This is a genomic window from Lelliottia sp. SL45, assembly GCF_026672535.1.
Lineage (GTDB): Bacteria > Pseudomonadota > Gammaproteobacteria > Enterobacterales > Enterobacteriaceae > Enterobacter > Enterobacter nimipressuralis.
The window spans coordinates 57672-114615 of record NZ_JAPPRH010000002.1; the positions used below are offsets into that span (position 1 = coordinate 57672).

Here is a 56944-nt window from a genome sequence, read left to right on the forward strand (position 1 = left end):
CAGTGGCTCCTTATTTTTTGTTCACCAGGTAAAATACTTGTGCGGGCTTTATGCACTTATGCAGGCGTTAAAAGAAATGGCAGGCATCAGCACAGAAATGCAGTTGTTCATACCAAAATACAAATTTCCTGCCGGTGCCATGATCGTCCCGGAAACCATAAGACGCAAAGCTGAAGGGTTCAGGCAATATCGCCTTGCAAACATGAGCGAAAGAGAGTGTGTCCTTAACGAAAATCCTCCCACGGGATTTCAGGGAAGTCTGTACCAGGCGTTACTGCATTCCTGCGGTAGTAAGGAGAATCTGGATAAGTGTCTTGCAACGTTAGTTGATAACAAGAAGCAGCTCATTCCTGAAGATAAACCATTCTTTCTCGACGCCGCTGTACCGACATTATCTTTTCTTTGGTATGAGTTAAGGCGACTTTATCATCGGGATGCGGCAGAAAGTGTAATGGGTATATATCGGAAGCATACATCAAAAGCAGCAATGCTGGAAAATTTTGCAAATGCGATTTATTTCACTTTTATTTACAGTGAAGATGGTAACGAACTGTACAATGATTACTTCAGTGGTTTATATGGTAAGAAAGCCCGTGAAAACGCACAAGAAAAGGGGGAAGTCTGTGATTATGATTATTTTAGCATCACGAGTGTAAGGCTCATCATGATGTTTACTGAGGAGGTCTACAGAAGATATCTTTCCCCCTCGCAAAAGCGGCATGTACAAAAAAAGCAGTCCAAATTAAGAACCTATCCCATAAGGGATTGTCAGATGTCGTAACTGATAATTTCTGAAGGTGAAAAGATGACAGGCAGCAAATGGCGGATCAGCGATGAACTTTGGGAAAAAATGGCACCGCTTATCCCTGAGCACAAAACCTGCCATCCACTCGGTACGCACCGGAAACGCGTTGATAACCGCGCTGCCATGGACGCCATATTCTTCGTCCTCAGGACCGGTTGCCAGTGGAACGCCCTGAACGCCACCGGGATATGTTCATCGAGTTCTGCACACCGGCGCTTTCAGGAATGGCGCGATGCCGGAGTCTTCGAGCGCTTCTGGCAGAACGGTTTGCTTGCCTGCGGGCATCTGGACAGCATTGACTGGTCCTGGCTGTCAATGGACGGCTGTATGACCAAATCGCCGCTGTCAGGAACAAAAAAACAGGCCGTAACCCCACTGACAGAGGGAAACAAGGCGTAAAGCGCAGCCTTTTGACGGACGCCAGCGGGCTTCCTCTGTCGCTGGTTGTCTCAGCAGCGAACACGCACGACATCAAACTGGTTGCGGATACGCTCGATGCCCTTCAGACGGGTCGTCCGGGGCAAAAACTCAGACTCTGCCTGGACAAAGGTTACGATGCAGGCTGGCTGAAAACATATCTGCAGAGCCGCCGCTACGAGCCGCATATCCAGTCCCGTAAAGAAGAGTCAGATGCCAGTAAAAACACGGACTTCAAAGCCCATCGCTGGGTTGTCGAAAGAACTCATAGCTGGATGAATCGCTTTCGCCGGGTTCTGACACGATGGGAAAAGAAGACTGAAAATTACGAGGCCATGTTGCATTTTGCCTGTGGTCTTATTGTCTGGAATAAAGTCCTATTGAGATAGGCTCTTAATACTGCCTGCTACAGCCAGCTTAATAAGTATTACTGTCATGAAGAAATCCGTCAGGTAAGTATTTATCATCAGGTGGTTCTCATCAGGAGCCTTGTTATTATCGTCAGGATTGATCATCACCCCGATGGGTATTTTATCAGTGTTACTTCAGGTTGCATTACGAATGGCTATTACGCTAATTCCATTACAACTAACACAAATACTACACGCGCTGTTATGAGTGCTTTAAGTAAAATCACTTCACTTAAATCTTATTTTGATTAGTACTTCCGTCAGGGGTAGCTCAGCCAGATTAGTCTTTTCTTCAGGTGGTTCTCATCCTGCTTATTGCTATTGCCGTCAGGTGTAAGCGTCATTTCAACGGGTATTGTTACGCGTGGAAGGGTACGGCTTTCAGTGAACCCTGTCCGGGGTAAAACGCATCCGAATTTATTAACGCTCAGACAGGCTTCTCTCCGCGGTGATTATTATCAGGTACCTCTTCCCGGGAGGGGGATCAGAGCGATTTCGTCTGGTGCAATTACGCCAGGAGCGAACCGATCGCTGTTCATCCGAAGACGTTTAACCACCAGGAGGGAGGTCATCAGGCTTCAGATGACCCGCTGCAGATGTTATTAACCTCAGGGGTATCCATTCAGGGATCGCCGTCGAAATGGCTGTCGGTGAGCGTAAAGATTCACCCGGTTGTCCTGCCACCACGAGGGTATTCCTGCTCCGTTAAGTCCCGCAGGCGTATTCGTTTCCTCCGTTCGGCCCTGATCCTGCACGAGGCGTTTGATTATCCGGCATAAGGCGGTTCATCGCGACGCCGGACATGTTCCTGGCAGCGGTAAAACCCTTATCGGTTCCTGGTGTCAGCGCCGGGCATCGCTTGTGTTCGCCATCGTATCTGCGGGGTCAGGGAAGCGCTGATGGCCGTTAACGGGGTTCTGTTGCAGCAGGTGCGTCAACGCCATGTCGATCCCTTCCGCGGGAGGCCTGGGCAGCATGGGGCCTGTCAGACGCGGTGACGATCCGGGGGCACCTTTCCCGCGTAACGCCGTCGTACTGGCGGCTCGCGTTTTTAACCTTTTGCTACTCCATCCCGTTCATTTTCCCCCTGCGCGGCGTGCTCCCGACGTGCGTCTGCGCATCCGTATTGCCACAAAGGAGCTTCACCATGTTTGAACCGGATTTATACGATCGCACTCAGGGACCGCTGAATGCCGATTACCTTGACATACTGCACAGGGTGACCCGCCTCGCGCTGGATGATCACCCCCGGACATTAGCCGTGCGGGTGGATTTACACTTCTCGCCGCAATGGTTCAGCGACGACGCGCTCACATGCTTACCAAATTTATCCGGTTGTCCGCTAAGCCGGTTTACCGCGTCCCTGAAAAGCAAAATCAGTCATTACCGGCACCGGCTTAACAAACAGGGCAGGCAGGCCCACCGCTGTACGCCGCGTTATGTCTGGATCAAAGAAATCGACAGCGCCGTCCACTCCCATTACCACCTTGTGCTGTTCTTCAACAAAGATCTCTTCTGGCAGCTGGGGGCATTCGATCCGGCAAAATCGAGCCTGCGCACCCTCATTCAGGATGCCTGGTTAAGCGCGCTGAACCTGAAGGGACACGATGAACACCGGGCTCTGGTGCATTTTCCTGACAGGGCGAGCACCGTGCTCGACACCGGGTGTTCCGGTTTTCCCGCGAATTACAGGAGGTTCATGTTCCGTGCCAGCTACCTTGCCAAAGAGCGAAGCAAGGCGTACAGCCCGGCGGCCCGGTCGATAGGGGCAAGCCAGCGGTAAGTTTTTACCGCGGTGCACCATATTCTGGACAGCGGCTCTGCTGTCCGGACTGCGTTAACCCTCAGGAGTCATATGAAACAAAAACCGGTGCACCATGCAGTTATCGAATTCGGATACCTGGTATCAGCGCAAGGCATGAGAGCGCCCTGGAAATTCTGGTGCGTCCACTGCGACTGCCCGATGGAAATCGTGCCCGCCACCGACGAGGTGCAGGCGCATTTTCTGCATATCGTCCCTGAGCTGACGGAACGGGGCCTCACCACCTGCCCTTACATCCCGCGCCCGCCGAAAGGAGAACCCACAAAACGCAACACCTGACGTGATGCGCCACGCCAGCGAACCGCCGCGACCGTGACCCTGCTCATCAGAACGTCACCCGACGCCCCTTAAACCTGCACGCGCCCTGCCGCATGCGACGTTCGCTGAACCTGTCGCAGGGCTTCCTGTGCCATTGATACAGTAAGGCTATCCCATGAACCACCCCATTTATGCTTCAGCAACCCGCTGGGTTTGCACGCAGTGTCACCGCCAGTACAGCGGGGCTAAATCCTGTTCTTTCTGCCGCAGCGCGCTGTTCAGCGTGCCGCTCCTGACCCGGGGCATGCGCGATGGACGGTAAGAACCCCGTGGCTGACGCGCGTCTGCGCCTGCTTCGCGCGGCGACTGACCCGTATCCGGCATTGCTCGCGCTGCGCGCAACGTGCCCGTTACCGGCTCCGCCGACGTACATCCGAATGCTATGGGGCAGATCTTCCGTTGCCGCCATGCCGATCCTGGTGCTGCTCAGTCAGCACAGCCTTTACCGCCCCCGGCACGATCGCTCGCGGCAATGCCAGACCGGCGCGCTCCTTGCCCTGGCCGGCGAGGCCTGGTCAGCGGTTCATCCCGCTGGCATCCGGTGCCTGTTATCCGCCCCCGTCTGGCTGCAGGTTAGCCGGGAAGATACCGGACCTTATCCCCTGCAATACGCGGCCCTGGTGCGTGAGGTCATGCCGCTGTCACCGGTTTTTCAGGGAGGGTGAGCGTGTACTTTACCACCACCATCAGCTACGCCATCGGTGCCGGTGGCAGACGCGTGCGGGCTTCAGCGCCGGGCCTCAGCGACCGGGTTCTGTATGTCGGTGAAGGCTGCGGTGGCGGGCTGCTGCTGACGACCCTCGATGGCGTTCGCCAGTTTGTGCACAGCCTCCACAACAACGTGGCGATCGTAAAAGCGGCGACGTGTCCGCGCATGCCCCGCGAGCGCAGGCGCACGCCCCGCCAGGCCACCGTGACGCAGCGCTGGTACTGCATCCCGTGCCGTAGCCGCTGGTACGGGCCCCGGATGTGCCCGTACTGTGAGGACGATCAGTGCGCCATACCGGCACTCTGACCTTCAGCCGGTCACGGTGATTATTGACCATCCCCGGAACATTTTTGAGGCGGGGTCACGGAGCCTCCCTATCCATTTTCAGCAAAGGTAAAACATGAACATGATGAACATTCACGCCGCGGGTGCGGCCAGTGAACAGCCCGTTACGCCGGAGGGAACCTGATGGAGCCGGTAAAGATTATGTATGCCCTGGACGAACACGGTGATCTGGTTTATGCGCAGGATGCGTGGTTTATCTGGCGTCATTACTGCGTGCTTTGCGGTGCGCTGATGGTGCCGGTGGCCGAAGCCGTGTTCGATTTCGACCATTTTATTCACGATCCGGATGCAGCCTCACCTGAACAGAAGATCGTATGCCCGCTGCTGGAGAAGGCTGACCACGCCGACGACAGCGACAGCCCACTCCCGTAGTGCCCGGGCAGGATACAGGGGACGATCGGCCGATCCTCCCCGCTTCCTGCGATATCACAACCCCGCCATGCATGCTTCACCGGGCTGCCCGTACCGGGACGCCAGGCGCCTGCGTGTCGTGTGGCGGTAAGGAAAAAAGATGACGTACGTCAGTGCCCTGATGCGGGCTATCCCTCACAAATGCAAACGCGCCGGGGGGACACCATGCGGCTCCTGAAATCTTATCTTGCTCTCGATCATAAGGGGCATTTTGTGACGGCGAGTGAGGTGTTGTCGCCCCCTGAAAAGCCGCTGAGCTGCACGTCCTGCGGCTGCACCCTGATACACCATCCGGCAATACCGCCGCTGCAGGCGTGGTTTGAGCACGATCTGCAGGATGCCGCTCTGGAGGTGCTGATGAGGTGTGTACACCAGGATCCGGCGATCAAAGCCGAAGCCAGGGCGAGGGCGATGCGCAGAATAATCAACGGGCTGGAGGATATCGTGCCGGTACTGTCCTGGCACTGCGTAATGTGCCGCGGAGATTACTGCGGTGAAAAATGCTGTACGACCTGCGGGACGGGCATTTTCAGCATCGAAAAGCCGCACGACAGGCCAGGATAATGTACCGTGGGGGGAGGACAGCACCACACTACGCTCCCCCGGCATTGCACCAGACAGGAATATTCCTGTGCAGCACAGGGAGGGCGCGTAAAGGATTGTGCCAGACGCGGCTCAATTACCGCCATTCAGCACCAGTAAATGTAAAGAGCGTAATACCTGACCAGCAGCGTGCTTACCATTTAAACACGTGGCGCAGTACGCGCAGATTGCCACGCACGGGACATCCACCCAGATCTCTAGCCATACGCTGCAGCACTCCGGAGAAGCCGTGGCTGGGGATCGAGGCCTCCACCTGCAGAATCTGTTCCCGTGTGAGTCCCATGCGGCGTTTGCCCTGGGTTGCGTCAATCCAGTCGGCCTTGCGTACGGCCTCGATGACATCGGCCTCCACGCCCGGACCGGCATAAGGCGTGATCTTGTGATGCCAGTGGATAATTGCACGCAGTACATCTTCATCCAGACCCAGGCCCAGTTCGCGATTATCACGCACGGCCAGGTCCTCCGAGGGGCCGAGGTAGGCGAGTTCATGGTGTGTCCACAGTGCGATGTCGTGATAGACCAGCGCAGTCTCTACCAGAGCACGCTTCTCCTGCGCATCGCCCAGGAAGAACATGGCATAACTGAGGACGCGGAGAATGTGGCCACGATAGGCCCGGAGATCGGGGCCCAGTGCTTGTTCATAGCGTTTCAATAGCTGATCCACGCGCTCGCTGTGGTCAATGACGGGGATCGGATTTTTGTTGTATGAAACCATGTGCATGCTTCCTGTCTCAGAAATTAATAAATGAAAAATGACGTATGAACTTTTTAATGCAAATCCTGACGTTAAAAAGCAGGTGGGCACTTCCGTTACAGGGGGGATGAGTAAAATTACCCGGTCAGAAAAAATAAAAAAAAGCCGCACAGTGCGGCTACTGGTAAATGAAACACCCCAGATAAACAGGAAGCCTGATGGATATACCAGACGCATAACAAACATTACATACAAATAAAAATATTCATAGCGCTCCTGGTTGTTAATTTTGCATATCAAAAAAAACATAATTTTTTTAAACCGTGGTGGCGGGCTGATTATATTTCCGCATTTTTTGCACAGTGGAATTATGCTGAATATTGTAACTTAGCGGTCCTCAACCGAAATGGCGTTACGGCGAGTGAAAATCAGGGCATCGTTGAGTCAGGCGGTGGACGCCGTAGCGCCATCCCGGTTGCGGTGAATCCCCTTCTGCGGCGGGGCTGTTTAGCTGGTATTACCCAAAAAGCACACCTGAGAGCGGATCTGTAGTGGCTAAATACAGGTTCACCTGGAGGCACCAGGCGCCGCAATTTATTCGATTTATGTATCTGTCGTTAACAGCGAGTAGAGTGCAGTGATGTTTGATGAGCGTTTTCGCACATTTGCATTTATATCACTCAGTCCCTGGTTTCCGGGGATCTGGCTTCTGAGGGTATTTTAATTCACCGGTACCTTTTTCACTGACGGGGTTAACACGCGTCAAGTCGGTCGCCTTATTCAGTACTCGTGCGGTAATTTCAGAAAAACACACTTTCATCTTGTATCCCTCCGTTTATACTCCGGCACCATGAAACAGAACAACACATTTACTGCAGAAGAAACCCTGGCCGCGCTGGGGCATCTGGCCTGGTGTGCGCTTGTGGCGCTCAGGCTTGCGCAGCGCGACGGTCAGGCGCTGTCCCCGCTGATGGCGCACGCCTTCCTGATGCGCTGGCTTGGAGCTGCGCAGCGGCAGAAACGCTTTTCCCGCGCCATCGCCGATGAAATTGAAGACCTGCTGCGGTGCGGGCGACAGAAGGGGGCGGGCGCGCAGCTTCAGCAGCGTCTGGAGGGCGTGCTTGCCGCCAGCAGTGGTCCGGTGCAGGCGCAGTCTGAACTGCACCGCCTGACGTTTGCCATTGACCGGCTAAAATCGCAGGGCTGGATAAATGCGGTGGTGACGGATAAGGAATGGCGGCGGGAGAGTCTTCGTGATGAGTATGCCGGGGAGCGGGCCCTGCTGGTCCGCAAATCAGAGCTGGTGCGCCAGTTCTCGGACGCAGGCAGGCTGCTGGGGCCGGTCACGTTCATGACCACCGGTGAGCCGGATACGGTACGCGATACCCTGTCGGCATTTGCCCTGCAGTCTGAGGTCGCAGAGCCGGACCTCATTATCGTTAAACCCTCTTCAGACGGCGCCTGAAGCGCTTCGTTGACCGTACCCGTGAGCGACCGGTAAACAGCAGGGCGTGCCTGGCCCGCAGCTGAGTGAACGCTGTGAAGAAGCGCCAAACGGTCTGAACTCTGATGGTTTTTTCGGAACAGGAGGTGTGGGCTGGCGGGGAGCTTAACAGCACGGATGTCGGACCCCACGCCGGCGGCCCAGTTTTTCAGTCGTCCCGGTGTCCACTGCTGATGATGGCGGTGGCGTTCCGGCATGTGCTCCGCCGTCGTAGTGTTCCCCGGATGGAGGCGACGTGGGTGTGTCGCTATCATCTGGTCCCCCACCCAGACCTCAAGCAGGTTATCGAAGGCATGCAGCTCCACCTTATGGCCAACGTACTGATGAGGAACCGAGTAGTGGTGCTGCTCATACTCAACGTGGTAATCGATAACCACGCAGTGGCGAATCAGCATCTGAGCGGCAGCAACGATGTCTGGAAAAAGAAAGTGGGCTATCACCGACGTTTAGTGGCAGAAACTGCGATGTTCCGTATCAAAACGTTGCTGGGTGGACATCTGAGCCTGAGGGACTACGACGCGCAGGTGGGGGAAGCGATTGCGAAAGCGCTGAACCGGATGACGATGCCGGGTATGCCGGATAGCGTACGGATCGCATAACAGACGGTACCAGCGGGAACCATCTTCTCACTAACTCTGATTAATTCAACAAAGCCAACTTTTTGTCATATGTTGCAATAAAGTTACGTTAATTTCCACTTCCCTTTTTTTAAGTCCCTGCGATGATTAAGGTTTGAGAGATTTACCTTAAGGAAAAAAGGATGAACATGCGTTATCCGGTACGGAAAGCCGACGGACGGGATTATAAGAACTATGATGAACTGCTGACCGATATCAGCAAAAACGCACACGGTTGGTGGTTACTTGGCATCAGTCGTTTCTGGCACGGTGGGATCCACATCGGGACGTCATCGTCCCCTGCCTCGGTGCTGGATCCGGAAACGCCTGAAAAATCGGTGCCGCTCCAGTTCATGATGGACGGCGAGGTGGTGGCATGGCGGGTTAACCGCGATTACGCGGCTATCGAGTGTTATCAGGAACGCCCCCTTCGCCAGTCCGGCACCTTCGTGCTGGTCAGATCAGTGTACAAGCCCGACGAGCAGGATGAATCCTCCTGGCTGACGCTGTACCAGCTTTACATGCACATTGCGCCACTGTCAGAATTCCCGAAACGTCCGCTTTACCGGGTCACGCAGAAAGGCCACGGGGTGAGAATGCGCAAACATTCCCGCTACGATGACAGCCGTGAAATCGTGCCGGACGTGCTGATAAATAACCTCGGCCATGCCAGAACGCTGATGCAGAGTGAAACGATTGTTGTGCTGCAACAAAAATCGTTTCTGCTGGAACAACGGCCTGAGCCGTTTGCTCTGGTGCAGCGTCTTCAGGACGGTAAGCCCGCCGGAGAACTGTTCTGGATCTCGATGCGCCCGGAATATCTGGAGCCTGACGGCGAATGTTACGTGTGTCTGCCTGACTGGATGCACAGCGCACTGAATCACGGCGTGTTTGATGATGTGGTGGTGCCGACTGCGCCGCTGAAAGTGGCGGTGAAAGCGGGGGATCCGGTCGGGTTCCTCGGCGCTCAGGATCTGGCAGACGAAGATAACTATCCGCAGATTATTAGCACGGACTATAAAGCCCATATCGAGCTGCTGAGCGTCGACGAGCATGTGCCGGATGTGGTGGCCAACGTGAAGGGTATCAAAACGGGCAAACAGTTCATTAAGTTGAAGCTCAAACGGCCGATGTACCTGCGAAACGGGGAGGGGGAGGAAAGTACCTTTGAGCAGATGAGCGCCATTACCCGTGCCGATGCAGGGAAAATTATTCCGCGTGATGCCACGTACCCGTTTACGGATAAAACCGGGGTCACATACTTTCAGATCCGCCCGCATACGTGGGTGCACCAGGACGACGTGGAGCAGCTCAGCCAGCACGATTTAGCCGGGCTAAACTTTGACTGTATTAAAGCTGAACATACAACCGATTTTACCCGCACGCTGGATGAACGGTGGGTTATTGATGCCCTGAAAAGCATCAGCTCGCACTTTGACAGCGAAAAAGGACCTGCATCTGCACAGGCAAAAATGTTTTATGACAGCCTGATCCACAACGCTGAAAACAGAAGACCGCCTGACCCGTATCCCGATAAATCTCAGGACGAACTGCTGTTCGGCGCACTGCATACGAACCAGATGAACATCCCGGAATATGCGCGGCGGCTGATAGTGAAACACGACAGCGACTGGCACAGTACCCGCGAAGATACGCGCTGGTCATCGGTATTTAAGGACAGGGATGAAAGTCCGGTTGTGCAGCTGGCTAACGGGGGATTTCTGGACGCCACGCGCTGGATGGATAAGGTTCCTCCGTTCGCCAGTCAGCGGTCAGTATGGCATTTTCATCCGCTTGAGTTTCTGGAGATGCTTAAGCCCGCAGGTGGCAAAATCACGCTGCCAATGTTGCGTAAGATATGGACGAATAGTCGCAATGTCAGCGACGAGGTTCTCCAGCAAGTGGCGGATGAGCTAAACGATAATCTGGAACGTTGTCATCTCAATACTGAGGTTAGGCTGTATCACTTTATGGCTCAGGTTTATCAGGAAACGGGGGCTACGTTCATGATTGATGAGGATTTAAATTACGCAGCAACTGCGCTTCCTGGGCTATTTAAATATTACCGATTGCATCCCGATGAACAGCAAGTTGACGGTCGAACAGCTGCACACAGAGCAGATCAGGAAGCGATTGCCAATAAAGCTTATGGTGGACGTAATGGTAATACAGAACCTGGGGATGGATGGCGCTATAAGGGCAGGGGAATGAAACAGCTTACTGGAAGGAAAAATTATAAAGCCTTCACTGGATACTCTAAAAAGACATGGGGTGATTCTATAAATTATGAGGAAAAACCAGAGCTTATCGCAACAGATATAAAGCTTGCTGTACGTTCTGCGTTATTCTTTTGGGATGACAACAATCTTTACACTATAGCTGACGGTGGATACAGCCGAACACAAGCTGATGGGATCACCATGATTGTAAATAAACACACAAATAGCTATGACAAAAGATATAATAATTTGGTTTCATTTGTGAATGAAAAGATATTTTCTGATGTATTTTAGTTGAGCGAACTAAACTGCCTCTGAGATAGAGGCAGTTATTTACTATTGAAGCTCGGTATCAATATCAAGGAGGTTACCTTTAATTGAATCGTTCTTACATTTCAAATTAGCCAAAAAAACATTGTTTTTTGAAACAATAACACCTGATTGTGATGGGTGTTCTTCTGTTAACCTATCTGTACTGGTGAATACATCATAAATGAATGATCCGTTTTTGAATGGAACACTGGTAGTTATTTCTGAACCGTCAGGCTCACTGAAAACAATATTCATTGATGCAATTACGTTCTTCAGGGATATCTCTAACTTGTTTTTTTTATTGTGCAATTCATAAATAGCTTGATCTCCATCCTTTACAACTTTAACTAGTTTTCCATTATCCGTAACGCACGAAAAAATAGTTTCTCTGGCTGTGGCGTGGCCGATAGATAAAACAAGAGCTGTAAATAAAATGAGTGAATTCTTCACATGCTTCTCCTTAGGGTTTCACCCGCACAATGCGGACAATTCTTCGTATCCTTTTTTTTGGTGCGCATAATGTAACACGCGTTATGTTGAATAGGCAGCTGCGAGAATCCAGCACCGCAGCTGCCTATTTACACATAACGTCATTGTGCGAACCAACATTAATAGGGGTCATTTCCGGTTGTTTCTCGGTACAATTGCTTAAGCCCTTGTATTTCCTGATGAAAGTGATAACTTAAGAATTGGAATCCTAGTGTTTCCTCATTGTAATATAAAGCATAGTCTTGAAAATTAGCTTCAAAATAGTAACTTGTATCATTCTCTAAGGTAATGCTAACGCTTTGCCATCCTAAAAATTCTGTATCTAGTACATTACACATAGAATTTTTTATTGTATTTTCCGCATCTAAATGAGATAAGGCAGGTACAATTACTGAACCATTTTCGAACGCTGTACGGTAATTTACTTTAAAGAATTGCGCTTTATCAGCCATCTTATTCACTCCTGCAATGTTAATGGTGATTTTGTGGCGGGGACGGAGCGTTCTTTGTCCCCCTCAAAAAATCAATCAGCGTACTCAGCTGTCGCTAACGTCCCGTAATACGTGATGTACAGGAATGTGCCGTTGTTGAACGACCTGATTGCTGTGGAGATTTTTACCCCGCAGATAAGATCTTACTGATTTCCAGCTGCCTTAACAAACACAACGTAGCTTCGCCATGCTTATTACGGTTCTTCTCGAAGACGTTATCGTACTGTCGGGGGATGCTGAGGCCATTTTGCATTGTTTAATTTCAGTGCAGAAAAGCTATCATCGTTTTTGTTCACGAGTTTGTTGGCGTATGCAGCAAGCGTGTAGACCGGAACCAGCCTTGTGGTTCCGGTCAGATTATCCTGCACCAGCACTGTTTCAGAGATAATGCGCATTCCCTTTTTTCTCAGCACACAGATCTCCGCTGCCATTCGCTGGATCCCAAACCAGAACAACCCGTCCAGCGCGGTGATCTGCAGACCCGATTCGAGCGCCTGCTTCAGTCGTTCACGAGGCGCTTTTACTGTTCTGGCTATCTGACGCCAGGGCTCAGCAGAGATGCCCTGCTTATCAATGCGGTTGATCCGGGTCGTCATACGGTAGCTGAACGTGTCGGGTATGCTGCTCATATCCTCTTTCAGGCTGTAAACACAACCAAAACGCTTTCCGTTGAATGTAGCGCTTTTCTGGCTAAGCTGAAAATCGTCACGCAGTCCTGCAATCAGTTGAGGGGTTCTGAGCAGAAGCAGACGAAAGGGCAGTTCAAAGCTGGTCACGTAATCCACATTCATCAGAGCGATCCGCAGTCGTTCACCTGGCCCTGCCTGACGCTCACGGCATTCTTCCAGGACATCCGGCCACTGACGCGCCAGCACGGGCGTTTCGTCTGTTTCTTCAAAAGCGTATTTTCCAATCCGGTAATCCACATCCGCCTTGGTCACCTGTCTCCCTGCTGGTGATGAATGCGCTGTCGCTGAATTCCTGCGGTCGCATGATTAAATATTCCCGCCGACGCCTTTAAATTTCTCAATGAATGCGCCAATCTTCTGAAAAACGGTCTGTTTTTTCGCTTTGTACTGCGGATTTAAAGGACTGATTTTGGGCAATGTCTCGTTCAGCTCCGTCCCGTTTTCGCTCGCATACTCCCGTTTCAGCGATGTGCGGATATAACGTCGCGCAGCCTCTTCATTGAGGTTTTCTTCGATAATCAGAGCGTCCGCTTCCCGCTGCTGTTCACGTTGTGCGAAGATGAAGAACGCATCGATGATACTGGCTTTGTCCGGCAGTTCGCTCAGGTCAGTCTGCTGAATAAAATCAACAACCAGGCCTTCTTTGGCACGGTTGCCCGGACTGGCGCGGATCAGGCGTCTGACCTCTTCAGTCAGGGCTTCCTTACCTTTCTTCTCCCTGTTATGGTCGAAAATCAGGCCAAGAATATAGTCGAGGTTAATTTCCTGAGATTTCAGCAGTTCAATCTCAAAAACCACGTCATCCCAGTCAGTGGCTGATTTGTCCCTGTCATTTGCTGCCTTCTCGCGCCGCTGCCAGTCGCGGATATCATTGTAGGCTGAACGATAGTCCTGAATTCTGCGTTCGGCAGGAATGCGAAGGGTCTGCAGTTCAGCAAATTTTTCATCATCAATATAGTGCTCAGCCCTGAAGACCTCCACTGCCTGCGGGTCACTGATGTCGACACTCTGCAGCGATTTCAGGGCAGCAAACTCATCGTAGTTTTGCAGGATGTTTTCTGCCCGCAGATATTCACCAAAGAGCCTGACGAAAGCCTTTTTCTCTTTTTCGCTTTCGATACTGGCCGGATCGGGGAAACGCTGCTCAAGCTCCGAAACCACGGCCATAAAACCTCGCCTGGCTTCGCCGGTTGCCGCATCGGTAAAGCCCTGCATGTACTCGTCATAGCTTTTTTCAAGTACCACATTTTTGGTATTCCTGTCGCCAAACAGCGTGATGGCGTCAATGGTCGCCCGCTCAAGGTCACGGAACGTGACGATATTGCCAAAGGTCTTGGTGGCATCAAAGATGCGGTTGGTACGCGAGAACGCCTGCATCAGGCCGTGATACCGGAGGTTTTTGTCAACGAACAGAGTGTTCAGCGTCGGAGCATCAAAGCCGGTTAAGAACATTCCCACCACGATGAGAAGGTCAACATCCTGATTTTTGACCCGCTGAGCTAAATCGCGGTAGTAGTTCTGGAAACCGTTACTGTCGGTGCTGAAATTGGTTTTAAAATGGTTGTTATAGTCATTAATGGCCGCATCCAGAAACTCTCTCGCGCTGCTGTTCATCGCGCCGGTGTCCAGGCTTTCGTCGGTAATATCACCAATAGCGCCTTGCTCTTCATTGGCTGCAAAGGAGAAGATGGTTGCCACACGAAGCTGCTTATAGCCTTCTGTTTTCTTTGCCGCTTCTTCCTGCAGATACCCGAGCATTGTGTAATAGGCTTTTGCAGCGTCCACGCTGCTCACTGCTAACATGGCGTTAAAGCCCTTAGCGCCCGGGAAGGTTCGGTGCGTTTTCTGGCGGAAGTTATTGAGGATGTACTGCGTGATTTCCCTGATGCGCAGGGGGTGAAGGAAGGCCTGCTGGTTTTCAGCGGCGCTGAGTTTTTTCTCGTCAGTTTCCGTTTCAAGTGCCTTAAACTGTGGGCGGACATCGTTATAATCCACCTTAAACTTCAGCACCTTTTCATCCCGTATCGCATCCGTAATCACGTAGGAATGTAACTCACGCCCGAAGACGCTGGCGGTGGTTTCTGCGCCCGAAGCATTTTCCGGAAAAATAGGGGTACCGGTGAACCCGAACTGATAAAAGCGTCTGAATTTCTTTTTGAGGTTTTTCTGAGCCTCGCCAAACTGGCTGCGGTGACATTCATCAAAGATAAACACCACCTGCTGCTGATAGACGGGCAGGTCAGTTTCGGCTTTCATCAGGTTATTAAGCTTCTGAATGGTTGTGACGATAATTTTGTTATCATCCTTTTCCAGATTTCTTCTGAGGCCGGCGGTATTGTCCGAACCGTTGACGCTGTCCGGCGAGAAACGCTGGTATTCCTTCATGGTCTGGTAATCGAGGTCTTTCCTGTCGACCACGAAGAAAACCTTATCAATAAAGTCCAGCTCCGTAGCCAGTCGTGCAGCCTTAAAGCTGGTCAGTGTTTTGCCTGAACCGGTGGTATGCCAGATAAACCCGCCGCTTTCGGGTTTTGACCAGTTCTTCGCTTTAAAAGAGCTGTTGATTTTCCACAGAATACGCTCGGTGGCGGCAATCTGGTAGGGACGCATTACCAGCAGCGTCTGGCTGCAGTCAAACACGCTGTAATTAAAGAGCACGTTGAGCAGGGTGTGCTTCTGGAAGAAGGTGGCGGTAAAGTCCTTAAGGTCCTTAATCAGGGTGTTATCCGATTGTGCCCAGTTCATGGTGAAATCAAAACTGTTTTTGTCACGCTGAGTGGTGCTGGCAAAGTAACGGGTATCAGTGCCGTTGGAAATAACAAACAACTGCAGGTATTTAAACAGGGAGCTGTCACCGTTAAAACTTTCTTTAGTGTAGCGGTGTATCTGGTTAAAGGCTTCGCGAATGGCCACGCCGCGTTTTTTGAGTTCGATTTGCACCAGCGGCAGGCCATTGACCAGAATCGTAACGTCGTACCGGTTAGCGTGTGAGCCGGTCTGCTCGAACTGCTGAATGACCTGCACCTTATTGCGCAGCAGGTTTTTTTTATCAATCAGACTGATATTTTCCAGGCGCCCGTCGTCGAAAATGAAATCGCAGATATAGTCGATGTGGATTTTACGGGTTTTGTCCAGGCTGCTGTCACCGGGGCTGTCCAGAAACTGCTCAGCGAAACGCCGCCATTCACTTTCGTTAAACACCACACCATTAAGACGCTGAAGCTGGTCCCGCACATTCGCCAGCATCGCCGCCGGCGACTTTACGGAGATATACTCGTAACCCTGATTAAGCAGATCCTGAATCAGCTCCCGCTCCAGGTCAGCCTCGCTCTGGTAGCTGTCTGCGGTTTCGTGAACATTGCTGTATTTATCAAGGACGATAAAGTTATTGGATTCAGCAATGGTGTGTGTCTGTTGTGTCATGGTGCATCCTGTGCGTCATCTGGCAAAGCCCGGAAGGGTATCAGAAGCATCTTCCGGCATTTTTAGGCCTGATACTGGGCGGGTGAAAACATACCCTACTGGTATCAATGCCTGTCAGTTGCTGGTGGCTTCTGGTTTCGGGAAGCTGAACAGCAAATCGCGATAGTACTCGTACTGCTTCTGACGTAGCTCGATTTCACGGGGGATACCCTCGCTGATGGAGCTTGTAAGTGTGTCGAATTTATCGAGCAACGTAGCAATCCACTTTTGCTTTTGTATATCAGGTAAAGGTAAAGGTAATGTTTTTATAATATCTGCATTCAAATTGCTGACAGAGCCACTATTGATTTTACTTCCCCAATAGTTTTTAACTCTTTGCGATGAAAGATAATGGTACAGATAATCAGAGTCCAGCCTTTCGCTAAAATCGCTGATTGATGCCCATCCATCATGGATGGCTCCTGTTATACTTAGGATATATGGCCTGCCAAAACTCATTGAGTTTGATATAACAAAATCGCCAGGGTTTAGAATTCGGGATTTTTTCGCCCCATCCGGAGTTACCTTTTGCGCTGTACCATTGATATATTTTGAGCCTGGGGATGTATCACCGATTTTTATCCATGGGATACCATCATCCGCCTCGGTCATATATTGTGCTATTGGTCTGGGGGACGCGCCTCGCTGTATTTTCGCTATCTCACCCAATGTCTTCCACTCAACCTCACCCTCTTCAAAACTCAGCAACAGGTCGCGATAGTGGTTGTACTGTTTTTTTCGCATGGTAAGCTCAGTGGTAAGCTCAGTGGTAAGCTCAGTGGTAAGCGCGGTAAATGTGTCCAGAATCCTGACGATTTCCGACTGGATGGCGAGAGACTTTGCAGGATTGTCCGGGCAGGGTATGGGGATTATAATTTTAGCTAAATCTCTACTGGAAACTCGGCGAACTTTAGCCCCGGTAATATATTTGATTTTTTGCGTTTGAAATATTTCGGATTGGAAAAAATGGGCGAGATATTTAACATTTTGCCCATGGCGAAATAACATCATATCTCCGGAAATAGCTGTTTTATCACCAAGCCAGGCTAAAGGTTTTACGACGTCCTCATCGTTTTCGGATGTTGTTGCTAGCAATAAGTCATTTTTTTGAGCCTTTCTTAGCTTATTTGCCAGTTCTGGTGACACGTAACTAAATGTTTTTTCAGCTTGTAACCCATACATTGTATAAATCTGACCATAGTGTATTGCTGGAAACCCACTTTCAGCGAAGTCTTTTTTTTGTAGTCCGTTGCCACGTATGAAATTGCCAATATCTCCCAGCGACATCCACTCAACCTCAGCCCCATCCAGCAGTTTTTCCAGATAACTCAGTCCGTTCATGCCTGCGCCTCGCTACCTTCAATTTCAGCCACAATCGCATCAATGTCGTTGCGTAACTGGTCGATTCTGATGACGGTGGTTCTCAGTTCGGCATTCAGCTCCGTGATATTAACGATTTCACGTGTATCCCTGGCTTCGACGTAGCTGCTGACTGACAGGTTATAGCCATTTGAAGATACCGTTTCATAAGGGACGGTTTTAGCGAGGTGGTCAATATCAGCTTTACTGCCAAACACCTGCATAATCTGTTCGATATGGTCATCGGTGAGAATGTTATTATTGGTCTCTTTCTTAAACAATCCGCTTGCATCAATAAACTGAACGCTGGTATCTGTCTTATGCTTTGACAGCACCAGGATATTAACGGCAATAGTGGTGCCAAAGAACAGGTTTGGTGCGAGTGAAATTACCGTCTCAACATAGTTGTTATCGACCAGGTACTGACGAATTTTTTGCTCAGCGCCCCCGCGGTAGAAAATACCCGGGAAGCAGACAATCGCGGCGCGGCCTTTTGCTGACAGATAGTTCAGCGCATGAAGCACAAACGCAAAGTCGGCTTTTGATTTCGGGGCGAGCACGCCGGCAGGTGCAAAGCGTTCGTCATTAATCAGCGTCGGGTCATCGCTTCCGGCCCACTTTACCGAGTATGGCGGGTTGGAGACAATCGCATCAAACGGTTTCTCGTCACTAAAATGCGGTTCTGTCAGGGTGTTGCCCAGCCTGATGTCGAATTTGTCGTAATTGATGTTGTGCAGAAACATGTTCATGCGGGCGAGGTTATAGGTGGTGTGATTGATTTCCTGCCCGAAGAAACCCTCTTCAATGATGTGGTCATCAAACTGCTTTTTGGCCTGCAGCAGAAGCGAGCCAGAACCTGCAGCAGGGTCATAGATTTTGTTCACATACGCCTGACCGTGCATCGCCAGCCGTGCAATCAGTTTTGAAACGTGCTGCGGCGTGAAGAACTCCCCGCCGGATTTGCCGGCATTTGCGGCATAGTTAGAAATCAGGAATTCATACGCATCCCCGAAGAGGTCAATCTCATGCTCATCAAAATTACCAAGCTTTAACCCTTCCACACCTTTAAGTACCGCGGCCAGACGCGCATTTTTCTCTTTAACGGTGCTTCCCAGGCGGCTGCTGGTGGTATCAAAATCAGCAAACAGGCCTTTGATATCCGCCTCTGAAGGGTAACCGGTAGCCGAGCTTTCAATGGCGACAAAGATGCTGTTTAAATCAGCGTTCAGCCGCTCGTTGGTATTAGCCCGGGCTGCGACGTTGCAGAAAAGCTGGCCGGGATAAATAAAGTAGCCTTTGGTTTTAATGGCATCATCCCTGATGTCGTCGGTGATGACCTCATCCTTCAGCTCGGCGTAACGGATACCCGGGTCGCCGCCTTCAATATAGCGGGCAAAGTTTTCGCTGATGAAGCGATAGAAGAGGGTGCCCAGCACGTAGTGCTTGAAATCCCATCCATCAACTGAGCCCCTGACGTCACTGGCGATTTGCCATATCTGGCGCTGGAGCTCTGCGCGTTGCTGAAGACTTGTCATGGTCATATTTCCTGTTGTTCTTATCTCATCACGAGGCGGTGATGTTTTTGGCCGGAAATAATACCATCAGAGAACCAGAAAAACAGTTCCTCCTGCTTTTGTTATGCCGTGCAATGCGTCTCATATGACCGTGGCTGGTTATGCTCACCCATCCAGTAACAGGCTCATTTTACCCGCTCTGGTCCGCGTATAAGCGTTTTATATAACAGCATGCCGTCTTGTGAATAAATTTACGGCACTTCAGTACGGGTGTCACATTGAAAAATCATCCCCCAAAAGTTTGCTTATCAGCTCCGTGACAACGCTTATGCGATAGGGTAGGTAAGCTTTTGGCCTGTAAACCATATATACAGAACCGCAAGCTTCTGTATTGGTAGGTAGAGTTGGTTTTAGGTCCGGCGCGTTCATTTCATTTATGAGTATTTTGGGCGCAAGGAAAAAATGATTGCTGGTTCTGGCAAGCTCCAGACCGGTCATATAGTTATCAACCACATAGTTTCCGTTTACGCTGAGTTTTATTTCCTTACTTTCATTTTTATCATACAGGCACCAGTTACAGGACTGCTCAGCCTTTTCGGCCACCCTGATGCAGGGATAGCGTTCATAATCCCTTATATCCGAGACCGGATATCTCAGCAGCGTGTCTTCCGTGCTGTAAACATCCAGAGCTGTTGCGGCAATTCGCTTTGCCACGAGAGGCTCATTCGTGGGGGCTGAATAAGTGAACGTGATGTCCGCATCCTCCCTCACTGTTATGCCGGTCGTTGCTGTTGTGTTATGCGTAGTCAAACGAAAGCCGATTTCTGGCCTGGCCTCCCTGACCTTTGGTAAAATATGCCTCGCCAGATAGATGAGGATACCGATGGGGGCGCAAATGTTCACCCGGTCATTTAATGACTGCTTGTAGTTTTCTGCGAAAGACGACAGCTCATCCATTACGTCGAGCGTTTTTTTAATGTGATGAATAAACTCGCTGCCAAACCGCGTCGTTCTGATTGGTCTCGTGTCCCTTTCGAATATCTTCAGCCCGATTCGTTCCTCAACAGTTGTTATTGTTCTGCTCAGGTTGGCCTGGGCAATATTGAGAGTCTTTGCTGCCAGGCCATAGTTTTTGTACTTATCAACTTCAGAGACAGCGACAAGCTCACTTCTTTTGAAGCTATTTTTCATAAGGGCTTCCCTTTTTAAACCATATCAACATACCAGTATTGAAATATGATGCGCTTCACATTCGTTTGCATACACAGCACCTGCGGACCTGAGAAGGTTTACAGGGGCGTTGTTAATAAAATGTCTTCTTCACGCCTGTCAAAAAAGAAAGTATGATAAATTATCTGTACTCACCTCCGCCCTGTGGTACCTTTCCCGGAATAAAAGAATCATAACCGCCTATCCTTGCGCGGAGTTGCTCGCACTTAAAATGTGCGTAACCGTCGTAAAGATATTCACCAGCGGGTTGTCCATTCACATTTTCATTAATTAAATAGCGGCCTGAAAAAAATAAAATAGTGCCGGACTTCAGGGCAAAGCTGAGCTGGTATTCCTGCCCGGGGTACACGTCGTATGCATTTCCGGACAGAGAATAATGTTTAAGCGAATAATCTTATTACCTGGTGTCATACTGCCTGCTACCATGAATGGCATCAGCGACTTCCGGTATCGACCTGAAGGTATCTCATCAGCCCCTCCTGAGCGCTTTGCCGCGCATGTTCATTCAGGGCAATAAGGTAAAAGCTTCTGGATACCCTGCCGGGAGCCGTTTCTGCCGCAAGTACCTGGTATTCAAACTGCAGTCCTTTATCTCCGGTGGTGCAAAGCATCACCCATTTCCCTTCAGGTGCGCGGGAAGTCATGCATTGCACCGGACCGAAACTGCTCGTCAGGTATGATGCCGTCCGCGCTTCGGCATCCGACACATAAACAGGTTTACCTTCAGCCGTGAAGCCTGCGACGGTGACTGTAACGACGGCCGTGAATATAAGCGCCAGAGTGGCTTTTGTTTTCTTATGCAAAGGAAAGTCTCTCCCTGTGACTCACATTAATATTTCAGCAAAACAGCGGGTATGAGACGACAATAACTCAGTCCGGTTGGCGCTGATTATTCTGGCCGATTTTGTAATCTGAGCATCATGTACACGATCCCACAGGAAATGGCGTGACGCTCAATACTCATCAGGTCAGTTATTACATGACTCAACGTAAAAAAGGTGTAACCCAGCATATCTCGGCCATGAAGGCCGGTATCTCTGTTCGCTCAGGTCGCAGGATCGAAAAAGATCAGTGGTCTAAAACCGGTAATCGTCACTGGCGCACACGTAAAGATCCGCTTGAGGCCGTCTGGGACAACGAGCTTGTTCCCCTGTTGAAGGAAAGGCCCGCCCTGATGCCCACGACCCTGCTTGAAATGCTGCAGGATAAATATCCCGGTCAGTACCCCAACAGCCTCCGCAGGACAATGCAGCGGCGGGTCCGCGAGTGGAAGCTGCAGTATGGTGCTGAGCAGGAAGTGATGTTCCGGCAACTTCATCAGCCCGGCCTGCGCGGCCTGTCGGACTTTACCGAGCTCAAAGGTATAGTTGTCACCATCAATGGCAAGTTATTGACGCATAAGCTGTACCACTTCCGCCTTGAGTGGAGCCACTGGAGCTGGATGCGGGTCGTGCTGGGTGGTGAGAGCTTCTCTGCCCTTGCTGAAGGCCTGCAGGAAGCCCTCGGGCAACTGGGAGGTGTACCAACAGAGCATAAAACGGACAGTCTGCGGGCAGCATGGAAACATCAGGGTGAAGACGGGCGCCGCGAGCTGACTGAGCGCTATGCTGCCCTCTGCCAGCACTATGGTATGCAGGGCGTGCACAATAATGCCGGTCGTGGCCACGAAAATGGTTCGGTTGAAAGCGCCCACGGACATCTGAAAAGACGCATCCACCAGGCGCTGATGCTGCGGGGCAGTAATGACTTCAGCACCGTGGAAGAATACCAGGCCTTCATCACCCAGCAGGTTATGCGTCACAACCGTAACAATCAGGATCTGGTAAAGGAGGAGCGCCTCCACCTGAAGCCACTGCCGCTGCGTCGTAGCGCCGACTACGACGAGTTGACGGTAAGGGTCAGTAGTAGCAGTACCATTAACGTCAAACTTGTCGTCTACAGCGTGCCTTCCCGGCTTGTTGGCCAGCTGTTACGGGTTCGGGTGTGGGATGATCGTCTGAGTTGTTACATCGGTAGTAACGAGGTTATGAGCTGCCCTCGCGTCAGACCAGAAAAGGGGAAAAGACGAGCCAGACGGATCGACTTCCGGCATGTGATCGACAGCCTGGCGAAAAAGCCCGGAGCCTTCTGCCATGCTACGCTGAGAAATGACATCCTGCCGGACGATGAATGGCGAAGACTGTGGCGTCGTCTGTGTAATCATCTGAAGCCTGAGATAGCAGGTCGTCTGATGGTGCACGCCCTGAAACTGGCTGCGGGCTATGACGATATCTCTATCGTGGCGCGGGGGATGGAGCAGATGCTGAATACTCCGGGTGAGCTGGATCTGCACCGCCTGATGCGGTTCCTGGGGATAAAGGAAAAGGAACTACCGGCGGTCAGTGTGGTTCAGCACAACCTGAGCAGTTATGAGCAGTTGCTGCGCGGAAAAGGAGGTCTGCAGTGAGCAATATCCACCTCCTTGAGCGTAGTCTGCGCAAACTGCGTCTGACCCGCGTCAGTGCGGAATGGCATGCGCTGGAGAAACGTGCGCTGGCGGAGGGCTGGACCCCGTCACGCTATCTGCTGACGCTGTGCAATGAAGAACTCCTGTGGCGCGAGAGCGAAAAGCTACGCCGCTATAAAAAGGAAGCCCGGTTGCCGGTGGCGAAAACGCTGGGTGAGTATGACTTCAGCCAGGTGCCGGAACTGAATAACGCTCAGTTCCGGCAGCTCTGCGAAACGACAGACTGGGTTGATGCCGGAGAAAACGTCCTGCTGTTCGGTGCCAGTGGTCTGGGAAAAAGCCATCTGGCAGCGGCGATCGTGGATGGCGTTATAGGGCTGGGCTACCGGGCCCGGTTCTACAGTGCCGGAGAGCTGCTGCAGGAGCTGCGTAAAGCGCGGACACAACTGAAACTGAACGAGCTTCTGCTGAAACTGGATCGCTACCGGGTGATAGTGATAGACGACCTCGGGTATGTCAAACGCGACAACGCGGAAACGGGTGTGCTGTTCGAGCTGATCGCACATCGTTATGAGCGTGGCAGTCTGGTCATCACCAGCAATCATCCGTTCAGCACGTGGGGCAGCATCTTCGTGGATGAAACGATGGCGGTGGCAGCAGCCGACCGGCTGATCCATCACGGATATATGTTCGAACTGAAGGGAGAAAGTTACAGGAAAAAGACAGCGAAGGCAGTAACCAACGTGGCGTAAAACCCCGCTCAATGGATGCGGCCAGAGTAGTTGGCGCAAGTCGGCAAAACTAGTTGACGTCTGATAAGCGTGAAATCATCATTCTGCTTTTACAGTTTTTTCAAAAAGCATTCACAGCCCCGGCCACTGGCGCGGCTGTTTCTGTGCTGACGCTTTCTGTGTTTCATTCAGTCCGGCGCAGCAGCAAATCAAAATCATTACCCTGAAGGGATAGCACCTTTCTTTGTGTGGTTAATGCACACAGGAAGTTAATATAGGTGAATTCTGATTTTATTTTTTATCAGCAGATGCTGAATGTTGAATTTGTGAAAGGTATCATAAAAATCATGCGCTAAGCGTACATTTGCATTCCTTTCATGCGCCATCTGTCACCCCTGAGGCTAACCACACGCGTAGTCCGGGTAAAAAAAAAGAAAAAATCACGTCCCCGCCGTTTCCGGGCAGGGACATGTGATGATATTGCTGATATGAGGGTTAACGTTCTGGCGTGGTAAGAACCTGTCTTTGCTGCTTCAGGTTGTCGATGTAATCTGCATACCACTGCATCATTTCCCGTCTGCCATCAAGGTACTGCGCATGGTTGTAGGTACCCCGCACCGCGTTCTTGTCCACATGTGCGAGCTGAAGCTCAATCCATGCCGAACTGAAATCATGGTCGTGGGTGAGGGTGCTGAACGCATGGCGAAATCCGTGGGCGGTAGTGAAGGTATGCCAGCCAGCCTGCTGAAGAAACTCGTTGATGCACTTCCGGCTGCGCGGCTGGTCACTGCGGCGCGCGCCCGGAAGAACGAAGTGGGACTGGCGTGTAGCGGTTCGTAATTTTATCTCTGCCAGCAATGCCAGCGCCTGGCGTGAAAGGGGCACGATATGCGGCCGGCGCATTTTCATTTTCTCCTTCGGAATTTCCCACAGGGCACGGGTGAAATCAAATTCATCCCAGGTGGCCAGGCGAAGCTCCCCGGTGCGCACGGCCGTCAGTGCCAGAAGCCGCGTTGCCAGCGCCATCAGGTTTTCTGAGGCTTCCATCTCGCGCATGCATTCTCCCAGCTGTTCCCCGGTCAGCGTCCGGTGGTGCTGGCGTTCAGGCGGAAGCAGCACGCTGCTGAGTGCCGAGGCCGGATTGACGGTGGCCCGGCCTGTTGCGATGGCGTAATCAAATACCTGAACACAGGTCTGACGGGTTTTGCGCAGTGCTTCCAGCTTGCCCTGCGTTTCAATAACCCGCAGGGCATTCAGTATCTCCAGGGGACGGATGTCCGTCACCGGGCGCTCACCTATTGCAGGAAAAAGGTGATTTTCGACTCTTGCCCGCTGGTCTTCCAGATAGCGTGGCGTCCATCGGCGTGCCATATGCGTGAACCATTCTTCAGCAAGCGTGCGAAAGGTGCTGGCGATGCTTTCCCGGAACGCCTGCTTACGGGCCTGTTTTTCATATGAAGGGTCTTTCCCTCCGGCCAGGAGTCTGCGGGCCTCATCTCGCTGCTGACGGGCCTGAGCCAGGGTAACGGTCGGGTAGACGCCAATCGTCAGTTTCTTTTCCTTGCCCGCAAAGCGATACTTCAGATTCCAGTAACGGGCCCCGGATGTTTTGACAAGCAGGTAGAGTCCCTGACCGTCGGTAAGCTTGTAGTCCCTGTCGGCAGGTCTGGCCGACTCAATTTGTCGTACGGTAAGTGGCATGAAGATAACCTGAAAATAGCCCCTGAAATGGCCCCCAAACGCAGCATGATGCCGGTAGAGCCCGGTTGACGTTCAGGGAAGGTAAACGGGTGATGAGGCCTTATAATAAGGCGATACTGAAAAGAAAGAGAGAGGTCTGTTGATTTGTGTTGAATTCAACAGACCGGATTGGATCCTCCCTGGCAGGGAGAGGGAATAATAAAAACGCCCTTCCCTACACCAATACTCTGGAGAGTTCTGTGATGAATACTGATATTTATCAGCAGATAGAAAATAGTGCGCATTTCAGGGAGCTCGTCGAAAAACGGCAACGGTTTGCCTTCATCCTTTCCATCATCATGCTGATTATCTACGTCGGCTTTATTCTGCTGATCGCCTTTGCCCCGCACTGGCTGGGCACGCCGCTGCACGCCGGAACCAGCGTCACGCGCGGGATCCCCATCGGCATCGGTGTGATTGTCATCTCCTTCGTGCTGACCGGCGTCTACGTCTGGCGCGCGAACGGTGAATTTGATCGTCTCAATAAAGCAGTACTGCGTGAGGTAAAAGCATCATGAAGCGAGTTCTGACGGCGCTAGCCGCCACACTGCCTTTTGCGGCGCATGCGGCCGATGCCCTGACCGGCGACGTCCAACGCCAGCCGACCAACTGGCAGGCGATTATCATGTTCCTGATTTTCGTGCTGCTGACCCTGTACATCACCTACTGGGCGTCGAAACGCGTGCGCTCGCGTAATGACTACTACACGGCGGGTGGCAACATTACCGGCTTCCAGAACGGGCTGGCGATTGCGGGCGATTTTATGTCAGCCGCATCGTTCCTCGGGATCTCCGCGCTGGTTTACACCTCCGGCTATGACGGTCTGATTTACTCTCTCGGCTTCCTCGTCGGCTGGCCGATTATTCTGTTCCTGATCGCTGAGCGTCTGCGTAACCTCGGGCGTTATACCTTTGCTGACGTGGCCTCGTATCGCCTGAAGCAAGGCCCGATCCGTACCCTCTCCGCCTGCGGTTCGCTGGTGGTGGTGGCGCTGTACCTGATTGCCCAGATGGTGGGCGCGGGTAAATTGATCGAACTGCTGTTTGGCCTGAACTACCACGTCGCCGTGGTGCTGGTCGGCGTGCTGATGGTGATGTACGTTCTGTTCGGCGGGATGCTCGCCACCACCTGGGTGCAGATCATCAAAGCCGTGCTGCTGCTGTTCGGCGCAAGTTTCATGGCCTTTATGGTGATGAAACACGTCGGCTTTAGCTTCAACAACCTGTTCACCGAAGCAATGGCGGTTCACCCGAAAGGGGAAGCGATCATGAGCCCAGGGGGGCTGGTGAAAGACCCAATATCCGCGCTGTCGCTCGGTCTCGGTCTGATGTTTGGTACGGCCGGTCTGCCGCACATCCTGATGCGCTTCTTTACCGTCAGCGACGCTCGCGAAGCGCGTAAAAGCGTCTTCTATGCCACCGGTTTTATGGGCTACTTCTACATTCTGACCTTTATCATCGGCTTTGGCGCGATCATGCTGGTTGGGGCGAATCCGGCGTTTAAAGATGCGGCGGGGCAGCTTATTGGCGGCAATAACATGGCGGCGGTACATCTGGCCGATGCCGTGGGCGGCAACCTGTTCCTCGGCTTTATCTCCGCCGTGGCGTTCGCCACGATTCTGGCGGTGGTTGCTGGCCTGACACTGGCAGGCGCATCGGCGGTCTCTCATGATCTCTATGCGAACGTGTGGCGTAAAGGGGCAACGGAGCGTCAGGAGCTGAAAGTCTCTAAAATCACCGTGCTGATCCTGGGCGTGGTGGCGATTCTGCTGGGCATTCTGTTCGAGAAACAGAACATCGCCTTCATGGTCGGCCTGGCGTTCTCGATTGCCGCAAGCTGCAACTTCCCGATCATTCTGCTCTCCATGTACTGGTCAAAACTGACCACCCGTGGCGCGATGATTGGCGGCTGGCTGGGCCTGCTGACGGCGGTGATTCTGATGATCCTCGGCCCGACTATTTGGGTGCAGATCCTCGGTCACGAAAAAGCCATCTTCCCGTACGAATACCCGGCGCTGTTCTCCATTGCCGTGGCGTTTATCGGAATTTGGTTCTTCTCGGCCACCGATAATTCACCGGAAGGAAATCTGGAACGCGACAAATTCCGCGCCCAGTTTATTCGTTCACAAACGGGTCTTGGGATCGATCAGGGCCGCGCGCATTAAGTGCTAACTCTCCCCGGTCACGCTGGCCGGGGAGTCTTCAGAACATCACCCACGCCACCAGCGGGGCAACCAGCACCATCACCACACCGGACAGCATCATCACCAGGCTGGCGACCACGCCCTCCTGCTGACCCATCTCATAAGAACGCGCCGTCCCCGCACCGTGCGACGCCGCGCCAAACCCGGCACCTTTAGCCATCCCTTCGCGGATCGACAGACGTAAAAACAGCATATCGCCCACCGCCATCCCAAACACACCGGTTACGACCACAAACAGCGCCACCAGATCCGGCTGGCCGCCGAGAGGTTTCGCCGCCGCAAGCGCAAAGGGCGTGGTGACGGAACGCACCGCCAGACTGCGCTGGATCTCATCCGACAGCGTGAACAAGCGTGCCAGCCACACAGAGCTGGTTACTGCGACGACCGTTGCCGTCACAACACCTGCCGTCAGGGACATCCAGTGGCGTCGGATCACCGCCAGATTGTCATAAACCGGCACGGCAAAGGCGATAGTCGCCGGGCCGAGCAGCCACAGTAGCCAGTGGGATTCACCGATGTAGTTTTGCCAGGAGATGTGGCCGAAGATCAGCATCAGCACCAGTAACAACGGGGTAAAGACCAGCGGCATCAGCGGCAGGGCGTGGAAGCGGCGATAGAGGCGTTTGTTGGCAAAATAGATCACCAGCGTGACCACCAGGCACAGCACGCTGATGTGAAAATTAGTCATGCTTCTGCCTGCTGATCTCATAGCGATAGACTTTATCCACCACCCATCCCGTCGCGCCGAGTACCATCAACGTGCTCAGGGCGATGACGGCGAAAATCCGCCAGCCGTCGACCATCAGCAGCTGCGCATAGTTCACCACCGCCACCACCGCCGGAACAAAGAACAGCAGCATTTCCGCCAGCAGCCAGCGAGAGCCCGCGCGGATCCAGTTCAGGGGGATGATGCGGCACAGAATGAGCGTCAGCATCAGTACCATTCCCACCAGATTGGCGGGCAGCGGCAGATGCAGCCAGGTAACGAGATATTCAGCGAAAACAAACAGCGCGGCATAAAGCAGTACCTGAACCGGTACCTGGAGCCGTTGCACAACAGCAGGCGTAACACGACCTAACGCCACGGCCATGGGGGAATTCCTCAGAAATGAGACGAGGCGCCAGTATAGTGACCACACGGAGTGGACAGAAATGAATTAAAATCATCAAAGGTATAGTTTCGAGGAATAATCATGGACATAAGAACGCTGCGCTATTTTGTCGAAGTGGTTCGCCAGCAGAGTTTTACCCGCGCAGCGGAGAAGTTATTTGTCACCCAGCCCACCATCAGCAAAATGCTGAAAAATCTCGAAGATGAACTGAACTGTACCCTGCTGATTCGCGATGGCCGCAAGCTGTTGCTGACAGATACCGGGCGCGTCGTGTTTGAGCGCGGTCTGGCGATTCTGGCCGAGTTCCGCCAGCTGGAAGCCGAGCTTGGCGATATTAACCACCTGAACAAGGGCCTGCTGCGCTTAGGCATTCCGCCGATGGTTGGCATGATGATGGCCGGACCGATCAGCCTCTATCGCCAGCGCTATCCCGGCGTCGAGCTGAAGATTTCCGAGTTCGGCGGGCTGACCGTCCAGCAGGCGGTAATGAACGGCGAACTGGATCTGGCGATGACGGCCCTGCCCGTCGAAGAGGACAGCGGCCTGGCGACGCTGCCGCTGTTCAGTCATCCCCTGTGCGTGTTGGTCCCGCGCTCCGGCGACTGGCTGCAGATCGATACGGTAAAACCCGAGCTGCTGGCAGAGCATCCTCTGCTGATTTACAACGAGGATTTCGCCCTGAGCCGCCAGCTGATGCAGCTTTTCCATCAGCATGACGTCAAACCGCGTATCGCCGTGCGCAGCGGTCAGTGGGATTTTCTTGCCGCCATGGTGCAGGCGGGCGTCGGGATTGCGATTTTGCCGCAGCCGATTTGCGAGCGTCTGGATAAGAACACGCTGCGCTGGATACCGCTTGAGAGCGATCTGCACTGGCAGCTGGGGATGATTTGGCGCGAAGGGGTGTATTTGTCGCACAGCGCCCAGGCGTGGCTGACGTGCTGCGAAGGGTTTTGGGTCGCAGCGGAGTAACCTGCGGCGGGTGTTCCCCCTCCCCCGAAAGGGAGAGGGAAAGGATGCCGCCATCAGGCCGCGCGTCCTACTGCTCTATCAACAAGGCTTCCAGCAAATCCAGATCGTGCAGCAGTTTTTGCAGCGTCTCATTGCTGATCTGGCGCGTAGCACGCAGGTGGTAAAGTTCGGCTCGCTCTGAACGCAGCGCGGCCAGACGGAAGCGGCGCTCCAGATTCTCTTCCTGCATCGAACTTTCTACGTCGTTACGCCCATCGGCGCGGCGGCGCAGGTTACCAATCACCCGCGAACTCACCTCTTTCAGCAGCTGATTATCTATGTTCTCTTCCGCATCGGACGCCAGACGCTCTTCCATCTTCTCAATCGCCACAATCGCCACTTCGGCGGTCGCCGCGCGCGCGATACGCTCCTCTTTATGCTGCTGGGAGTGGTCGGCCACCTCCAGGTGTTGCAGCAGAATCGGCAGCATCACCACGCCGATAAACAGCGAGAACAGGATCACGCCAGCCGCCAGGAACACCAGTTCGTAGCGCGCCGGGAAGACGTTGCCATCCGGCAGCAGCAGGGGAATCGAGAGCACACCGGCGAGGGTAATCGCCCCGCGAACGCCCGCAAACGAGGCAATCAGCAGCTCGCGCGTGGTCCAGGAGCCAAACTCCATCGGCTTCTTGTGCAGAAAACGCAGGCTGAATTTTTTCATCGTCCACAGCCAGCCGAAACGCACCAGCATCAGCGCCAGGTAAATCAGCACGATATCGGTAAACAACATCCAGGTTTCCACGTTCGGATCGGCTTCTGCCGCCACCAGCGAGGACTCCAGAATGCCCGGCAGCTGCAGGCCCAACAACAGGAACACCATGCCGTTAAAGACAAACTCCAGCATCGCCCAGGTGCTGTTGGCGCGCAGACGCATCGCCAGCGGTGCGCGGCGCATCACGCCCGCACGGGTGATGGTCATCCCCGCCGCGACGGCTGCCAGGATGCCCGATACGCCGATATGTTCGGCAATCAGGTAAGAGGCAAACGGCAGCAGGAACAGCAGGACGATCTGCGTGGCGGGTTCGTCACCGCCCCAGCGGCTGAGGAACCCGAGCGAGCGACCGTACAGCCAGCTCACCACAAACCCGGCCAGGATGCCGCCAATCGCCACCTTAAAGAATTCAACGGTCGCGCCACCGATGGTAAAAATCATGGTTCCCATCGCCACTGCGACGGCAAATTTCAGTGCTACCAGACCGGAGGCGTCGTTCATCAGCGCTTCGCCCTGCAGGATGCCCATGATTTTCTTCGGTATCCGGCCTTCGCCGACGATACCGGAAAGGGCCACGGCATCCGTTGGCGACAGGACGGCGGCGAGTGCAAAGGCCGGTATCAGCGGAATGCCCGGAACGATCCAGTAAATCAGGAACCCTATCCCGACAACCGTGACGACGACCAGCGCCAGCGCCAGACCAAATATCTCTCTCCCGTGTTCAAGAAATTCACGCGTCGGCGTTTTCCAGCCGTCGGCAAACAGCAGCGGCGGAATGAACAGCACGAGGAACAGCTCGGGGTCGAACTCAACGTGCAGGCCAAACGTCGGCCACGCCAGCAGCGCACCAATGGCGATTTGCATCAGCGGGAGGGGTAACTGGAAGGGTAGTACGCGGGTAACTACCCCGGAAAGTGAGACCACAAGGGTCATGATGAGTATTGTGAAGAAGATTTCCATGCGTTCCCTGTTTGCGTGTTTCTTATTGTGTATGCCCTAAATAAGTCGAGTTGAAAGAAGGTGGCAGTAAGTGCATCTCCATGAGCTTACTCAAGTAAGTGATGAGGGAGAATGACCGCAGCCAACGCACGTGCAACCAGACGTATGACAGGCATAAGCATGAAGCGTCGTGCTTCTATTCTACCGCTTCCAGAGTAACGCAAAAGACAACGAAATGGGTCTGAAAATCAAAACGGGCGGCCTAAGCCACCCGTTTTAAGGCGTCGGACAGGCTTAAATCGCCCAGCCGCCCGCATAGAATGCCACCAGCGCAATGGCAATCACCACGGTGCCGATGTTCAGCTTGCGCCACTCACCGGAGACCAGACGACCAATCACCAGCGAGGCGAAACCGATCATGATGCCGGTCACGATGTTACAGGTCAGTACGATAAACACGGCGGTAATCAGGCCGGACATCGCGTCGACGAAATCCGCGAAATCAATTTTCGCCACGTTGCTCAGCATCAGCAGACCCACGTACATCAGCGCAGGCGCGGTCGCGTAGGCCGGAACCAGATAAGAGAGCGGAGAGAGGAACAGGATCAGCAGGAACAGCACGCCCACGGTGATCGCCGTCAGACCGGTTTTACCACCTGCCGCCGTGCCCGCTGCGGACTCGATGTACACCGCCGCCGGTGCCGCACCGACCAGGCCGGAGAAGACACTGCTCAGGGAGTCGGTGGTCAGCGCTTTGCCGCCATCGATAATCTGCCCGTCTTTATCCAGCAGGTTCGCTTGCCCCGCGACAGCGCGGATGGTGCCTGTGGCATCAAACACCGCGGTCATCACCAGCGCCAGCACGCTTGGCAGAACAATCGGGTTCAGGGCGCCGACGATATCCAGGCTACCAATCAGGGAGTTACCCTGGTCGTCGCTCAGAGAAGGCATGGCGAAAACGCCGGAGAAGTGAACGGTCGGATCAAAAATCAAACCGACAATCGAAACACCGATGATGGTCAGCAGAATACCGCCCGGCACCTTCAGTTTTTCCAGGCCGATAATCACCGCCAGACCAATCAGAGACATAATCACCGGGAAGCTGGCGAAATGGCCCATGGTCACTGGCAGGCCGTCCAGTGGGTTTTTGATTACCAGACCAACGCCGTTCGCTGCAATCAGCAGCAGGAACAGGCCGATACCGATACCGGTGCCGTGCGCCACGCCCTGCGGCAGGTTGCGCAAGATCCAGCTACGAATCCCGGTGGCGGAGATGATGGTGAACAACACACCCATCAGGAATACCGCACCCAGCGCGACCGGCACGCTGATGTGCTGACCCAGCACCAGGCTAAACGCGGTAAAGGCGGTCAGCGAGATCGCACAGCCAATCGCCAGCGGCAGGTTTGCCCACAGGCCCATGACGATGGAGCCGACGCCCGCAACCAGACAGGTGGCAACGAAAACGGCCGCCGGCGGGAAGCCGGCTTTACCCAGCATGCCAGGCACCACGATGACGGAGTAAACCATCGCCAGAAACGTCGTCAGACCTGCAACAACTTCCTGACGCACGGTGCTGCCGCGAGCAGAAATTTTAAACAAGGCGTCGAGTGAACCGCCGGTACGCGCTGATGGCGTAGACATAGAAAACATCCCCTGAGAAATTTTTATCATTCGCCTGTCAGCGTGGTGGACAACTCCACTGCCAGCGAAACGTCAAATCCTTGTGCTGCGTTTGCGACGAAAAGGGGCCGTCACAAAAAAAGCAAACGTTTAGCTCCGCGCTGACAAAACGGGTGGTGAATTGAAGGCAAACGATTATCTAGCGTAATCCACGCCCTTTTCAACTGAACTTTATCGTTTTTCGCTAAAATTCCCTTATGACGCTGAAGAAATAACCAGAGGATGCGCAAACGTTATCGTGAATGCGCAATTTGATAACAATCTGTCACCCGCCAGGGATCTCAAAAGGCCCGCCCTGCTGAATCGCGCGTTGCCAGGCAGGACGCATTTCCACTCTTTTTTTCCACGCCTGGGTGTACGGAAGATTGTCGATCCCACCGCGTGCCAGCAGTGCGAAGATCGGATAGGTCATCTGGATATCGGCCATGCTCAGCTGCTCACCGGCAAACCAGGTGTTTTCACTGAGATGGGATTCGATATAGCGCGCGTGGGTTTCGAGCTGCGGATTGAGCCAGGCTTTTTGCACGCCCCCACCCAGCACTTTGCCAAGCGAGCGCATACCAAACGGAATCGGCGGCTTACCGAGGCTGGCAAACACCAGCTTCATCAGCAGGAGCGGCATCAGGGAACCTTCCGCATAGTGCAGCCAGAAGCGGTACTGATTTTTGTCCACCGCGCCCTCAGGCTTGAGCTGAGACTGGGTGTCATAGGTCTCCTGCAGATATTCCAGAATGGCGCCGGACTCTGCGAGGATCAGGCCGTTATCCTCGATCACCGGCGATTTGCCCAGGGGATGCACTTTTTTGAGCGACGCGGGCGCCATCATCGTTTTTTCACGCTGGTAGCGGACAATCTGATACGGCACAGATAGCTCTTCAAGCGCCCAGATGACGCGCTGGGAGCGGGACTGGTTCAGGTGGTGGAGCGTCAGCATGGTTTTCTCCTGTGATTCATACAAACTAACTATAGAAAATTGCACAACATGGCGAAAAAGTTTTGGCGAGATTCTGACCAAACCCACTGGCGAACAACCGGGTTTTGCATACAATTAAAGTGTCAACACAAACCGGAACCTCCCCAACGTGCTCGACATGAGGGGTGTTGATGTCGGGGGAAACCCTCCCGTGTACCAACGGGATAGAGAGAAAGACAAAGACCGGGAATAAACTAAAGCGCCTTAGTCTGGCGCTTTAGTTTTTTCTGCGTTGGGTGGCTACTACATTTTAGTCAGTCCACAGGATTATGCTTTTTATGGTGGCCGGATATGCATTGCGCCATCCGGCACATAAACCCTGCGAGCTTAATCTTCTTCCAGCAGGCGCGCGCCGGTCCCCTGCGCCCCCAGCGTATCCCCCGGATTTCGCAGCGGGCAGTCGCTGCGCGACAGGCACCCGCAGCCGATGCACCCGTCCAGTTCATCGCGCAACGCCACCAGCGTATGAATGCGCCGATCCAGCTCCTCACGCCACTGGGAGGATAGTTGCTTCCACTCTTTCGTACTCAGGGAGTGCCCCTCCGGCAGCACGCCAAACGCATCGCCGATGGTCGCCAGCGGAATGCCGATCCGTTGCGCAATTTTGATAATCGCCACGTAGCGCAACACATCGCGGGTGTAGCGGCGCTGATTGCCCCCGTTGCGGATACTTTTAATTAAGCCTTTGCTTTCATAGAAATGCAGCGCTGAGACCGCCACCCCACTACGCTTTGCGACTTCCCCCGGCGTCAGCAGCGCCTTAATTCTGGGTAATCTCTTTTCCATAAAACCTCTTTACCTCAAGTTAACTTGAGGAATTATACTCCCCCGCAGAGAAAACGACGAATCAACAGAGAAAGTTGTATCTAAAGAGGGGCAACCTTATGTCGCATCAGCAAATTATTCAGACATTGATTGAATGGATTGATGAACATATCGACCAACCGTTAAATATTGACGCTGTCGCTAAAAAGTCGGGCTATTCGAAGTGGTATCTGCAGCGGATGTTCCGCACCGTCATGCATCAGACGCTGGGGGATTACATCCGTCAGCGTCGGTTACTGCTGGCGGCACAGGCTCTGCGCACGACCAAGCGTCCGATTTTTGATATTGCGATGGATTTGGGATATGTGTCGCAGCAGACGTTCTCCAGGGTGTTTCGTCGCGAATTCGACCGCACACCGAGCGACTACCGCCACCAGCTGAATTAACTCGTGCGCGGGATCAGCACGCCGACAGGCTGTTGCTGCCAGGTCATAAATTCCTGCGGCGGCATCGCCTTCGCAAAGTGCCAGCCCTGACAATATTGCACGCCGCGCTTGAGCAGCCAGGTCACCTGCTCCGCCGTTTCCACCCCTTCCGCAATGGTTTTCAGCCGCAGACTTTGGGCCATCTCAATGATATGTTCCGCAATCAGGTGGCTGGTGCTATTGGTGGTCAGGGTATCGATAAACGACTTATCGATTTTCAGGATATCGACGTTGAGCGAATAGAGGTTATGCAGGTTCGAATACCCGGTGCCAAAATCATCGATCGCCACCTCATAACCCGCCTGGCGAAACGCCTGAATCACCGGCGTGGTTTTCGGCACATCAATAAACCCGCGCTCCGTTACCTCAATTTTAATCTGCTGCGCCCGCACGGAGTAATGCCGTGCTTTATCCGAGATCAGGGCAATCAGGCGCGACGAGTGGAAATCCGACGCCGACAGGTTAATCGAAATATAGAGGTGCGGATTGTTGCCGAGGAAATCACCGAGATCGTTAAACACCTCTTCGACGACATAATCGGTAATGCGCTCAATCATCCCCTCTTTTTCCGCCAGCGGAATAAACTCTGCCGGGCTCATCACCGGGCCATTAAACCCCGGCCAGCGCAGCAGCGCTTCGGCACCGACGCAGCGGTTATTTTTAATATCAATGATCGGCTGATAATGAACGCACAGCTGGCGCTTATTGAGCGCGCGGTGCAATAACCGACCTGGCGAATTAAATTCACGGTGCGTGCGCGACCAGACCAGCAAAATAATAATGCTGCAAATCATCCCCAGCGGCAGGGTCAATGTGGCCTGGTGGTAAAGAATTTCATAAAAACGGGTATTGGATGTTGAAACGATCGCGGCAATAGGCCGCTTCGCTGAGCTGACGATGGTGTAAAAACGATCGTCTTTTTGAAATGGCGCGCTCACATTTCCGACGAGCGTGTGTAATAAAGAAATATTGGCCCGTGGGCTGACGGAAAAGAAGGCATTGGTCACCGTATCAAATACGCCCCACGCCAGAGAGTGATCTGTCGACATCACTTCACTGTATGAGAGCGGATTGACCACGACGACATAATTCCCGCGCTGCATATACGTCATTTTATAACCAGCAAAAAAGGGCGTATCGCGGAAATAATAGATAGAGACGTCAGGTTTTCGTTTGTAATTTGCGTCAGGTATCAGATACGGCTTATCGGGAGTCATTACCGTGGAGCAGAGAAACTGCTGGCCTTCGGCATAAATTAAATCGGACACATACAGACGGCCACGCACAACGTTCAACATATATTGCCGATGGGTGGGGGAACAAATCTCGCCCTGATATTTTTCGGCGGCGTCGCGGGCTAAATCAACCTGTTCAATTACCAGTTCAGTTTTATCTAAAGCGAGTTGCGCAAAGGAGCGTAGCTGACTGCTTGTTTCGGTGACGGCTCTTAGCTGGGCAAACCATAGCGCCAGCATCACCGGTAGCAAAACTACCATGATGATCCCGACTACCCTCAGCACCTTGCGCCGTGCGCTACGATTCATTTCCGCCCTATATCCCTGCAATATGTGTGCCTGTAGTAATGAAGGCCGGATGCTTTGATAAACAGGTGATTACGTTGCATGAATCATGCGAAGTTAGCAACTGACTTTTATCATCAGAAACCCAATATTTGGTTATGACGATATTATTTGTCCGTAAGCCAAACTTAAAGAATGCGTGCCGTTTTTATTAAGGAAAATAAATATCAAGACTTAACGGTGAGTTTTAAGATAACACAACAGAGGATCATTGATTAAGCCAAACTCACGACAGCATGAAAAAAGCTCAGCGTGATCATGAATTTTCAGACTTATTGGATACGGCTTATCCCGATATTGATTTATAAATAATCAATGGCAATCACCGTTTTCCCTCTGCCGCTTCGTTTTGCATCATATAAAGCTTTGTCGGCGCGGGTAAGCAGCGACGAGGTATCGCGTTGTCCATGCCCAACCTCCACCACTCCGGCGCTGAAGGTGAGCAGCAGTGATTTATCGCCCACCCACATCGGCCGCTCCAGCAGCGCCGCGCGCAGCTTTGTCGAGAGGGCTATAGCCACTTCACAATCCGCCTCTGAGAGTAGAAGTAAAAACTCTTCTCCGCCAACCCGCCCCAGCGCGGAATGTGCAGGGCTTAACTCGCGCAGGCGATCGCAGAAGTGGATCAGTGCGGCATCACCCACCTGATGGCCCCACTCGTCGTTGATCTGCTTGAAATAATCCAGGTCAAACATCAGCACGCAGAATGGGCTATCGTGCATTTGATTGCGCTCAAGAGCGCTCTGCAGCGCCTGTAAAATCGCCGAACGATTCAAGCAGCCGGTCAGGTCGTCGGTGGTGGCTTTCAGCGCCAACTGCTGCTCGGCTTTTTTACGCTCGGTGATATCCAGACCAATATTCAGAATAGAGCCGTCCGGCAGCAGAATGTTCGACCACAGAATGGTGAGTTCCTCCCCGTCTTTACGGATCGGATGCCACTCGTACATATCTTTCAGAGGCGACACATGGACCGATTCGCGGACCCGCTGCCGCACTTCCGGATCGGGATAAAAGAGCGCCAGCGGATCGGGATACATATTGATCTCCGCCATCGTCCAGCCAAATATCTTTTCACACTCCATATTCCACAGTACGCAGCGATTACGCCGATCAAAAGAGTTCATTAATACCGGCGCGCGTTCAAATAACGTTTTATATTGCGTCACCACCAGCTGCATCTCTTTTGCCGTTCGCTCGCGGGAAATCATATCGGCAAAATAATCTTTTAATTTTTCGACCAGCACGACCACCACATTTTTCAGCGTCGGTAATGCACACAATCGTTGCGAAAACCCCAGGAAGAAATAGCCGTTGCAGCTGCCATCCCGGGAAGAGAGTTTGCATAACACGCCGCTTTGTAATTGCACATATCCCGGATGCTGGGCGTTAAAAAGCGAGCGGCCAATATTTTCTTTCCAGTAAATGGCGCGCCACGAGCGGTGATGACGCTTCATCAGCGTGCTGGCAAGAAAATCGGTCACTTCAAAAGAGTGGCAGGTGACATCACCCGCGCAAACCACGCGCGGCAAGCCGCTGTCATCATCCACACTCACCCACGCCAGCGCCGAACCCAGCGAGCGGTTGATCGTTTCCAGCATCTCAGTCAGCGAACACTGGGACGTTAACAGCGGCATCAATTTTGCTAAAGCATGCAAAGCCTGCATGCTGTCGTTAACAATTTCGCGGCATGTCTCTTTCATCATGTTTATTCGCAGGTCGTTGAAACTTAGAAAACAGGCGCAACGAATAACTCAGGATTCGAATAATCTCATTGAGAGCTTTTATTCCAGGCAACGCATAAATATGTGAAAAATTGCATGTGTGTGTGAATAATAAGTGACACCAGAGAATAAAAAGCAATGAATTCAGTAACCTGAATTATTAATTGTGTATATTTTATTGTCCGTTCAAGCATAAGCCATAGGTCTAATACTGTAAATATTGTACAGACCCCTCCTGGCTGTAGAGACTTTTGTATCTCAATGAATTCGTTATAAAGACGTACATGAAATCACGATTAGTCTGCAAAGATATATTTTGCTTACCCCTTCTTTTACTGAGAAGGGTTAAAAAGCGCACATTTTTGCCGCAACGAGACTGGCGAATAAAAGAACAAATGTGATATAGTTCACACATATTCTGTAACGCGAAACACTGTTTCATTGTTGTTCACACGCTTTCCGAGGATTTGGTTTTATGGCGACCATTACCACCAGCATGGTTTTACTGCGCTGGCCGTTGTTGAGTGCGGTTTTGATGTTTTTAGCCAGCACGCTGAACATTCAATTTCGTAAATCTGACCTTGCGGGGCTGGCGGTGATTAGCACCTTACTGGGCGTGGGCGCTGCATGCTGGTTCGCGACGGGATTACTGGGTATCACCATGGTGGACGTGGCGACGATCTGGGGCAACATGAAAGAGGTGATGATCGAAGCGATGAGCCATACCCCGCCTGACTGGCCGATGGTCATTACCTGATCGCTGCGTGTTTAGTCCTCTCATCCCGGCCCTCTCACACAGAGAGAGGGTCAGGATAGCTGGCACCAGCCGCTAGAAAATGCCCTTCTGCCGTACCTTCTTCATCTTCTCCGTAGGCGCATCCACCTGACTCAAATCCAGCTCTTCTTTGCCACTCGCCGCACGCTCAGGTTCCGCCGCCGTTTTCCCGGCCATTCTTAACTGCTGTAACGCCAGCTTCTGCTGCTCCAGCAGCGGCTTCAGGGCTGCAACTTCGTCACGAATCATCTGTAACTGCGCCAGCTGCTCTGCGGAACTATCCACCGCTTTTTCCGGCACAGACTCCTGCGGCGTCAATTCCCCCAGCAGCTGCGCGAGCGTTAGCGTTTCGCGCCCCAGCGATTCCGCCACATGGTGGCACAGGGACGGGTCCATCAGGTGCAGCTGCAGGCCCGCCAGGTAGACGTCACGGTGGAACGCGCGGATCTCCATATTCGTGTCGTCAATGCTGGCAGACTTGTCCATGGACTGATGCCACTTTTGCAGCTGCTGCATCGCGCGCAGATCCGCGCGCGACTGGTCTGGCGTCAGGTGCAGGGACAGATTGACGCGCCGAATCTGTCCCTTACGCATCGTCACCCACCTCGGCCATTAACGGCTCCTCGACCGTCTGCGCACCGGCGTCAGAGTGGTACAGGCAGATTTCGCGCGACAGCGCGCTCTGCGGATTTTCAATGCTCACCACGCGATCGCCGAGGGTCGCGTAGACGTCGCGAATCGCCCCTTCGATCAGGTGCGCACCGCCGCCGACCAGGTAAACGCGGTTCGGGTTTTTGGCGAATTTTTTCGCTTCGTAAGCGACCTGATCGCCCAGCTCCTGAATTTTAATCTCAATCTTTTCGAGGATGTCGTCGATGCGCGATTCGTCGTTAATCACGCTTTTTACAAAGTTAAGATCGTGGCGGCGCTTGATCAGCTCATTCGCCACCAGATAGCTGGAGTCGCTGTCGGCAGCGGCCAGCAGTTTGCGCGTCGCGTCCGTCACCATCGCCACGCCGATTTCGTTGTTGCCGTAGATGGCCGACACATCGTCGAATTCGCCAATCACCACGCCCATATCCAGGGTGGTGCCGCCGCAGTCGATCACCAGCGATTTGGTAAATTCATTAACGTTCGAGTTGAGCAGATGGGACAGCGCCGCAGGCAGGCTCTCCGGCATCACCTGCACATCCACGATGCGGAACAGCTCGCCTTTGTTCAGGGTGATATCGCGCATCAGATTCTGGCGCTTCGCTTCGATGCGCTCTTCGTTACGCTGACAGTCGTCCGGCTTGTAGAACTGGGTGATCGGTAAGGTCACAATCACCTCTACGTCGCACGGCGTTACCCCGGTCTGAAGCAGGGCGTGATGCACCGCCAGCAGATTTAAATCGTCGTACTGATAGTCGATATGGGTAGTAGAGAGCGCCTTATCGGACGTGGCATCGTAGGTGTATTTGGTGGTGCCGATGGTGTAGTTGTGCACCGCCTGGCCGCGCAGCAGCGCCGCGCTCTTCCAGTCTTTGCGGAAGGAGTTCGGCGAGACCACGGTCTTCAGGGTGCCGTTTTCAATCCAGCTGATTTTGACGTTAGTGGAACCGTCGTCGATGGCGAATTTTTTGCAAGTCTGGGTCATGGAAAATGTCTCAATCGTTCTGAAAAAGGGGGCCGCGTCAGAGCACAGCCTCGTCAGTTAAAATGCGGCGGGCACCGAGATAGTGGTCCTGCCAGAAGTTATCGGAAAGCTGGCTGATACGAATATTCAGGCCGGTGCGCGGGGCTTCGATAAATTTGCCGTCCCCGAGATAGACGCCGACGTGATCCGCGACGGGGCGCTGGTTGATGTTGAAGAACACCAGATCGCCGCGTCGCAATTTGTCCTGTTTTATCTGTCTCAGCGTGCGGTCCTGATACATACCGTTGGCGGTGCGCGGCAGATTGCGGCTCAGCACCGGCGTGAACGCGTAGAACACCAGGCCGCTGCAATCAAAGCCCTGCTCCGGCGTCTGGCCGCCCCAGACGTAGGGTTTGCCAATCTGCTCTTGCAGCAAATGAATCACTTTTTTCAGCGACGCCTGCAGGCGCGGGCTCATCTTCTCGCCGGGGAGCGGCTCCCAGATCATGTCCGTAGAGAGTTTTCCGGGCTGCCAGCGTTTATGCATCGCCAGCTGTTCGCGGTTTTGTACCCGCTCAAGGCGTTTTGCTTCGCTCAGCTTGCGCTTTTGCTCCGGCGTCACCGGCACCACGGCGATGCGGGTGCGGGCTTTTTTCAGCAGCGCCGCGCGATTGCGCATCCGCGCGTTGGCGGCGGCCTCTTCTTCGGAGACCGTCTCACGACGCGGCGCGGCGTCGGCATGAACAGTCCCGGCCACCATCAGCGCGGCAGCCAGCGCCATACAGCGCAGGATCGGGAAAGGGATAAAGGTCAACATCACTCAATCGTCTATTGTTTCTGCGAGAGTTTATCAATGATCGGCTTGATCACTTTCTCGCCGTGCTGACCAAAGAACTGGTATAGCGACTCGCTCGCCGAGTGGGTCAGCACCATGATTTCAATGCGGCGGTTCGAGGAGCTGAGCGGATTTTCCGGGTCGAGCAGCATCTGATCGGCCATTCCACTCACCTGCAAAATTTTCCCTGGCGCTAACCCGGCTCTGGTCAGGACTTTACGCGCCTGCATGGCTCGCTCACCGGACAGGTTCCAGTTGTTGTAGAGATCCTGATCGCGGAAACGGGTAGCGTCCGTGTGGCCGGTGATAATGATTTTGTTGTCGATCTTGTTGAGCGCCGGGGAGAACTCCGTCAGCAGACGGGTGAAGAACGGCGTCAGGATCGCGCTGCTGCGCTGGAACATCTCGCGCTTCTGATCGTCGGTGATCAGGATCCGCAGCCCCTGCGGGACGATCTCCATTTTCAGGTTCGACTGGGCATCGTAGGCCGAGGTGATCTTCATGATGATCCGCGCCAGATCTTCGATCTCCCTTTGGGAACGCTTATTTACGTCCTCCAGGCTTTCGCCTTTCAGCCCCGCCTGAATAGTCATCGGTTTTTCTGCGGATGATTTTTTCGCTTCGCGATCGCGTTTTTCCGTGACCGCAATTTTACCGCCGCTGCCGTGCGGCTGGGTGATTGGCGTCAGGGAGTTGCCCTCAAAAATCGACTCGCCGTTGAGTTGAGAGACGATCTCTTTGCGCTCCTCTTCCGTCACCGAGCCCATGATCCACAGCACCATAAACAGCGCCATCATCGCGAGGGTAAAGTCAGCGAAGGCCACCTTCCACGCCCCGCCATGAAAGGTGTCATGGCTTTTGCGCGAGGAGCGTTTGATGATGGTGGTATGTTCTTTTCCGCGTGTGCCGCGCATCAGGATTCACCCGTCATCTGGTTCACCCAGCCGTCGAGCGTGGCGAAGGTCGGTTTCGAATCGAGCGGCAGCATTTTACGTCCGGCATCCACCGCCAGCAGCGTGGGCTTGCCCGCCACGTGATTCACCAGCACGGTACGCACGCACTCGATCACCGCGAGCTGTTTTTTGGTGTTCTGCTCCATGGCGTTCGCCACCGGGTCCATCAGGCAGTAGCAGAAGAAGACGCCGAGGAAGGTCCCGACCAGCGCCGCCGCCACTTTCACGCCGATCACCGCAATGGAGCCGTCGATGGATTGCATGGTGATGATGATCCCCAGCACCGCCGCACAGATACCGAAGCCCGGCATCGCTTCTGCGGTACGTTGCAGCGAGCGGGACGGCTGCAGCAGGTTCTCTTCCATCGCCACCAGCTCCTGCTCCAGAATCCCTTCCAGCTCGTGCTCGTTGATCTTGCCCATCGCCATCAGGCGGAAGTTGTCAGAGATAAAGGTGATCAGCGCTTTGTTCTGCAGGATCAGCGGATATTTCTGGAACAGCGGGCTGCTTTCCGGCACTTCGATGTGTGCATCCAGTACCTTCAGACCACCGTCCTGCACCAGCTCCAGCAGTTCAAACAGCAGCATCAGCAGCTGGCGTTGATACTCATCCGTGTACTCGTTTTTGCGCATAATGCCGCGAAACTGACGATACATTTCCGCCAGAACCGGACGCGGATTTGCGAGCACCATCGCCCCCAGACCGGCCCCTAAAATGATGATGATTTCACCGGGCTGCCAGAACGAGGCGAGACGGCCGCCGGACATCAGAAACCCGCCGACAACGCAGGCAAAAATAATGAAAATACCGAGAAACTTTTGCATATACCTTTCACTTCTGGAAAAAACACTGGATCTTTTGAGCGATCTTTTTATTAAGCTGGCAGACGCGCGCCTCGGTCAGATCGAGAACCAGCGCGATTTCTTTCAGACTCATTTCCTGCTGGTAATAGAGCGTCAGAATCAGTTGTTCACGCTCATCAAGGCTCGCCAGCGCAGCCTTTAACGTGCCGCTGGTGACCATTTCGTCCTCCAGCGAGCGGGTGTTGAGGGTGCCGTGCAGCGCATCCTCACCTAATAATTCATCGAGACTTTCCAGCGTCCTGGCGCAATCCAGCAGTAAATACTCGTGGTATTCGTCAGCGGTGATGGAGAGATGCTCGCTGAGATCCTCAAACGTCGGCGTGCGCCCCAGCTTGCGCGTGATGTCGCGGATCGCATCGTTGATCTTGTGGCTCTTCTGTCGAAGCCGACGCGGACGCCAGTCCAGCTCGCGCAGCTCATCCAGCACCGCACCACGCACGCGCGCAGCCGCGTAAGCGCCAAACTGCTCATCGGGGTGGCCGTAGCGGCGCAGGGAGGTCAGCAGACCCATCAGAGCGATCTGCTCCATGTCCTCTTTGTCCATTACGCTGCTGGTTTGCCAGGAGAGCTGCTTCACCACCCGGTGCACAAGCGGTAAGTACGCATTGATGTACTTCGCTTCATCAGCCGGGGTAAGCGCGTCATCCGCAATAAAATCCATCATGTCAGTCGACTACCGTTTCTTACTGGAAAACCATTTTGCTGATGATGACGTCTTTAAACGGCATACGCGTATTGAGGCTCTCAAAGCGGGCCGTGTAGGCATTCATCAGCTTATCGCGCAGGGCTTCCACGCTCATTTCACGCACCGCGTCGTAGTCCATCGCAGAGAGGGCATTGACCGTCGCGCCGCGAATGGCCGGGGACATCTCCTCCGCGCGGCTGGTGTCGGCGGCGGAATCAGTGGTCAGGGCCAGCTCCAGCAGCAGATAGCGCTCGGAATCGCCGGGGCTTTTTAAGGTCACGACCACGTTTTTGATTTCGACAAACTCCACCACGCTCTCTTTCGACGAGCTGAAGAAATCAGAAATGATGGAGCGTTTATGCTCGTCCTGGCTGAGCAAATGCGTGCCCATGACGGTCAGTACGGCGGCAAAAGTGGCTGCTATCAGGGCAATCACCAGCCCTAAAGAAAAAGTCTTCAAAGTCATAAGTTAAACCGTAAGTAATACTGAATCGTCTGTACCGTCAGTGGAGTGTGCGTCCTCTGCGGCTATCTCTGCCCCTGCTTCAGGCCTGTCTGCCTGGGAGGGCAGTTGCTGTCCGCGTCCTTGCTGCTGTCCGGACTGGGTAGATACCTGCACGTTCACCTGGACAACGTTTTGTTCTGTCAGGCTCTGGCGCAGTTCATTGCTGATCTGCTGGAGCGCGCGCGCCGTCTCGCTGTTGCTGGCGCTGATGTGCACCTGCATCCGACCATTTTCGATCTGCAGCGAGATATCCACTTTGCCCATCTCTGGGGGATCGAGACGGATGGTGGCGTGCTGCACCTGGTTTTTGACCTGAATCTGCAGCCGATCGTTAAGCGCGCTGTGCAACTGCTGCGCCCATTTGGTTTCGTCTGCGTCCAGTTTGACCGGCGGCAAATGCACGGTTTGCTTCTCCATCGCCGTCGAGAATGTCTGCCCGCTGGCGACCGGCTGCCCTGCAACAGGCAGCACGTCAGCCAGGGTTTTCACCACCTCGGCGGCGAGCGGTTTGGTATGCTCGACTGCCTGTGCCTGCGCCACAGATAATGGTGCGGGCACAGGCGTCGGTTGTGACGCGTGGGCCTGCGGCATAAGCCCCGCCGACAGCGTCTGCATTTTTAGCGCTTCGCCACTTTGCGGTGCGGCCGGGGCGGCATTCAGCGTTTTGACCGGCATCTGGCTTGCCATCAGCAAGGTGTCCAGCAGCGCCTGCGGTGGCGTGAGCGTATCCGGCGCCGGTTGTGCGCGGTCGGCGGTGTCCGTCGTCGCGTCGTCGTCTTCGTCATCCGTCTTAAGCCCCGCCAGCACCATGGTGGTGTCGCGCGTTTTCTCACCGCCCAGCAGGTTATTGATGATATTGAGCAGCGCGTCGTTGAATGCCGCAGGCGCGGGCTCGCCGACAGGCGTACCCGGCAGCGTTGCCGATGCTGTGTCCGTCGCGGGCAGCGCCGGGGCAATGGCTCCCGGCTCCGGGGTGGCAGGCGTTAACGTCAGTGGCGTGAGCAGCAGATTCATCAGCCTCTCTCTCCCACATCGGCAAACTGCGCGTAGGCGCTTGCGCCTTCACGGTTGCGACGCGCGCGGGCCATCTGCTGCGCCAGTTCATCGCTTTGCTGCTGGCTGTACTGGCTCACCTGCTGATGCACCGTGCGCAGTGCCGTCAGCGCCTCACGTTTTTCCGCTGTCAGCGTCTGCCCTTGCAGGGAGATCAACAGCCCGGCGATCTGCGCGTCGACCTCCTGCATTTTCGGCCAGTCGTGCTGACTGGCCGCCTGCTCCAGGGAACGCGCCAGAAAACGCATAACCTGTAGATCATCCATTCTGCTGCCCCATTTTTTCCCAGCCGTCCTGCAGGTTGCGGAGGATCACTTCCACCTCTTCAACGTGCTCAACGGAGAGCTTATGGCTGGCGTCATACAGACGATAAACGCAGTAGTCGTAGAGGTTCGCCAGGCTCAGCGCCAGCTCGCCCCCTTTGTCGAAATCCAGCGAGCTGGTCAGCGCATTCAGAATGTCGATGCATTTGTTAATGCTCTGGACCTTACGGTCATAGCGACGCGCCGCGATGTGGCTTTTTGCCCGCACCAGTTCATCCATCAGGCCGTTAAACAGCATCAAAACCAGTTGATGCGGATTCGCTGCCGCCGCCTGAATTGCTAAGTCGGACTGCTGGTAATGGCCGAAGCCCTGCTGTTCGTTCCCGTACATAAAAGCTCTGTTTTCCTTACTCTAAACCAAACATACTCTTGGTGTTTTCCATCTGGGCCATGGCCTGCTGCAACTGAGTAAATTGCTTCAGATAGCGGTTATACGAGGAGTCATAACGCGAATTCATGGCTTCGGTTTTGGTGTCGATATCGCTCTGCTGGCGGTCGAGCACTTCCTGGCGACCTTTCAGCAGGCCGGTGGTCGAATTGAGGTAACGGTCGAGGGATTTATCCACCGCCGCGATCAGCCCGTCTTTGCCGTTGAACAGGCCCGTCAGCGCCTGCGGATCGGCGGTCAGCGCGGCGTCGAGCTTTTTGCTGTCGATCTCCAGCTTGCCGTCTTTATCCGCTGTGATGCCGAAATCGGACATCCGCTTGCCGCCAAACTGGGTGCGCAGCACGTCGTTCAGCTCGCGATCGAGGGAGGCCATGGTGGCATCGCCCGCAAACGCACCGCGCTCTTCACCGTCGCCGCTGCCGCTTTTGGTCAGCTTTTGCAGCGTGTCCTGCAGGGTGTTGTATGAGGTAATGAAGGTCTGCAGCTGCTCTTTGGTGCCCGCTGTATCTGTGCCGATGGTGATGGTCAGCGGCTTGTCGGCTTCGGTCTTCGACGTCAGTTCGATGGTCACGCCGTCGATGAGCTTATCCAGCGTGTTGCTGCTGTTGGAAAATTCCATTTCGCCCATACGGAATTTGGCGTCTTGCGCTTTCGAGATCTCTTTGGCGTTCGCCGAGTCAAAACCTGCCGTCCCGCCGACGGTTACCTTATTGGCTGCGCCGCTTTCGTCGCTGCTCAGCATCAGCGTCACTTTGCCGTCGGTGCGGATCAGCGAAGCGGTGACGCCGGGGTTATTTTCATCGCCATTAATGGCTTTGGTGAGATCGCTCAGGCTGTTGATACTGTCCATATCAACGTTGATGGTTTTCGCAGCCGCCCCTTCTCCGAGGGTGATCTCCATCATGCCGGTGGCATCTTTGATGGCATCATCCGTCAGATCGCCGAAACCGATCTGATGGGCAGACGCCAGCTGATCGACTTCGATGTTGTATGTGCCCTTCTGCGCCGAGGAGTTGGCCGTGACGGTCGCAATCCCTTCGCGGTTGACGGTGGCGCTGTTTTGCAACATCCCGTCATTGGTGCTGTTCAGCCCTTTAATGGCGCTGCGAAAATCGGTTAATGCGGTGCGAAGCGCGTCCAGCGCTTTTTTCTGCGACGTCATCGTGGCTGTTTTGGTCTTCAGCTGATTCTGGATCGACATAATGTCGTAGGACGCCAGCGACTGCGCCAGCGTCGTCGGATCTATGCTGCTGAAATCTGCCATAGTAGTTGTCTCCATTCGCACCTGTTGCTAAACCACGCTCAGTTAATGCAACCATCGTGCCAGTTTTTAAATTTAGTTAATTCAGTTAGTTACGATTTACCGGGAAGGCAACTTTCCCCGAATGGGAAAAGACAGGAAGGGGAAAGGCCGCAAACAAAAACACCGCCTTACAGCGGTGTTTTCATCGAACGGATTGGGATTAGCCCAGCAGGGACATCACCATTCCGGACATGCTGTTGGACTGCTTCAGCATGGACATGCTGGTTTGGGCCAGCATCTGGTTACGGGTCATGCTGGAGGCTTCAGACGCGAAGTCAGCATCACGGATGTTACCCAGCGCCAGGTCGGTGTTGTCTTTCATGTTCGCCAGGTTAGCCGCGGTGTGGCCCAGACGGTTGATGTTTGCACCCAGTTTAGAACGCAGGGTACCCACTTCAGAGATAGCGCCTTCTACGCTTGTGATCATCGCCTGTGCGCCAGAAACAGTGGTCAGCGCGCCAGAAGCAGTCAGTCCACCCATACCGCCGGAACCGGTCACGGTGGTCAGTTCTGCGCTCACGTCTACAGTCAGTTTCTCGCCTTCAGATGCACCGATCTGGAAGTTCATTGCAGAAGCGAATTTACCGCTCGCACCGAACAGGTTTTCGCCTGCGTATTTTGTGTTGTCCATAATGTTGGTCAGTTCAGCGTTCAGTTCGTCCATTTCAGACTGCAGCGCAGCGCGATCTTCAGTACCGTTCGTGTCGTTCGCTGCCTGTGTTGCGAGGTCTTTCATGCGGTACATGATGTTGCTCACTTCATCAAAAGCACCTTCTGCGGTCTGCAGCAGCGCAGTCGCGTCAGAGATGTTGCGCTGTGCAACAGCCATACCATTGCTCTGACCCTGCAGGCGGGTTGCGATTTGCAGGCCAGCTGCATCGTCCGCTGCGGAGTTGATACGTTTACCGGTACCCAGACGTTCCATTGCAGTAGACAGCATGCTGTTGGATTTATTCAGTGCGTTAGTAGAAGCCATGGAAGACGCGTTAGTGAAAATAGAAAGTGCCATGTTAGTAATCTCCTTGTGAACCTGTCTGTCAGGCTCTTCTCTCTGGTACTCAAGTAAAACGACACACTGAAAGGAAGAATTAAATCGGCGATGAAAAAAAATTAAAAATTACGTCTATAAGAAAAAGCCTGGTCTGAGTAATAACCGCATAAATTGCGAAAGGTAAATTAAAAACCAATGCGACACACTCTCTCCTTAACTTAAACGCAACTTAAAAATATTTAATGTATTCATTTATCCAAATGTAACAATATTTTATCGGCGGAAAAAAATAAAACACCAAATTCACATAAAAGAACAATCCATTAATATAAAAAACATCCACAGATCACTATTAACGTTTAACGATTCTCATTAATGGTTGTTTAGAGAATTAACTTAATAATTTGTTGCACATCACAGTTTTATCGCGTAAAAATGTGTCAAGGAAGAGAAACTTCCTAATCTCATACTGGAAAAGGCGGAAAATGACCGGCAAGCACATGCCGTTCCGCAGAGCGAAATCCCTGTTTACGTCGTAAAACCGCTCGTTTTTGCATAATCTCCGCAGGCACGCGGCAATTCTCAAATGAATTTTAAACGGAATTAATGATTAATTTACATTAAGCATTGCGCGACTTTTTCGCTCGGTGCGGAGATGAATAATTGATTCAGGAGTGGCTTTTTGTCACCTGTCGCCATGAGAAAAAAATATTCCACCGTTAATAACTGGTTAGTTGATCTACCCTCCGGCTCCCTCATAAGCATGGTCACGGGCGAAAGAAAACGCCTGGGGGAATATCAATTAAAACTATTAGATGTACTTCTTGAAAATGCAGGAAAAATTCTCACTCGCGAAGAATTGACGACGCTGGTCTGGGAACGTCGGGTTATTGGTAATAATAGTCTTCCCAATGCCATCCATGCTTTACGCTCCGCTTTAGAAGACGACGGCAAACAACAAAAAATTATCAAAACAATCCCCAAAAAGGGGTATTTGCTTGAGCAGGCGTGGTGCCGTTTCGTTGAGAAAGAGAGTGAAGAGATTGATCTGCCGGACACGGAGATCGATGGCTTTGTGTTGCCCACGCTCAGCCCAACCGTTGAGCACAACGCTGCCGACGAGCCGGACATCGTTTCTGAACCCGTTAAGGTGATTGAAACGCCCTCCATTGAGATCGCGGTTCCCGCTGAACGCCCCGTTATTGTACCGGCCAAACCCCGGTTTCAGCATCCGCTCATCACCCTGGCGGCCCTGCTGGTCACCGTCATGATTGGCGCGATCTTTGGCTGGCACTATGCGGGTAATCAGGGCCCAAAAATCGTCGCGGCAGAGCAGGAAGTCGCGGTTTACAGCAACATTCATATTTACGAGCTGTCCGAGTCCAACCGCCTGGAGATGAGCAAAGAAGATTTTTACAGCAAAATCAAAGACACGCTGTATACCATTAATCAGCAGATCAAAACCCAGTCCATGACCATGACGGTCTATTACCAGAGTATCGATCAAACGCTGAACTACACCTTTGCGTTGAATAGCCGCTGCGACAAAAAACAGCTGGTGATGGCCATCTATCACTGGCGCATCGACCCGACCCAACTGAACAACCTGATACTGCGTGAGACGAGGAGAAAAATCAGTGAGATGGAAACCTGCGCTTAACTGGAAACTGGCCCTGTCCTGCTTTCTGCTTGTGGCGCTCGCTTTTGCGGGGCTGCGAGTTATGCAAACCGCAAACGTCCCGCAGTCTAACGTCGAGGGGTTTTTACAGCTGGGGTTTTACGATTTGATGTCGATGCGAAAAGAGATTTACGATTCGCACATGCAGACGGTGAATGGTTCGATTTTAACGACCATCACCAGCCCGAACGACAACCGCTTCGTGCTGAAAGGAAAGTTCACCGGCATCAACGAACAGAACGGCAGACAGTTTTTCGCCTACACCCCCATCTACTACAGCACCGCGCAAAAAGGGCTGATGATTGATGGTCTGGTGGATATGCTGCTGCACATTGATATCTGGATGCAGCCGCTGTTTGTCGGCAATCAGCAGCTGGTGGTGGGGCAAAGTGGGGCGATATTTTTGTATCCGTTGAAGAAGTAAGCAGGGTGGCAGCCGCCACCCGCTTCACCATTCGCCGTACGGATAGGTTTTGCCTTTGATGAAGTCTTTTATATTTTGGTCGTAGCCATCAGGGATGCTGTAGTCGAAATTGGCGAGGGTAATGCCTTTACACCCCTCCAGCTTATCGCCGGAAAGTGTGGTGATTTTTTTTGGTTCTACGGGCAAGTTCCCATTCCCCCCAACGGTATCCTGTAACCAAATCCTCACCTTACCTCCAGGAGCCAGACCAAACACCAACGTGTTGTACCAGGCTTTTTCACCATGATGATCTAACCCAAATGAAACACTCATCTTTTCCCTGATACGTTGAGGAAACGTGACTTGCGTTTCGTAGGTTTTTTTATCGATGATTGAATCCCAACAAAAAAGCATTGTGACCGGAGGGTGCCGAGCTTTATTGAACTGGGCATGCCGTCTTACTTTGTTATTCCAGGTACCCACGGTTGCCCAACTATCCTCAGTACTGTCGAGCGTTCTGAAGGAATACAGGATCTTTTTATCATCAATGATACCGACATAGGTCACTCGAGCGGGAAGTGCTTTAGGAGTAAAAAAAGCAAACTCCCACATCCCATATGGCATTGCGCCAGTTTCTTCTGGCAATGCGGGTTCGCCAGTATGACAGCCTGATAAAATAAGAAGCATTATGAGTAAAGACCGTTTTCCATAATTCATTTCTAATTCCTTCCATGTTGAATGCGTTACTCATCTAAACCTCACCATTCGCCGTACGGATAGGTTTTGCCTTTGATAAAGTCTTTTATATTTTGGTCGTAGCCATCAGGAATGCTGTAATCGAAATTGGCGAGGGTAATGCCTTTACACCCCTCCAGCTTATCGCCGGAAAGCGTGGTGATTTTTTTTGGCTCTACGGGCAAATTGTCACCGCCGCCACTATTTTGTAGCCAGACTCTGACCTTCCCTTCTGGCGCCAGGCCAAATAACATCGTGCTGTACCACGCCTTATCGCCGAACATATCCACTCCCGTCGATACGCTCATTTTTTCCCGTACTGTCTCTGGAAAGATGATCCGTGTTTCATAGGTTTTTTTATCGATAATTGAATCCCAACAAAATAAGATGGCCGCAGGCGGATGGCGGGCTTTATTAAACTGTGCAAAGCGCATATATCGCTTATCCCAGCGATTTATACTTGAGTCATCATCCTCGGTGTTATCAAGATTTCTGAACGAATAGAGCACCTTTTTATCATCAATGATTCCAACATAAGTCACTCGAGCAGGCAGATCCTTGGGGGTAAAAAAAGCAAAGCCCCATAATCCATAAGGCATTTCACCCGTTGCTTCAGGTGTTGTTGCATCGCTGTAATGGCACCCAGATAGTGTCAGTAATAGGGTGAAAAATAATTGTTTAATACCTTTCATTTCTGGTTACCATCCATGTTGTAGATTGTCCTCTGCCAGTTTTGATCTGGCCGGTTTACGAAACTAAGGATCTCCGACACGGAGGTGCCACCGTAGGGCTTTCTGGTACTATCAAAAACAATGCTGTTCCAGTTTGCCGAACAATGGATATAGTCCTGGGCAATGATATCGATCTCAGCACGAGTAAAAGGATTTGCAGTTATCCCTGAGCGTATAGCGGCTGCTGATACAATTGCTTTCTCACTCAGAGGTGAAAGAACTGAAGGCAAAATTAATTCACTGTATTCATGCGTTATCGGCTCAAACTCCACACCCGCATCCTGCCCAGCATCGATCATCACCCGCAGCACCACCTTCGACCAGTCGTTCTTCACGATCCGTTTTTTCATTGTCAGAGCAGCAAATGCGCGCTTCTGCATCCCGTCTCTTGGATGGACGGGCATTCTCGTGTCCTCCCAGGCGTCAGCTGTAATGTCATTAGTGCGAATGAGCGGTGCCGCGACCGCAGAGGATTCGAGTATCGATAGCTGTTCCATGGCATGTCTGTAAGTTCGCGTATCCGCCAGCGGGGTATCCAGCGGCACGGTGACTGCTTCCGGTCGGGTCAGGTAGATGTTTTCCCGTGTCGCAGGCAGGTAGCCGCCGCCAATATCGGAATGTGCGCCGGGCAGAGCCAGCTCCGGCCACGCGGGTTGCACGCTGTTCAGGGCGAAGTTAAAGCGGCACTCGTGCTGCGCCGTGATATGGAAGACTTTCTCCGCCACGCCAGGGCGCAACACGATATTCACGTCACCGGTATTCGCTGTGTGCGGGTTGAGACCATTTTGCGGTGTCCCAATGGCGGCGACGGTATCGAAAATACCGATAAATCGCGTTTTCCCGGCCGGTGCGCCAGCGTATTCGACATCATTCATCCCGTAGCGAAGCGCATTGATAATGTCCCGATCTTCCGTCTGAATGCGATTGGCAAAGTGGCGTGCCGCTGCTGCGCCGCGACTAAATCCGAAGATATCGAACTGGAATTCAGTCACTTTCAAAGAGGGGACGGATGCAAACTCCCTCATATCATCAAAAAACTTTTTGAGTGTCCCGGCAATCTGCTTCACCGCAAGGTCCGTCTTCGCGATCACCCCCGTATCGGCCACGCCTAAACTCAGGCCAATCATGCTGTCCGGTCTGCCGGCTTCGGTGCCGATCCCCTCCACATAAATGGCCGCCTGCGCCTGTCCTGATTCAATCGGGAGATCCGTTTTGTACAACGTATTTAACCAGTGAATATTGGTATACCCGCCGGTATAGCTGGTGGCCCCTGTTCCGGAGACGCCCATCTGCTCCTGCGCCATGCGGGCAAGAATGCTTTCTGCATCCGGATCAGAAATGTCAAAGTGCGCGGCGGTGCAGGCCGCGAGCATATTTTGCGTGTTCACGGCGTTATTACCGGTTCCATCAAAAAACACACCGAGCGTCAGGGTAATATTGCGCTTTTCAGGGTGTTTTATTTCATCGGCTGGAAACAGTTGGTTATAGGCGTCGGGCAGGAGCAGATTGCTGAACTCCGTATTCGCAATAAGATGTTTACTGCGAATATATTCATAACTCACAGTGATACTTTCCGTATCCAGACTGTCTTTATTATGCGAGCTGGATATCCCCTGAATCGACGCCCCGCGCAGTTCGATATGATAATATTTTTCCTGACGGCCAAAGCGGTCAGTACGGTAATAATCAAAACTGAGCCGCAGTTTTTCATTCTCATTAATGGCGGTGGTCAGGAGTGGCGAGCTTTTATCGGTGGGTTTGGTGAACCGCAGGCCCTGATGATACACGCCGCCAGAGGTGCTGATAGTGCTGGAGGAGAGCTGCTAAACCAGAATTTCGTTTTCATGGCGATACTGAAAGCGATTACCAATAGATTTTTCTGTTCCACAGCCTGCGGATATTTCCCCCTGGCGCTCACCCGTCAGCGTTAAATAGATAACGTTGCTCACATCAATGATGTCCTTATCATTATTTAACAAAAAAATATTGCAATCATTAATTATGCTGGGCAGCAGTGTAGTCTTTTTTATTTTTACAATATCGCAGCTGAGATCATGAAAATGGAAAGTAAAACGAAAATGAAGGAATGCTATGTGGCAGGAATAAATAAAATAAAGAGAGAGTATAAAACCTGAGTCGCGGGTTTCCCCTCCCCGTAAGGAGAGGAGAAACCCGCGCGGGGCTAGCCTAACAAATTCTTCACCGTCACCTGATGAACGTTCCCTTGCGCCGCCAGCGCTTGCGTTAGCAGGCCAAACTGCTTACCGCTCCCCGCCAGGGCATCTCCAAGCGCGCGCGCCGTTTCGAGCGCCTCGCCTGGGGTGTACACCGTCGACATATCCTGAATCCGCGTCGAAACGCGATCCTGGTGAAAATGCAATTTACTGCGCTCGCGGGTGATTTGGTCCAGCGTCTGCTGCAGCTTTTTGCTGTCGCCGCGCTCCCAGCGGAGGGCCAGCTGGCTGATTTCGTCTTCGCGGCTGGTTTCTGCCTGCGGAGCCAGCAGGGTAAAGGCATCCGCCGGGAAGTGTTGCCCTTCGCCGCGCACGCTGAGATGCTGGCTGACGCGCGACCAGCGCGCTTCGTCGACCTGGAAAGCGACTTTCCCCTCAGGGGCGAGCGTCGCGTTGATTCCCAGGCGCCCCAATCCCACATTGAGATGGGCCAGGATCTGACGCGGAGACGCCTGCTCGGGCAGCGCCACGGCGGTGAGTTCACGCTGGCCGCCGCCGAGCTGAAATACCAGCGTCTCGCCCTGCGGCTGCTCCAGCAGTTTTTCCACGCCCGGCAGGGTGAACGTGACCTGGCTTTTTTGCTGGAGCGTGATGTTGAAGTTCCGATCGATCGTACCGCCCGACAGCTTTCCGCGCTGATTCAGCAGCGTGTTCAGCCCTGATGGCGCAGAGCCGTTCTGATGGCGCAGCACCAGCAGCTGGGTTTCAGTTTCTGACAGATAATTATCCGCCTGCTGAACCGCCGTCAGCTGCTGATTAAGCTGCACGTTATAGCGCAGCGGACGGCGCGACAGCAGCGCCGCTTCAGGAAAGGGCGGCGTCGCACGATTCGGGGTGGCGACGCGTTCTGTTCGGGCAATCTGGGCCGGTGCCCCCGGCAGCGTCCGGACGGCGGACGCGGTGCTGGAGGCGGTGGTGGTTTTTAATCCTACCTGCATAACCATTACAACATGCTGAAGAGCGAAAGCTGACTGATCATGCTGTACGCTTTGTTAGTGACCTGCACGGAGTTGGTGTACAGCTGAAGGTTGATACTGGTGGTCGCCCAGTCGGTGTCCGACAGGTCGCGCACCACCTGATCGTTGGCGGTGCTGACGTCCGTGTGGGCATCGCCGAGCATCGTCAGGCGATTCTGACGCCCACCCAGATCGGTAAACATCGCCGCCACTTTGTCGCGCGTGTCGGAGGAGAGCGTCAGCATCTCCTGCATCTCATCCTGATAATCGCTGACCGGAATGTCGGGGTCCTGCATCTTCTCACTCAGGGCTTTCAGCTTGTTCAGCATCTCCAGATCGCTGCCGTTACCAAACGCCTGCACCACGTTGGTGTTTTCCGTCACGCTCACCCCGTTTGCCACCGTGGTTTCTCGCGAGCCGTCGTTGCCCTGATAAACGTATTTCCCCTGCGCCTCGTCCCAGACCACCGGTTTGGCGTCGGTTTTGGTGCCGGAGAAGAGATAGCTGCCGCTCTCATTCTGGGCGTTAATCGACGCCACCAGCGAGTCCAGCATCGACGACAGTTCGGTGCCAAAACCGTTCATATCTTCGCTGCTGTGGGTGCCGTTGGCCGCCGCCAGCAGTTTATCGTTGAGGGACAACAGCTGATTGCTCATCGCGCTGACGTGCGCTTCCTGGCTCGCAAGCGATCCGCTGAGGCGCGAAATGTTGCTCTGATACTGCTTAATGGCCGACTGCTCGCGGTTCAGCTGCACCAGACGCGTGGCGGCAACCGGATCGTCCGACGGGACGTTGATTCGTTTCTGGGTTGCCATCTGTTCCATCAGCTTGCTCATGCGCGTGCCGTTAACGCCAAGCTGCGCCAGCATGGCGTCGGAATTATAAAGACTACTGATTCGCATAAATTCGTTCCTTAACGCCGGTTAAAACATGCCTAACAGGTCAGTAAAAATCTGGTTGCCGGTGGCGATCACTTTGACGTTGGACTGATACGCCTGCATGTAAACCTGCAGGTTTATCGCCTCTTCGTCCTGGTTGACGGCACTCAGGTTGTTGCGCTGCAGCTGTGCCTGGTCAAACACCGCCTGCGCCGCTTCCAGCTCGCTTTGCGACTGTTTACTGGCAATACCGATGTTGGAGATGATCGCCGCCGCCCCTTCGTTCAGGCTCATGTTGCCCATCCCGCCGATATCGACCTTTTTATTTTTCAGATCGATCAGTGCCTCAAGGTTGTCGCCATTCCCCTGCTCGTCAGGCTTGCCGGAGAGCGCCAGTTCGTCGGGTTTCAAATCGTTGACCTGCAAAATGCCCGCCGGATTGGTGAGATCGAAACTGAACAGCGGTTTGCCCGGATTACCGTTTTTGTCAAAACCCTGCGCCAGCTGATCGTTAAACAGCGT

General features: G+C 53.2%; 57 protein-coding genes and 2 pseudogenes (2 of these 59 only partly in view). 22 read left to right on the plus strand and 37 right to left on the minus strand.

What is annotated here, in order from left to right; genetic code table 11:
• From OVA10_RS04150 to OVA10_RS04190, 10 genes are all read left to right on the plus strand, one after another.
• Positions 1–781 carry the 3' portion of a hypothetical protein gene (locus OVA10_RS04150; protein ID WP_268195431.1) on the plus strand. 182 nt of this gene lie to the left of the window's left edge, so the window shows 781 of its 963 coding nt (coding positions 183–963); the start codon falls outside the window, past its left edge; it ends in the stop codon at positions 779–781.
• 24 nt (positions 782–805) lie between these two features.
• A protein-coding gene (locus tag OVA10_RS04155; RefSeq protein WP_268195432.1) for an IS5 family transposase occupies positions 806–1611 on the plus strand; the annotation gives its coding sequence in 2 pieces (ribosomal slippage) (positions 806–1156 and positions 1159–1611; 804 coding nt in all).
• 963 nt (positions 1612–2574) lie between these two features.
• Positions 2575–2787 (plus strand): hypothetical protein, encoded by a 213-nt coding sequence (locus OVA10_RS04160; protein WP_268195434.1) that lies wholly within the window; start codon positions 2575–2577, stop codon positions 2785–2787.
• Positions 2780–3415 carry an inovirus Gp2 family protein gene (locus OVA10_RS04165; RefSeq protein WP_268195435.1) on the plus strand — a complete coding sequence of 212 codons (636 nt, stop codon included), beginning with the start codon at positions 2780–2782 and terminating at the stop codon, positions 3413–3415. The genes OVA10_RS04160 and OVA10_RS04165 overlap by 8 nt, the downstream gene beginning before the upstream one ends.
• A gap of 72 nt (positions 3416–3487) precedes the next feature.
• On the plus strand, positions 3488–3733 hold the full coding sequence (locus OVA10_RS04170) for a DUF7828 domain-containing protein (RefSeq protein ID WP_268195436.1): 246 nt from the start codon (positions 3488–3490) through the stop codon (positions 3731–3733).
• A gap of 154 nt (positions 3734–3887) precedes the next feature.
• The gene (locus tag OVA10_RS26110) at positions 3888–4034 is read left to right on the plus strand and encodes a putative zinc ribbon protein (protein WP_164724349.1); all 147 of its coding nucleotides are present in this window, start codon (positions 3888–3890) and stop codon (positions 4032–4034) included.
• Complete coding sequence (locus OVA10_RS04175) at positions 4024–4437, plus strand: hypothetical protein (protein ID WP_268195437.1); 414 nt, start codon at positions 4024–4026, stop codon at positions 4435–4437. Before OVA10_RS26110 ends, OVA10_RS04175 begins: the two co-directional genes overlap by 11 nt.
• A 2-nt stretch (positions 4438–4439) precedes the next feature.
• Positions 4440–4787 (plus strand): hypothetical protein, encoded by a 348-nt coding sequence (locus OVA10_RS04180; RefSeq protein ID WP_268195439.1) that lies wholly within the window; start codon positions 4440–4442, stop codon positions 4785–4787.
• 162 nt (positions 4788–4949) lie between these two features.
• A complete protein-coding gene (locus OVA10_RS04185) occupies positions 4950–5198 on the plus strand; it encodes a hypothetical protein (RefSeq protein WP_050862697.1) in 249 nt (82 codons plus the stop codon).
• 204 nt (positions 5199–5402) lie between these two features.
• Positions 5403–5801, plus strand: coding sequence for a putative zinc ribbon protein (locus OVA10_RS04190; RefSeq protein WP_268195441.1), 399 nt, complete (start codon positions 5403–5405; stop codon positions 5799–5801).
• A gap of 172 nt (positions 5802–5973) precedes the next feature.
• On the opposite strand, the gene OVA10_RS04195 is transcribed toward OVA10_RS04190, so the two are convergent.
• Positions 5974–6843 (minus strand): hypothetical protein, encoded by an 870-nt coding sequence (locus OVA10_RS04195; protein ID WP_268195443.1) that lies wholly within the window; start codon positions 6841–6843, stop codon positions 5974–5976.
• A gap of 541 nt (positions 6844–7384) precedes the next feature.
• Here OVA10_RS04195 and OVA10_RS04200 point away from each other — a divergent pair.
• Entirely contained in the window at positions 7385–7999 is a 615-nt protein-coding gene (locus tag OVA10_RS04200; protein WP_268195444.1) for a DUF2913 family protein, read from the plus strand.
• A gap of 164 nt (positions 8000–8163) precedes the next feature.
• Here OVA10_RS04200 and OVA10_RS04205 read toward each other — a convergent pair.
• Positions 8164–8415: pseudogene (locus tag OVA10_RS04205) on the minus strand (Mu transposase domain-containing protein); the annotation flags it as partial.
• Here OVA10_RS04205 and OVA10_RS04210 point away from each other — a divergent pair.
• Positions 8410–8637, plus strand: a pseudogene (locus OVA10_RS04210) (IS5/IS1182 family transposase); the annotation flags it as partial. The pseudogenes OVA10_RS04205 and OVA10_RS04210 sit on opposite strands and share 6 nt — an antisense overlap.
• A 482-nt stretch (positions 8638–9119) precedes the next feature.
• Positions 9120–11168: a glycoside hydrolase family 19 protein gene (locus OVA10_RS04215; protein ID WP_268195446.1), complete on the plus strand. Its 2049-nt coding sequence runs from the start codon at positions 9120–9122 to the stop codon at positions 11166–11168.
• A 42-nt stretch (positions 11169–11210) separates the two neighbouring features.
• Here the strand turns inward: OVA10_RS04215 and OVA10_RS04220 are convergent, their stop codons facing one another.
• From OVA10_RS04220 to OVA10_RS04255, 8 genes are all read right to left on the minus strand, one after another.
• On the minus strand, positions 11211–11636 hold the full coding sequence (locus tag OVA10_RS04220) for a hypothetical protein (protein ID WP_268195448.1): 426 nt from the start codon (positions 11634–11636) through the stop codon (positions 11211–11213).
• A gap of 158 nt (positions 11637–11794) precedes the next feature.
• Positions 11795–12127: a hypothetical protein gene (locus OVA10_RS04225; RefSeq protein ID WP_268195450.1), complete on the minus strand. Its 333-nt coding sequence runs from the start codon at positions 12125–12127 to the stop codon at positions 11795–11797.
• A 254-nt stretch (positions 12128–12381) separates the two neighbouring features.
• Positions 12382–13107, minus strand: a complete 726-nt coding sequence (locus OVA10_RS04230) for a helix-turn-helix domain-containing protein (protein ID WP_268195452.1) — start codon at positions 13105–13107, stop codon at positions 12382–12384.
• 54 nt (positions 13108–13161) lie between these two features.
• Complete coding sequence (locus OVA10_RS04235) at positions 13162–16278, minus strand: HsdR family type I site-specific deoxyribonuclease (RefSeq protein ID WP_268195454.1); 3117 nt, start codon at positions 16276–16278, stop codon at positions 13162–13164.
• A 114-nt stretch (positions 16279–16392) separates the two neighbouring features.
• Positions 16393–17658 (minus strand): restriction endonuclease subunit S, encoded by a 1266-nt coding sequence (locus OVA10_RS04240; protein WP_268195456.1) that lies wholly within the window; start codon positions 17656–17658, stop codon positions 16393–16395.
• Positions 17655–19211: a type I restriction-modification system subunit M gene (locus OVA10_RS04245; protein ID WP_268195600.1), complete on the minus strand. Its 1557-nt coding sequence runs from the start codon at positions 19209–19211 to the stop codon at positions 17655–17657. The genes OVA10_RS04240 and OVA10_RS04245 overlap by 4 nt, the downstream gene beginning before the upstream one ends.
• A 252-nt stretch (positions 19212–19463) precedes the next feature.
• Complete coding sequence (locus OVA10_RS04250; protein WP_268195458.1) at positions 19464–20381, minus strand: LysR family transcriptional regulator; 918 nt, start codon at positions 20379–20381, stop codon at positions 19464–19466.
• 473 nt (positions 20382–20854) lie between these two features.
• Complete coding sequence (locus OVA10_RS04255) at positions 20855–21223, minus strand: hypothetical protein (protein WP_268195460.1); 369 nt, start codon at positions 21221–21223, stop codon at positions 20855–20857.
• Between the two features lie 143 nt (positions 21224–21366).
• Here OVA10_RS04255 and istA point away from each other — a divergent pair, with 143 nt between their 5' ends.
• A complete protein-coding gene (gene istA, locus OVA10_RS04260) occupies positions 21367–22866 on the plus strand; it encodes an IS21 family transposase (protein ID WP_268195033.1) in 1500 nt (499 codons plus the stop codon).
• Complete coding sequence (gene istB / locus OVA10_RS04265) at positions 22863–23618, plus strand: IS21-like element ISEc10 family helper ATPase IstB (protein ID WP_174340113.1); 756 nt, start codon at positions 22863–22865, stop codon at positions 23616–23618. The genes istA and istB overlap by 4 nt, the downstream gene beginning before the upstream one ends.
• Positions 23619–24092: 474 nt before the next feature.
• Here istB and OVA10_RS04270 read toward each other — a convergent pair whose 3' ends face one another.
• On the minus strand, positions 24093–25298 hold the full coding sequence (locus OVA10_RS04270; protein ID WP_268195462.1) for a tyrosine-type recombinase/integrase: 1206 nt from the start codon (positions 25296–25298) through the stop codon (positions 24093–24095).
• A 242-nt stretch (positions 25299–25540) separates the two neighbouring features.
• On the opposite strand from OVA10_RS04270, the gene OVA10_RS04275 reads away from it, so the two are divergent.
• The gene (locus OVA10_RS04275) at positions 25541–25855 is read left to right on the plus strand and encodes a DUF485 domain-containing protein (RefSeq protein ID WP_100777983.1); all 315 of its coding nucleotides are present in this window, start codon (positions 25541–25543) and stop codon (positions 25853–25855) included.
• A complete protein-coding gene (gene actP, locus OVA10_RS04280; RefSeq protein ID WP_100777984.1) occupies positions 25852–27501 on the plus strand; it encodes a cation/acetate symporter ActP in 1650 nt (549 codons plus the stop codon). Before OVA10_RS04275 ends, actP begins: the two co-directional genes overlap by 4 nt.
• A gap of 37 nt (positions 27502–27538) precedes the next feature.
• Here the strand turns inward: actP and OVA10_RS04285 are convergent, their stop codons facing one another.
• Both OVA10_RS04285 and OVA10_RS04290 read right to left on the minus strand, forming a co-directional pair.
• On the minus strand, positions 27539–28228 hold the full coding sequence (locus tag OVA10_RS04285; RefSeq protein ID WP_100777985.1) for an LrgB family protein: 690 nt from the start codon (positions 28226–28228) through the stop codon (positions 27539–27541).
• The gene (locus tag OVA10_RS04290; RefSeq protein WP_100777986.1) at positions 28221–28631 is read right to left on the minus strand and encodes a CidA/LrgA family protein; all 411 of its coding nucleotides are present in this window, start codon (positions 28629–28631) and stop codon (positions 28221–28223) included. The genes OVA10_RS04285 and OVA10_RS04290 overlap by 8 nt, the downstream gene beginning before the upstream one ends.
• A 102-nt stretch (positions 28632–28733) precedes the next feature.
• On the opposite strand from OVA10_RS04290, the gene OVA10_RS04295 reads away from it, so the two are divergent.
• Complete coding sequence (locus tag OVA10_RS04295; protein ID WP_100777987.1) at positions 28734–29621, plus strand: LysR family transcriptional regulator; 888 nt, start codon at positions 28734–28736, stop codon at positions 29619–29621.
• A 67-nt stretch (positions 29622–29688) separates the two neighbouring features.
• On the opposite strand, the gene OVA10_RS04300 is transcribed toward OVA10_RS04295, so the two are convergent.
• From OVA10_RS04300 to soxR, 4 genes are all read right to left on the minus strand, one after another.
• Positions 29689–31332 (minus strand): Na+/H+ antiporter, encoded by a 1644-nt coding sequence (locus OVA10_RS04300; protein ID WP_231276214.1) that lies wholly within the window; start codon positions 31330–31332, stop codon positions 29689–29691.
• A gap of 273 nt (positions 31333–31605) precedes the next feature.
• The gene (gene ghxP, locus OVA10_RS04305) at positions 31606–32955 is read right to left on the minus strand and encodes a guanine/hypoxanthine transporter GhxP (protein ID WP_102105724.1); all 1350 of its coding nucleotides are present in this window, start codon (positions 32953–32955) and stop codon (positions 31606–31608) included.
• Positions 32956–33259: 304 nt separating this feature from the next.
• Positions 33260–33928 (minus strand): glutathione S-transferase family protein, encoded by a 669-nt coding sequence (locus OVA10_RS04310; protein ID WP_268195466.1) that lies wholly within the window; start codon positions 33926–33928, stop codon positions 33260–33262.
• 366 nt (positions 33929–34294) lie between these two features.
• Positions 34295–34753, minus strand: coding sequence for a redox-sensitive transcriptional activator SoxR (gene soxR / locus OVA10_RS04315; RefSeq protein WP_100777991.1), 459 nt, complete (start codon positions 34751–34753; stop codon positions 34295–34297).
• 98 nt (positions 34754–34851) lie between these two features.
• On the opposite strand from soxR, the gene soxS reads away from it, so the two are divergent.
• Positions 34852–35178: a superoxide response transcriptional regulator SoxS gene (gene soxS / locus OVA10_RS04320; protein ID WP_100777992.1), complete on the plus strand. Its 327-nt coding sequence runs from the start codon at positions 34852–34854 to the stop codon at positions 35176–35178.
• Here soxS and OVA10_RS04325 read toward each other — a convergent pair.
• The gene (locus OVA10_RS04325; protein ID WP_100777993.1) at positions 35175–36761 is read right to left on the minus strand and encodes an EAL domain-containing protein; all 1587 of its coding nucleotides are present in this window, start codon (positions 36759–36761) and stop codon (positions 35175–35177) included. The genes soxS and OVA10_RS04325 overlap by 4 nt on opposite strands.
• 338 nt (positions 36762–37099) lie before the next feature.
• Entirely contained in the window at positions 37100–38497 is a 1398-nt protein-coding gene (locus OVA10_RS04330; protein WP_268195601.1) for a sensor domain-containing diguanylate cyclase, read from the minus strand.
• 496 nt (positions 38498–38993) lie between these two features.
• Here OVA10_RS04330 and OVA10_RS04335 point away from each other — a divergent pair, with 496 nt between their 5' ends.
• Entirely contained in the window at positions 38994–39275 is a 282-nt protein-coding gene (locus OVA10_RS04335; RefSeq protein WP_100777994.1) for a YjcB family protein, read from the plus strand.
• 72 nt (positions 39276–39347) lie between these two features.
• Here OVA10_RS04335 and OVA10_RS04340 read toward each other — a convergent pair whose 3' ends face one another.
• From OVA10_RS04340 to OVA10_RS04395, 12 genes are all read right to left on the minus strand, one after another.
• Positions 39348–39887: a hypothetical protein gene (locus OVA10_RS04340; RefSeq protein WP_123429895.1), complete on the minus strand. Its 540-nt coding sequence runs from the start codon at positions 39885–39887 to the stop codon at positions 39348–39350.
• The gene (parM, locus tag OVA10_RS04345) at positions 39880–40929 is read right to left on the minus strand and encodes a plasmid segregation protein ParM domain-containing protein (protein ID WP_181827187.1); all 1050 of its coding nucleotides are present in this window, start codon (positions 40927–40929) and stop codon (positions 39880–39882) included. Before parM ends, OVA10_RS04340 begins: the two co-directional genes overlap by 8 nt.
• A 37-nt stretch (positions 40930–40966) precedes the next feature.
• On the minus strand, positions 40967–41725 hold the full coding sequence (locus OVA10_RS04350) for a C40 family peptidase (RefSeq protein ID WP_268195469.1): 759 nt from the start codon (positions 41723–41725) through the stop codon (positions 40967–40969).
• Between the two features lie 11 nt (positions 41726–41736).
• A complete protein-coding gene (gene lafU / locus OVA10_RS04355; protein ID WP_102105717.1) occupies positions 41737–42657 on the minus strand; it encodes a putative lateral flagellar export/assembly protein LafU in 921 nt (306 codons plus the stop codon).
• Complete coding sequence (gene motA, locus OVA10_RS04360) at positions 42657–43520, minus strand: flagellar motor stator protein MotA (RefSeq protein ID WP_100777999.1); 864 nt, start codon at positions 43518–43520, stop codon at positions 42657–42659. Before motA ends, lafU begins: the two co-directional genes overlap by 1 nt.
• A 7-nt stretch (positions 43521–43527) precedes the next feature.
• Positions 43528–44220 carry a FliA/WhiG family RNA polymerase sigma factor gene (locus OVA10_RS04365; protein WP_164971819.1) on the minus strand — a complete coding sequence of 231 codons (693 nt, stop codon included), beginning with the start codon at positions 44218–44220 and terminating at the stop codon, positions 43528–43530.
• A gap of 22 nt (positions 44221–44242) precedes the next feature.
• Entirely contained in the window at positions 44243–44710 is a 468-nt protein-coding gene (locus OVA10_RS04370; RefSeq protein ID WP_100778001.1) for a flagellar basal body-associated FliL family protein, read from the minus strand.
• Between the two features lie 3 nt (positions 44711–44713).
• Positions 44714–45763, minus strand: coding sequence for a flagellar hook-length control protein FliK (locus OVA10_RS04375; RefSeq protein ID WP_248859501.1), 1050 nt, complete (start codon positions 45761–45763; stop codon positions 44714–44716).
• On the minus strand, positions 45763–46068 hold the full coding sequence (locus OVA10_RS04380) for a hypothetical protein (RefSeq protein WP_100778002.1): 306 nt from the start codon (positions 46066–46068) through the stop codon (positions 45763–45765). Before OVA10_RS04380 ends, OVA10_RS04375 begins: the two co-directional genes overlap by 1 nt.
• Positions 46061–46456, minus strand: a complete 396-nt coding sequence (fliS, locus tag OVA10_RS04385; protein WP_100778003.1) for a flagellar export chaperone FliS — start codon at positions 46454–46456, stop codon at positions 46061–46063. Before fliS ends, OVA10_RS04380 begins: the two co-directional genes overlap by 8 nt.
• A 16-nt stretch (positions 46457–46472) precedes the next feature.
• On the minus strand, positions 46473–47792 hold the full coding sequence (gene fliD, locus OVA10_RS04390) for a flagellar filament capping protein FliD (RefSeq protein ID WP_260617659.1): 1320 nt from the start codon (positions 47790–47792) through the stop codon (positions 46473–46475).
• Positions 47793–47976: 184 nt separating this feature from the next.
• Positions 47977–48825: a flagellin N-terminal helical domain-containing protein gene (locus OVA10_RS04395; RefSeq protein ID WP_123429890.1), complete on the minus strand. Its 849-nt coding sequence runs from the start codon at positions 48823–48825 to the stop codon at positions 47977–47979.
• 679 nt (positions 48826–49504) lie between these two features.
• Between OVA10_RS04395 and OVA10_RS04400 the strand changes: the two genes are divergently transcribed.
• Entirely contained in the window at positions 49505–50467 is a 963-nt protein-coding gene (locus OVA10_RS04400; RefSeq protein ID WP_268195602.1) for a winged helix-turn-helix domain-containing protein, read from the plus strand.
• Positions 50445–50909, plus strand: coding sequence for a hypothetical protein (locus OVA10_RS04405; protein WP_102105714.1), 465 nt, complete (start codon positions 50445–50447; stop codon positions 50907–50909). The genes OVA10_RS04400 and OVA10_RS04405 overlap by 23 nt, the downstream gene beginning before the upstream one ends.
• Positions 50910–50933: 24 nt before the next feature.
• Here the strand turns inward: OVA10_RS04405 and OVA10_RS04410 are convergent, their stop codons facing one another.
• From OVA10_RS04410 to flgK, 6 genes are all read right to left on the minus strand, one after another.
• Positions 50934–51605: a DUF2931 family protein gene (locus tag OVA10_RS04410; RefSeq protein ID WP_268195474.1), complete on the minus strand. Its 672-nt coding sequence runs from the start codon at positions 51603–51605 to the stop codon at positions 50934–50936.
• A 41-nt stretch (positions 51606–51646) separates the two neighbouring features.
• Positions 51647–52315 (minus strand): DUF2931 family protein, encoded by a 669-nt coding sequence (locus OVA10_RS04415; protein ID WP_268195476.1) that lies wholly within the window; start codon positions 52313–52315, stop codon positions 51647–51649.
• Entirely contained in the window at positions 52312–54141 is a 1830-nt protein-coding gene (gene tssD / locus OVA10_RS04420) for a type VI secretion system tube protein TssD (protein WP_326493389.1), read from the minus strand. The genes OVA10_RS04415 and tssD overlap by 4 nt, the downstream gene beginning before the upstream one ends.
• 395 nt (positions 54142–54536) lie before the next feature.
• Positions 54537–55532, minus strand: a complete 996-nt coding sequence (locus OVA10_RS04425) for a hypothetical protein (protein WP_100778012.1) — start codon at positions 55530–55532, stop codon at positions 54537–54539.
• Complete coding sequence (gene flgL / locus OVA10_RS04430; protein ID WP_100778013.1) at positions 55532–56446, minus strand: flagellar hook-associated protein FlgL; 915 nt, start codon at positions 56444–56446, stop codon at positions 55532–55534. The genes OVA10_RS04425 and flgL overlap by 1 nt, the downstream gene beginning before the upstream one ends.
• Before the next feature lie 21 nt (positions 56447–56467).
• On the minus strand, positions 56468–56944 hold the 3' end of the coding sequence (gene flgK, locus OVA10_RS04435; protein ID WP_268195480.1) for a flagellar hook-associated protein FlgK. The gene runs 894 nt beyond the window's last position; the window shows 477 of its 1371 coding nt (coding positions 895–1371); its start codon lies off the right edge, out of view; it ends in the stop codon at positions 56468–56470.

What these genes read in the sequence shown, in the direction of transcription:
- ghxP (WP_102105724.1), bottom strand. Translation starts at nt 32,955, where the DNA reads ATGTCTACGCCATCAGCGCGTACCGGCGGTTCACTCGACGCCTTGTTT.
- OVA10_RS04270 (WP_268195462.1), bottom strand. Translation starts at nt 25,298, where the DNA reads ATGCCACTTACCGTACGACAAATTGAGTCGGCCAGACCTGCCGACAGG.
- OVA10_RS04335 (WP_100777994.1), top strand. Translation starts at nt 38,994, where the DNA reads ATGGCGACCATTACCACCAGCATGGTTTTACTGCGCTGGCCGTTGTTG.
- OVA10_RS04240 (WP_268195456.1), bottom strand. Translation starts at nt 17,658, where the DNA reads ATGAACGGACTGAGTTATCTGGAAAAACTGCTGGATGGGGCTGAGGTT.
- motA (WP_100777999.1), bottom strand. Translation starts at nt 43,520, where the DNA reads ATGCAAAAGTTTCTCGGTATTTTCATTATTTTTGCCTGCGTTGTCGGC.
- OVA10_RS04380 (WP_100778002.1), bottom strand. Translation starts at nt 46,068, where the DNA reads ATGGATGATCTACAGGTTATGCGTTTTCTGGCGCGTTCCCTGGAGCAG.
- OVA10_RS04225 (WP_268195450.1), bottom strand. Translation starts at nt 12,127, where the DNA reads ATGGCTGATAAAGCGCAATTCTTTAAAGTAAATTACCGTACAGCGTTC.
- OVA10_RS04235 (WP_268195454.1), bottom strand. Translation starts at nt 16,278, where the DNA reads ATGACACAACAGACACACACCATTGCTGAATCCAATAACTTTATCGTC.
- actP (WP_100777984.1), top strand. Translation starts at nt 25,852, where the DNA reads ATGAAGCGAGTTCTGACGGCGCTAGCCGCCACACTGCCTTTTGCGGCG.
- OVA10_RS04295 (WP_100777987.1), top strand. Translation starts at nt 28,734, where the DNA reads ATGGACATAAGAACGCTGCGCTATTTTGTCGAAGTGGTTCGCCAGCAG.
- fliS (WP_100778003.1), bottom strand. Translation starts at nt 46,456, where the DNA reads ATGTACGGGAACGAACAGCAGGGCTTCGGCCATTACCAGCAGTCCGAC.
- OVA10_RS04300 (WP_231276214.1), bottom strand. Translation starts at nt 31,332, where the DNA reads ATGGAAATCTTCTTCACAATACTCATCATGACCCTTGTGGTCTCACTT.
- lafU (WP_102105717.1), bottom strand. Translation starts at nt 42,657, where the DNA reads ATGCGCGGCACACGCGGAAAAGAACATACCACCATCATCAAACGCTCC.
- soxS (WP_100777992.1), top strand. Translation starts at nt 34,852, where the DNA reads ATGTCGCATCAGCAAATTATTCAGACATTGATTGAATGGATTGATGAA.
- OVA10_RS04275 (WP_100777983.1), top strand. Translation starts at nt 25,541, where the DNA reads ATGAATACTGATATTTATCAGCAGATAGAAAATAGTGCGCATTTCAGG.
- OVA10_RS04185 (WP_050862697.1), top strand. Translation starts at nt 4,950, where the DNA reads ATGGAGCCGGTAAAGATTATGTATGCCCTGGACGAACACGGTGATCTG.
- OVA10_RS04395 (WP_123429890.1), bottom strand. Translation starts at nt 48,825, where the DNA reads ATGGCACTTTCTATTTTCACTAACGCGTCTTCCATGGCTTCTACTAAC.
- flgL (WP_100778013.1), bottom strand. Translation starts at nt 56,446, where the DNA reads ATGCGAATCAGTAGTCTTTATAATTCCGACGCCATGCTGGCGCAGCTT.
- OVA10_RS04285 (WP_100777985.1), bottom strand. Translation starts at nt 28,228, where the DNA reads ATGACTAATTTTCACATCAGCGTGCTGTGCCTGGTGGTCACGCTGGTG.
- OVA10_RS04400 (WP_268195602.1), top strand. Translation starts at nt 49,505, where the DNA reads ATGAGAAAAAAATATTCCACCGTTAATAACTGGTTAGTTGATCTACCC.
- OVA10_RS04425 (WP_100778012.1), bottom strand. Translation starts at nt 55,532, where the DNA reads ATGGTTATGCAGGTAGGATTAAAAACCACCACCGCCTCCAGCACCGCG.
- OVA10_RS04175 (WP_268195437.1), top strand. Translation starts at nt 4,024, where the DNA reads ATGGACGGTAAGAACCCCGTGGCTGACGCGCGTCTGCGCCTGCTTCGC.
- OVA10_RS04160 (WP_268195434.1), top strand. Translation starts at nt 2,575, where the DNA reads ATGTCGATCCCTTCCGCGGGAGGCCTGGGCAGCATGGGGCCTGTCAGA.
- OVA10_RS04250 (WP_268195458.1), bottom strand. Translation starts at nt 20,381, where the DNA reads ATGAAAAATAGCTTCAAAAGAAGTGAGCTTGTCGCTGTCTCTGAAGTT.
- OVA10_RS04195 (WP_268195443.1), bottom strand. Translation starts at nt 6,843, where the DNA reads ATGTTTTTTTTGATATGCAAAATTAACAACCAGGAGCGCTATGAATAT.
- OVA10_RS04165 (WP_268195435.1), top strand. Translation starts at nt 2,780, where the DNA reads ATGTTTGAACCGGATTTATACGATCGCACTCAGGGACCGCTGAATGCC.
- OVA10_RS04370 (WP_100778001.1), bottom strand. Translation starts at nt 44,710, where the DNA reads ATGACTTTGAAGACTTTTTCTTTAGGGCTGGTGATTGCCCTGATAGCA.
- OVA10_RS04330 (WP_268195601.1), bottom strand. Translation starts at nt 38,497, where the DNA reads ATGAAAGAGACATGCCGCGAAATTGTTAACGACAGCATGCAGGCTTTG.
- OVA10_RS04290 (WP_100777986.1), bottom strand. Translation starts at nt 28,631, where the DNA reads ATGGCCGTGGCGTTAGGTCGTGTTACGCCTGCTGTTGTGCAACGGCTC.
- OVA10_RS04410 (WP_268195474.1), bottom strand. Translation starts at nt 51,605, where the DNA reads ATGAATTATGGAAAACGGTCTTTACTCATAATGCTTCTTATTTTATCA.
- fliD (WP_260617659.1), bottom strand. Translation starts at nt 47,792, where the DNA reads ATGGAGACAACTACTATGGCAGATTTCAGCAGCATAGATCCGACGACG.
- OVA10_RS04365 (WP_164971819.1), bottom strand. Translation starts at nt 44,220, where the DNA reads ATGGATTTTATTGCGGATGACGCGCTTACCCCGGCTGATGAAGCGAAG.
- OVA10_RS04340 (WP_123429895.1), bottom strand. Translation starts at nt 39,887, where the DNA reads ATGCGTAAGGGACAGATTCGGCGCGTCAATCTGTCCCTGCACCTGACG.
- OVA10_RS04325 (WP_100777993.1), bottom strand. Translation starts at nt 36,761, where the DNA reads ATGAATCGTAGCGCACGGCGCAAGGTGCTGAGGGTAGTCGGGATCATC.
- soxR (WP_100777991.1), bottom strand. Translation starts at nt 34,753, where the DNA reads ATGGAAAAGAGATTACCCAGAATTAAGGCGCTGCTGACGCCGGGGGAA.
- OVA10_RS04200 (WP_268195444.1), top strand. Translation starts at nt 7,385, where the DNA reads ATGAAACAGAACAACACATTTACTGCAGAAGAAACCCTGGCCGCGCTG.
- OVA10_RS04245 (WP_268195600.1), bottom strand. Translation starts at nt 19,211, where the DNA reads ATGACAAGTCTTCAGCAACGCGCAGAGCTCCAGCGCCAGATATGGCAA.
- OVA10_RS04190 (WP_268195441.1), top strand. Translation starts at nt 5,403, where the DNA reads ATGCGGCTCCTGAAATCTTATCTTGCTCTCGATCATAAGGGGCATTTT.
- OVA10_RS04375 (WP_248859501.1), bottom strand. Translation starts at nt 45,763, where the DNA reads ATGAATCTGCTGCTCACGCCACTGACGTTAACGCCTGCCACCCCGGAG.
- OVA10_RS04350 (WP_268195469.1), bottom strand. Translation starts at nt 41,725, where the DNA reads ATGTTGACCTTTATCCCTTTCCCGATCCTGCGCTGTATGGCGCTGGCT.
- OVA10_RS04170 (WP_268195436.1), top strand. Translation starts at nt 3,488, where the DNA reads ATGAAACAAAAACCGGTGCACCATGCAGTTATCGAATTCGGATACCTG.
- OVA10_RS04415 (WP_268195476.1), bottom strand. Translation starts at nt 52,315, where the DNA reads ATGAAAGGTATTAAACAATTATTTTTCACCCTATTACTGACACTATCT.
- parM (WP_181827187.1), bottom strand. Translation starts at nt 40,929, where the DNA reads ATGACCCAGACTTGCAAAAAATTCGCCATCGACGACGGTTCCACTAAC.
- OVA10_RS26110 (WP_164724349.1), top strand. Translation starts at nt 3,888, where the DNA reads ATGAACCACCCCATTTATGCTTCAGCAACCCGCTGGGTTTGCACGCAG.
- OVA10_RS04310 (WP_268195466.1), bottom strand. Translation starts at nt 33,928, where the DNA reads ATGCTGACGCTCCACCACCTGAACCAGTCCCGCTCCCAGCGCGTCATC.